General features: G+C 53.2%; 52 protein-coding genes, 1 other RNA gene and 1 pseudogene (1 of these 54 running past the window's edge). 16 read left to right on the top strand and 38 right to left on the bottom strand.

Annotation, left to right across the window (positions count from 1 at the left end; all coding sequences use genetic code 11):
- The 3 genes in view from recJ to xerD are tightly spaced (at most 23 nt apart) and all read right to left on the bottom strand, a layout consistent with a single transcriptional unit that may run on beyond the window.
- A protein-coding gene (gene recJ / locus OGV38_RS12300; RefSeq protein WP_016157413.1) for a single-stranded-DNA-specific exonuclease RecJ crosses the window boundary here: on the bottom strand, positions 1 to 1104 show its 5' portion. 630 nt of this gene lie to the left of the window's left edge; 1104 of the gene's 1734 nt are visible here — the first part of the coding sequence; it begins with the start codon at positions 1102 to 1104; the stop codon falls past the left edge of the window.
- Between the two features lie 5 nt (positions 1105 to 1109).
- Positions 1110 to 1823 carry a bifunctional protein-disulfide isomerase/oxidoreductase DsbC gene (dsbC, locus tag OGV38_RS12295; protein WP_047414418.1) on the bottom strand — a complete coding sequence of 238 codons (714 nt, stop codon included), beginning with the start codon at positions 1821 to 1823 and terminating at the stop codon, positions 1110 to 1112.
- Between the two features lie 23 nt (positions 1824 to 1846).
- Positions 1847 to 2743: a site-specific tyrosine recombinase XerD gene (gene xerD / locus OGV38_RS12290; RefSeq protein ID WP_016154346.1), complete on the bottom strand. Its 897-nt coding sequence runs from the start codon at positions 2741 to 2743 to the stop codon at positions 1847 to 1849.
- 113 nt (positions 2744 to 2856) lie between these two features.
- On the opposite strand from xerD, the gene fldB reads away from it, so the two are divergent.
- The gene (fldB, locus tag OGV38_RS12285; protein WP_016154347.1) at positions 2857 to 3378 is read left to right on the top strand and encodes a flavodoxin FldB; all 522 of its coding nucleotides are present in this window, start codon (positions 2857 to 2859) and stop codon (positions 3376 to 3378) included.
- A gap of 100 nt (positions 3379 to 3478) precedes the next feature.
- On the opposite strand, the gene OGV38_RS12280 is transcribed toward fldB, so the two are convergent.
- Together OGV38_RS12280 and sdhE are read right to left on the bottom strand one after the other, a co-directional pair.
- Entirely contained in the window at positions 3479 to 3886 is a 408-nt protein-coding gene (locus tag OGV38_RS12280) for a protein YgfX (protein ID WP_047357821.1), read from the bottom strand.
- Positions 3867 to 4133, bottom strand: a complete 267-nt coding sequence (sdhE, locus tag OGV38_RS12275) for an FAD assembly factor SdhE (protein WP_016154349.1) — start codon at positions 4131 to 4133, stop codon at positions 3867 to 3869. The genes OGV38_RS12280 and sdhE overlap by 20 nt, the downstream gene beginning before the upstream one ends.
- 257 nt (positions 4134 to 4390) lie before the next feature.
- Here sdhE and ygfZ point away from each other — a divergent pair, with 257 nt between their 5' ends.
- Positions 4391 to 5371, top strand: coding sequence for a tRNA-modifying protein YgfZ (gene ygfZ / locus OGV38_RS12270; RefSeq protein WP_016154350.1), 981 nt, complete (start codon positions 4391 to 4393; stop codon positions 5369 to 5371).
- 79 nt (positions 5372 to 5450) lie between these two features.
- Here the strand turns inward: ygfZ and trhA are convergent, their stop codons facing one another.
- Both trhA and yqfB read right to left on the bottom strand, forming a co-directional pair.
- Entirely contained in the window at positions 5451 to 6110 is a 660-nt protein-coding gene (trhA, locus tag OGV38_RS12265) for a PAQR family membrane homeostasis protein TrhA (RefSeq protein WP_016154351.1), read from the bottom strand.
- Positions 6111 to 6273: 163 nt separating this feature from the next.
- On the bottom strand, positions 6274 to 6585 hold the full coding sequence (gene yqfB, locus OGV38_RS12260; RefSeq protein ID WP_016154352.1) for a N(4)-acetylcytidine aminohydrolase: 312 nt from the start codon (positions 6583 to 6585) through the stop codon (positions 6274 to 6276).
- A 52-nt stretch (positions 6586 to 6637) separates the two neighbouring features.
- Here yqfB and OGV38_RS12255 point away from each other — a divergent pair, with 52 nt between their 5' ends.
- Positions 6638 to 7366, top strand: coding sequence for a MurR/RpiR family transcriptional regulator (locus OGV38_RS12255; protein ID WP_103284472.1), 729 nt, complete (start codon positions 6638 to 6640; stop codon positions 7364 to 7366).
- A gap of 120 nt (positions 7367 to 7486) precedes the next feature.
- Complete coding sequence (bglA, locus tag OGV38_RS12250) at positions 7487 to 8920, top strand: 6-phospho-beta-glucosidase BglA (protein ID WP_016154353.1); 1434 nt, start codon at positions 7487 to 7489, stop codon at positions 8918 to 8920.
- A 94-nt stretch (positions 8921 to 9014) separates the two neighbouring features.
- Here bglA and OGV38_RS12245 read toward each other — a convergent pair whose 3' ends face one another.
- From OGV38_RS12245 to OGV38_RS12210, 8 genes are all read right to left on the bottom strand, one after another.
- A complete protein-coding gene (locus OGV38_RS12245) occupies positions 9015 to 9758 on the bottom strand; it encodes an SDR family oxidoreductase (protein WP_016154354.1) in 744 nt (247 codons plus the stop codon).
- Between the two features lie 61 nt (positions 9759 to 9819).
- On the bottom strand, positions 9820 to 12693 hold the full coding sequence (gcvP, locus tag OGV38_RS12240) for an aminomethyl-transferring glycine dehydrogenase (RefSeq protein ID WP_269518052.1): 2874 nt from the start codon (positions 12691 to 12693) through the stop codon (positions 9820 to 9822).
- A gap of 176 nt (positions 12694 to 12869) precedes the next feature.
- On the bottom strand, positions 12870 to 13259 hold the full coding sequence (gene gcvH, locus OGV38_RS12235) for a glycine cleavage system protein GcvH (RefSeq protein WP_003026965.1): 390 nt from the start codon (positions 13257 to 13259) through the stop codon (positions 12870 to 12872).
- 25 nt (positions 13260 to 13284) lie between these two features.
- Positions 13285 to 14379 (bottom strand): glycine cleavage system aminomethyltransferase GcvT, encoded by a 1095-nt coding sequence (gcvT, locus tag OGV38_RS12230; RefSeq protein ID WP_016157417.1) that lies wholly within the window; start codon positions 14377 to 14379, stop codon positions 13285 to 13287.
- A gap of 452 nt (positions 14380 to 14831) precedes the next feature.
- The gene (gene ubiI, locus OGV38_RS12225; RefSeq protein ID WP_016154357.1) at positions 14832 to 16034 is read right to left on the bottom strand and encodes an FAD-dependent 2-octaprenylphenol hydroxylase; all 1203 of its coding nucleotides are present in this window, start codon (positions 16032 to 16034) and stop codon (positions 14832 to 14834) included.
- Positions 16035 to 16173: 139 nt separating this feature from the next.
- Positions 16174 to 17352: a 2-octaprenyl-6-methoxyphenyl hydroxylase gene (ubiH, locus tag OGV38_RS12220; RefSeq protein WP_269518053.1), complete on the bottom strand. Its 1179-nt coding sequence runs from the start codon at positions 17350 to 17352 to the stop codon at positions 16174 to 16176.
- On the bottom strand, positions 17349 to 18674 hold the full coding sequence (pepP, locus tag OGV38_RS12215) for a Xaa-Pro aminopeptidase (RefSeq protein ID WP_016157419.1): 1326 nt from the start codon (positions 18672 to 18674) through the stop codon (positions 17349 to 17351). The genes ubiH and pepP overlap by 4 nt, the downstream gene beginning before the upstream one ends.
- A 24-nt stretch (positions 18675 to 18698) precedes the next feature.
- Positions 18699 to 19277: a YecA/YgfB family protein gene (locus tag OGV38_RS12210; RefSeq protein ID WP_016157420.1), complete on the bottom strand. Its 579-nt coding sequence runs from the start codon at positions 19275 to 19277 to the stop codon at positions 18699 to 18701.
- Positions 19278 to 19444: 167 nt separating this feature from the next.
- Between OGV38_RS12210 and zapA the strand changes: the two genes are divergently transcribed.
- The 3 genes from zapA (at position 19445) to OGV38_RS12195 (ending at position 20615) form a co-directional block, all read left to right on the top strand.
- Complete coding sequence (gene zapA / locus OGV38_RS12205; RefSeq protein ID WP_003026980.1) at positions 19445 to 19774, top strand: cell division protein ZapA; 330 nt, start codon at positions 19445 to 19447, stop codon at positions 19772 to 19774.
- A gap of 41 nt (positions 19775 to 19815) precedes the next feature.
- Positions 19816 to 19999, top strand: a non-coding RNA gene (ssrS, locus tag OGV38_RS12200) — 6S RNA.
- 19 nt (positions 20000 to 20018) lie between these two features.
- Positions 20019 to 20615 carry a 5-formyltetrahydrofolate cyclo-ligase gene (locus tag OGV38_RS12195; protein WP_016154362.1) on the top strand — a complete coding sequence of 199 codons (597 nt, stop codon included), beginning with the start codon at positions 20019 to 20021 and terminating at the stop codon, positions 20613 to 20615.
- Positions 20616 to 20997: 382 nt separating this feature from the next.
- On the opposite strand, the gene serA is transcribed toward OGV38_RS12195, so the two are convergent.
- A complete protein-coding gene (gene serA, locus OGV38_RS12190; protein WP_016154363.1) occupies positions 20998 to 22230 on the bottom strand; it encodes a phosphoglycerate dehydrogenase in 1233 nt (410 codons plus the stop codon).
- A 270-nt stretch (positions 22231 to 22500) separates the two neighbouring features.
- On the bottom strand, positions 22501 to 23160 hold the full coding sequence (rpiA, locus tag OGV38_RS12185; protein ID WP_016154364.1) for a ribose-5-phosphate isomerase RpiA: 660 nt from the start codon (positions 23158 to 23160) through the stop codon (positions 22501 to 22503).
- 170 nt (positions 23161 to 23330) lie between these two features.
- Here rpiA and argP point away from each other — a divergent pair, with 170 nt between their 5' ends.
- The 5 genes from argP (at position 23331) to scpC (ending at position 29870) form a co-directional block, all read left to right on the top strand.
- Positions 23331 to 24224, top strand: a complete 894-nt coding sequence (gene argP, locus OGV38_RS12180) for a DNA-binding transcriptional regulator ArgP (RefSeq protein ID WP_003825477.1) — start codon at positions 23331 to 23333, stop codon at positions 24222 to 24224.
- A 226-nt stretch (positions 24225 to 24450) separates the two neighbouring features.
- Positions 24451 to 26595, top strand: coding sequence for a methylmalonyl-CoA mutase (scpA, locus tag OGV38_RS12175; protein WP_269518059.1), 2145 nt, complete (start codon positions 24451 to 24453; stop codon positions 26593 to 26595).
- Entirely contained in the window at positions 26588 to 27583 is a 996-nt protein-coding gene (meaB, locus tag OGV38_RS12170; protein ID WP_137367400.1) for a methylmalonyl Co-A mutase-associated GTPase MeaB, read from the top strand. The genes scpA and meaB overlap by 8 nt, the downstream gene beginning before the upstream one ends.
- A gap of 10 nt (positions 27584 to 27593) precedes the next feature.
- Positions 27594 to 28379, top strand: coding sequence for a methylmalonyl-CoA decarboxylase (scpB, locus tag OGV38_RS12165; protein ID WP_016154367.1), 786 nt, complete (start codon positions 27594 to 27596; stop codon positions 28377 to 28379).
- Positions 28380 to 28403: 24 nt separating this feature from the next.
- Positions 28404 to 29870 carry a succinyl-CoA:acetate CoA-transferase ScpC gene (gene scpC / locus OGV38_RS12160; RefSeq protein ID WP_016154368.1) on the top strand — a complete coding sequence of 489 codons (1467 nt, stop codon included), beginning with the start codon at positions 28404 to 28406 and terminating at the stop codon, positions 29868 to 29870.
- Here scpC and srsR read toward each other — a convergent pair.
- From srsR to argO, 3 genes are all read right to left on the bottom strand, one after another.
- Positions 29867 to 30763 (bottom strand): LysR family transcriptional regulator SrsR, encoded by an 897-nt coding sequence (srsR, locus tag OGV38_RS12155; protein ID WP_169329847.1) that lies wholly within the window; start codon positions 30761 to 30763, stop codon positions 29867 to 29869. The genes scpC and srsR overlap by 4 nt on opposite strands.
- Positions 30764 to 30950: 187 nt before the next feature.
- Positions 30951 to 31673 carry an oxidative stress defense protein gene (locus tag OGV38_RS12150; protein WP_029139653.1) on the bottom strand — a complete coding sequence of 241 codons (723 nt, stop codon included), beginning with the start codon at positions 31671 to 31673 and terminating at the stop codon, positions 30951 to 30953.
- A gap of 93 nt (positions 31674 to 31766) precedes the next feature.
- On the bottom strand, positions 31767 to 32402 hold the full coding sequence (gene argO, locus OGV38_RS12145) for an arginine exporter ArgO (RefSeq protein ID WP_003027005.1): 636 nt from the start codon (positions 32400 to 32402) through the stop codon (positions 31767 to 31769).
- A 200-nt stretch (positions 32403 to 32602) separates the two neighbouring features.
- Here argO and dctP point away from each other — a divergent pair, with 200 nt between their 5' ends.
- Entirely contained in the window at positions 32603 to 33649 is a 1047-nt protein-coding gene (gene dctP, locus OGV38_RS12140) for a TRAP transporter substrate-binding protein DctP (protein WP_049268792.1), read from the top strand.
- A 41-nt stretch (positions 33650 to 33690) separates the two neighbouring features.
- Here dctP and OGV38_RS12135 read toward each other — a convergent pair whose 3' ends face one another.
- The 6 genes from OGV38_RS12135 to OGV38_RS12110 all read right to left on the bottom strand — a co-directional run bounded on the left by OGV38_RS12135 (position 33691) and on the right by OGV38_RS12110 (position 40689).
- Positions 33691 to 34551 (bottom strand): small-conductance mechanosensitive channel MscS, encoded by an 861-nt coding sequence (locus tag OGV38_RS12135; protein WP_016154372.1) that lies wholly within the window; start codon positions 34549 to 34551, stop codon positions 33691 to 33693.
- Between the two features lie 127 nt (positions 34552 to 34678).
- Positions 34679 to 35611 carry an HTH-type transcriptional activator AllS gene (gene allS / locus OGV38_RS12130; protein WP_286473346.1) on the bottom strand — a complete coding sequence of 311 codons (933 nt, stop codon included), beginning with the start codon at positions 35609 to 35611 and terminating at the stop codon, positions 34679 to 34681.
- A complete protein-coding gene (locus OGV38_RS12125) occupies positions 35529 to 36401 on the bottom strand; it encodes an oxamate carbamoyltransferase subunit AllH family protein (RefSeq protein ID WP_286473345.1) in 873 nt (290 codons plus the stop codon). Before OGV38_RS12125 ends, allS begins: the two co-directional genes overlap by 83 nt.
- 110 nt (positions 36402 to 36511) lie before the next feature.
- Positions 36512 to 37774, bottom strand: a complete 1263-nt coding sequence (locus tag OGV38_RS12120; protein ID WP_046274943.1) for a YlbE family protein — start codon at positions 37772 to 37774, stop codon at positions 36512 to 36514.
- Positions 37775 to 37790: 16 nt separating this feature from the next.
- Positions 37791 to 39452, bottom strand: coding sequence for an acyl-CoA synthetase FdrA (locus tag OGV38_RS12115; RefSeq protein WP_247799147.1), 1662 nt, complete (start codon positions 39450 to 39452; stop codon positions 37791 to 37793).
- A 13-nt stretch (positions 39453 to 39465) separates the two neighbouring features.
- Positions 39466 to 40689, bottom strand: coding sequence for an MFS transporter (locus OGV38_RS12110; RefSeq protein WP_016157430.1), 1224 nt, complete (start codon positions 40687 to 40689; stop codon positions 39466 to 39468).
- A gap of 338 nt (positions 40690 to 41027) precedes the next feature.
- On the opposite strand from OGV38_RS12110, the gene OGV38_RS12105 reads away from it, so the two are divergent.
- The gene (locus tag OGV38_RS12105; protein WP_016154378.1) at positions 41028 to 41933 is read left to right on the top strand and encodes a carbamate kinase; all 906 of its coding nucleotides are present in this window, start codon (positions 41028 to 41030) and stop codon (positions 41931 to 41933) included.
- Positions 41934 to 41981: 48 nt separating this feature from the next.
- Here OGV38_RS12105 and fbaA read toward each other — a convergent pair whose 3' ends face one another.
- The 10 genes and pseudogenes from fbaA to tkt form a co-directional block, all read right to left on the bottom strand.
- Positions 41982 to 43061 (bottom strand): class II fructose-bisphosphate aldolase, encoded by a 1080-nt coding sequence (gene fbaA / locus OGV38_RS12100; protein WP_003027029.1) that lies wholly within the window; start codon positions 43059 to 43061, stop codon positions 41982 to 41984.
- A gap of 88 nt (positions 43062 to 43149) precedes the next feature.
- Entirely contained in the window at positions 43150 to 44313 is a 1164-nt protein-coding gene (pgk, locus tag OGV38_RS12095) for a phosphoglycerate kinase (protein WP_003027032.1), read from the bottom strand.
- 39 nt (positions 44314 to 44352) lie between these two features.
- Entirely contained in the window at positions 44353 to 45381 is a 1029-nt protein-coding gene (epd, locus tag OGV38_RS12090; RefSeq protein WP_016154379.1) for an erythrose-4-phosphate dehydrogenase, read from the bottom strand.
- Positions 45382 to 45668: 287 nt separating this feature from the next.
- Positions 45669 to 46379: a nucleoside/nucleotide kinase family protein gene (locus OGV38_RS12085; protein WP_181635213.1), complete on the bottom strand. Its 711-nt coding sequence runs from the start codon at positions 46377 to 46379 to the stop codon at positions 45669 to 45671.
- Positions 46376 to 46885: an MltR family transcriptional regulator gene (locus OGV38_RS12080; RefSeq protein WP_016154381.1), complete on the bottom strand. Its 510-nt coding sequence runs from the start codon at positions 46883 to 46885 to the stop codon at positions 46376 to 46378. The genes OGV38_RS12085 and OGV38_RS12080 overlap by 4 nt, the downstream gene beginning before the upstream one ends.
- 15 nt (positions 46886 to 46900) lie before the next feature.
- Positions 46901 to 47872 (bottom strand): class II fructose-bisphosphatase, encoded by a 972-nt coding sequence (gene glpX, locus OGV38_RS12075; protein ID WP_049268789.1) that lies wholly within the window; start codon positions 47870 to 47872, stop codon positions 46901 to 46903.
- Positions 47869 to 49146 carry a zinc-binding dehydrogenase gene (locus OGV38_RS12070; RefSeq protein ID WP_016154383.1) on the bottom strand — a complete coding sequence of 426 codons (1278 nt, stop codon included), beginning with the start codon at positions 49144 to 49146 and terminating at the stop codon, positions 47869 to 47871. The genes glpX and OGV38_RS12070 overlap by 4 nt, the downstream gene beginning before the upstream one ends.
- A gap of 24 nt (positions 49147 to 49170) precedes the next feature.
- Positions 49171 to 50549: pseudogene (locus OGV38_RS12065) on the bottom strand (PTS mannitol transporter subunit IIBC).
- 27 nt (positions 50550 to 50576) lie between these two features.
- Positions 50577 to 51020, bottom strand: coding sequence for a PTS mannitol transporter subunit IIA (gene cmtB / locus OGV38_RS12060; protein WP_016157436.1), 444 nt, complete (start codon positions 51018 to 51020; stop codon positions 50577 to 50579).
- A gap of 316 nt (positions 51021 to 51336) precedes the next feature.
- Complete coding sequence (gene tkt, locus OGV38_RS12055; RefSeq protein WP_016154386.1) at positions 51337 to 53328, bottom strand: transketolase; 1992 nt, start codon at positions 53326 to 53328, stop codon at positions 51337 to 51339.
- Positions 53329 to 53607: 279 nt separating this feature from the next.
- Here tkt and loiP point away from each other — a divergent pair, with 279 nt between their 5' ends.
- A complete protein-coding gene (loiP, locus tag OGV38_RS12050; protein ID WP_016154387.1) occupies positions 53608 to 54366 on the top strand; it encodes a metalloprotease LoiP in 759 nt (252 codons plus the stop codon).
- Positions 54367 to 54477: 111 nt separating this feature from the next.
- Here loiP and speB read toward each other — a convergent pair whose 3' ends face one another.
- Positions 54478 to 55398, bottom strand: coding sequence for an agmatinase (gene speB / locus OGV38_RS12045; RefSeq protein ID WP_016154388.1), 921 nt, complete (start codon positions 55396 to 55398; stop codon positions 54478 to 54480).
- 132 nt (positions 55399 to 55530) lie between these two features.
- A complete protein-coding gene (locus tag OGV38_RS12040) occupies positions 55531 to 56262 on the bottom strand; it encodes a hypothetical protein (protein ID WP_101700209.1) in 732 nt (243 codons plus the stop codon).
- A gap of 164 nt (positions 56263 to 56426) precedes the next feature.
- On the opposite strand from OGV38_RS12040, the gene OGV38_RS12035 reads away from it, so the two are divergent.
- A protein-coding gene (locus tag OGV38_RS12035) for an IS3 family transposase (protein ID WP_117086587.1) occupies positions 56427 to 57634 on the top strand; the annotation gives its coding sequence in 2 pieces (ribosomal slippage) (positions 56427 to 56748 and positions 56748 to 57634; 1209 coding nt in all).
- The last annotated feature ends 37 nt before the right edge of the window (positions 57635 to 57671 follow it).

Raw genomic sequence — 57671 nt, 5'->3', positions numbered from 1 at the left:
TCCTTGATGCCACTCGGGATGATACATCGCCAGACCGCCCGGTAGCGTATCGCTACTGCGCTCCAGCTTTTCACACAGAGTCAGCGCTTCCGCCTGCATACCCTGCTCGATCTCTTTACGCGTCTGGTTGAGTGCATCCAGCTCATTGGCCAGCACACGTGCTTCACCAATGTTGTCGCACAGCAACAGCGCCACGCCAACGGACATATCGTCCAGACGCCCCGCTGCATTCAGCCGTGGCCCGAGGGCAAAACCTAAATCACTGGCAGCCAATTTGAGTGGGTCGCGATTGGAAATCTCCAGCAGCGCTTTTATACCAGGGCGGCACTTTCCGGCACGAATACGGCTTAAGCCTTGCCACGTCAGAATGCGGTTATTGGCATCCAGCGGGACCACGTCGGCCACCGTGCCAAGCGCAACCAGATCGAGCAAATCCGCCAGGTTCGGCGGCGCAATTCCTCGTTCATCAAACCAGCCTTTGTCACGCAGGAAGGTGCGCAGCGCCAGCATCAGATAGAAGGCCACGCCAACGCCAGCCAGCGATTTAGACGGGAATTCACAATCGTGCAGGTTAGGATTGATGATCGCTTCAGCACCCGGCAGCGTGTCCCCAGGCAGATGGTGATCGGTCACAACGACCGGGATCCCCAGCGTTCTGGCATGTTCAACACCCGCGTGTGACGAGATGCCGTTGTCGACGGTGACAATCAACTGAGCGCCCCGGGCATGGGCCTGATCAACGACTTCCGGGCTTAAGCCATAACCGTCTTCAAAACGATTAGGCACCAGGTAGTCCACGTTACTGCAGCCCAACGCGCGCATCGCCAGAATGCTGAGCGCGGTGCTGGTCGCGCCATCGGCGTCAAAATCGCCGACCACGATGATTCGGGTTCCTTCGCGAAAAGCGTTATAGAGGATTTCAACCGCTTTTTCGACACCGTTCAAATGCTGCCACGGCAGCATGCCTTTCACACTACGCTCAAGCTCCTGCGCGCTGCGCACGCCGCGGCTGGCGTATAAACGGCGCAGCAATGGCGGCAAGTCGGCAGGTAGCTCGGCGGTCTCGTCGGCTTCACGCCGACGAAGTTGTATCTGTTGTTTCACGCGAATTATTTACCGCTGGTTTGTTTTGCATGTGCGTCGAGGAATTCTTTCATCTCTTTCGGGCCCTGATAGCCAGGCACTACATAGCCATTGCTCAGCACAATCGCCGGCGTACCGCTGACGCCAAACTGTACGCCCAGCGCGTAGTGGTTAGCGATGTCCACATTACAGGCCGCAGGCTTCACATCTTTGCCAGCCATGGCGTCGTCAAAGGCTTTGTTTTTGTCCTTCGCACACCAGATAGATTTCATATCCTGCTCGGCCTGACTTTCCAGTCCCTGACGAGGGAAGGCCAGATAGCGTACGGTAATCCCTAACGCATTGTAGTCTTTCATCTCTTCATGCAGCTTGTGGCAGTAGCCACAGGTGATGTCGGTGAAAACGGTGATGACGTGTTTTTCCTGCGGCGCTTTGTAGACGATCATCTCGTTTTCCAGCGCGTTCAAATGCTTCATCAGCAGTTGGTTGGTGACGTTTACCGGGCTTGCACCGCTCACGTCATACATCGGTCCCTGAATAATATGTTTACCGTCTTCGGTAACGTACAACACGCCGCTATTGGTCAGTACAGTTTTCATGCCCGCAACCGGAGCAGACTGAATCTCGGTACTCTGAACCCCCAGCTTCGCTAATGACTGGCGAATCGCCGCATCGTCTGCATGTACCATGCCGGAAAACGCCGTCGCCAGCAGGGTGAACATCATAAAACGTTTTTTCATAACCTATCCTTTCCTGTCAGCACTCACGCTCGCGGGTGATGCTGTTGATGTAGTTGCCGCAAGCGCTCCGTTGCGACATGAGTATAAATCTGCGTTGTCGAGAGGTCGCTATGCCCCAGTAGCATCTGCACCACGCGCAGATCAGCGCCATGGTTGAGCAGATGCGTGGCAAACGCATGCCGCAGGACGTGCGGGGACAGCTTTTCGCTGTCGATTCCAGCCAACACAGCATAGTGTTTGATACGATGCCAGAAGGTTTGACGAGTCATCTGTTGCGCCCGCTGGCTGGGAAACAGCACATCTATTGATACACCGTTGAGCAACCACGGACGCCCATGCTCCAGGTACGTTTCCAGCCAGTACACCGCCTCCTCACCTAACGGGACAAGGCGCTCTTTATTACCTTTACCGATCACCCGAACCACGCCCTGACGCAGGCTGACGTCACTCATCGTCAGCCCCACCAGTTCAGACACGCGCAGGCCTGTGGCATACAATACTTCCAGCATGGCTTTGTCGCGAAGTTCCAGCGGTTGTTCTATCAGCGGTGCCTGCAGAAGTCGTTCGACCTGTGCTTCGCTGAGATCTTTGGGCAGACGCTGCGGAAGTTTAGGTGATGCAAGCGAGGCGCTGGGGTCATCTTCGCGATATTTTTCACGGTACAGATGCTGAAAAAAACGCCGCATTGCACTGAGCAAGCGTGCGGAACTGGTGGCTTTATATCCCCCATCCATCCGCTCAGCCAGCAATGCTTGCAGGTCATCACTCTGCGCGGTCGCAAGCGAGGCGCCGCGGTGATGTAGCCATTCAACAAGCATGGTCAGATCGCGACGATACGCACTTAGCGTGTTTTCCGCCAGATTTCGTTCCAGCCACAGGGCATCAAGAAACTGCTCGATGCGCGCCAGATCCTGTTCCACTCGCGCCCCTTATTTCACTCTCATTTTTGATGCATTATGCCTCATTGTGCCGAGAATGCGCCGATTCTGTTACACTACCCGCAACGCTACAGCAGAATTGAGATGTTTACGTCATGAACATGGGTCTTTTTTACGGTTCCAGCACCTGCTATACCGAAATGGCAGCAGAAAAAATCCGCGATATCCTGGGTCCCGAACTGGTGACACTGCACAACCTCAAAGATGATTCCCCGACCTTAATGGAGCAGTATGACGTGCTCATTTTAGGCATCCCAACCTGGGATTTCGGTGAAATCCAAGAGGACTGGGAAGCGGTCTGGGAGCAACTGGACGACCTCAACCTGGAAGGCAAAATTGTTGCGCTTTACGGTATGGGCGATCAGTTGGGATACGGTGAATGGTTCCTGGACGCGCTGGGTATGCTGCACGATAAACTGGTCACCAAAGGCGTAAAATTTGTTGGTTACTGGCCTACCGAAGGGTATGAATTTACCAGCGATAAGCCCGTCATTGCCGATGGACAGCTGTTTGTTGGCCTGGCGCTGGATGAAACAAACCAGTACGATCTCAGCGATGAACGCATTCAGGCCTGGTGCGAGCAAATCCTTGGTGAAATGGCCGAACACTGGTCCTGATAACCATTTTGCCGGATGTAGGCATAAACGCCATATCCGGCCTGCATGCCGCACCGAACCGTAGACCTTAACGCTGCACGCCATCAGGAATTCATCAGCATTATCCCTGCCTCGCCTGTTGCAGTATTAACCGCCGCAAATCCCGCCACTCCGCGTCATCCATACTGTCTGCCGCCAGCCACAAATGCTGACGTTTTCCGGCATCGGAACGTAAACGCAACATCATGCCTGTTTTGACCATCCAGGGTGCGCTAGCAATAGTCCACTCTTGCCCTTGCCAGCGCAGACGACCGTCCATCAACAGCCGAATCTCGCCCTGACAGGCATTGATTCGGCGCTGGCTACGGACGCTATCGAACACCACCAGAGAGAGCAGAACCAGCCATAATGGGGTGTAGCTCAATGGCCAGGGCATCAATAAAATAAATACCGCGACCAGCCCATGAATGAGCAACGAAAGCCATTGCGCGCGCCATGAAACGCGTAAATCAGATTGCCACTGGACCACGTTCCCGATTCCGTGTCTGGATAAGTCGCACCATCTGCTCTAGCTGAGCATCAGCCGGTTTCCCATGATTCATCAACCAGTTAAATAAGTCTGGATCATCACATTCTAGCAGACGGATAAAGATACGTTTTTCTTCATCACTTAAGCTGTCATATTCATGTTCGAAAAACGGCATGATCGAGATGTCCAGCTCACGCATACCGCGACGGCATGCCCAATGAATACGTGCTTTGTTGTTAATATCCATGTTCTTCTTCCTGTCTCGCGAAAACGAAGTATCCCGCTATTGTAACGTGTTTTTCCCTCATATTTACGGGAATATCAGCAAACGGAAGCGTGCTCGCTAAATAAAACCACATTAAGTCAAAGGATTCAGCATTTTTGGATGTCTCCTCGCAAAGCTTAATATATGGCACAAATAGCCTGTTTAAACCGCTTGCAATGGGCCATAGCTCTTTTACCATTAGTCATTATCACTGCGTTAAGCAAATCAGGACATTAATTATGGCTTTTATATCTTTTCCTCCTCGCCAGCCTTTCGCGTCAACGCGCTTGCCTCTGACGCTAATGACGCTCGATGAGTGGGCGCTCGCCACCATCACCGGTGTCGACAGTGAGAAGTATATTCAGGGTCAGGTCACAGCGGATGTCAGCCAGATGACTGAGCATCAGCACGTGTTGGCAGCACATTGTGACGCCAAAGGTAAAATGTGGAGCAACCTGCGTCTGTTCCGCCAGGGTGACGGTTTTGCATGGCTTGAGCGCCGTAGTCTGCGCGATGCGCAGCTCACCGAACTGAAAAAATATGCGGTCTTCTCGAAGGTGGCGATTGCCCCGGACGACGAGCGCGTACTGCTGGGCGTCGCGGGATTCCAGGCGCGCGCAGCGCTGGCCAATCTCTTTAGCGAATTACCAAACAGCGATAAGCAGGTCATTACTGAAGGTTCTTCCACCATATTGTGGTTCGAACATCCCGCTGAGCGTTTCCTGCTGATCGTTGATGTTGCAACGGCGGAAACCCTGGTCGAGAAGCTGCGCGGTGAAGCGGAGTTAAATAACAGCCAACAGTGGCTGGCGCTGGATATCGAAGCAGGTATTCCGGTGATTGATACTGCCAACAGCGCACAGTTTATTCCGCAAGCCACCAATCTGCAGGCTCTGGGCGGGATCAGCTTTAAAAAAGGCTGCTATACCGGTCAGGAAATGGTTGCTCGCGCAAAATTCCGCGGAGCTAACAAACGTGCCATGTGGACGCTGGCAGGTGCGGCCAGTCGTGTACCGGAAGCAGGTGAAGACCTGGAGCTGAAAATGGGCGAGAACTGGCGTCGTACCGGCACCGTACTCGCCGCGGTGCAACTGGCGGATGGACAGGTACTGGTGCAGGTTGTGATGAATAACGACATGGAAGCCGACAGCGTGTTCCGCGTTCGTGACGACGCGAAAACGCTGCATATCGTACCGCTGCCGTATTCGCTGGAAGAGTAAATCGCCGGGTGGTGACTTTATCTTACCGGGTCGCGCGTTTTAAAGACCCGGTAAGCACAGCACCGCTGGGTAATGATAATTACGCCTGCCCCACGTACAGGTAGATCGCCAGGAAATGGCAAACGCTGCCACCCAGCACAAAGCCGTGCCAGATCGCGTGGTTGTATGGAATGCGCTTACAGACGTAGAAAATAACGCCCAGCGAATACACCACACCACCAACTGCCAGCAACGTCACACCACCCACCGCCAGCTTAACCGCCAGTTGATACACCACAATCAGCGATAGCCAGCCCATCGCCAGGTATGTTACCAGCGACAGAACCTTAAACCGGTGCGCAATGGTCAATTTGAATAAAATACCGAGCAGCGCCAGGCTCCAGATAACAATCATCAGTCCACGTGCCAGCGGCGAATCCAGCCCCACCAGCAGAAATGGCGTGTAGGTCCCGGCAATCAGCAGATAAATCGCGCAGTGGTCGAACTTTTTCAGCCAGACTTTCGCTCTTTGATGGGGGATCGCGTGATATAAAGTTGAGGCAAGGAACAGCAGGATCATACTGCCGCCATACAGGCTATAGCTGGTTATCGCCATGGCGCTGGCGTTGGTATCCACTGCCTGAACCAGCAACAATACCAGTCCGACAATCCCAAACACCAGCCCGATACCGTGACTGATGCTATTGGCTATTTCCTCTGCCAGCGAATATCCCTGCGCAATTAATGGCTTCTGAACCATATTTTACTCCCGAGAAACGAACACTATCGTGATTGCTCCTCTAGCGTAACTGAGAATGGTTCCAGTGAACACCTGTTAGCTAAAATATTTGCCAACTAAATAACAATCCATAAAAATCATGACATTATATTTTAATATTCAGCTAACAGGCGTACCGTTAAAATCAAAGACATTTAAAATCAATCACATAAAATTGTGTTTGATCCGGGTAAATCTCGGCAATCACGTGTTTAAGTTCTTCTAGCGTCATGTTTTCCTGGCGAGCATGTTTCTCCGTCAGCGTATCCAGCGTGACGGTTGAGGTGCCAACAACCTCAATCGTGCAGAAGTACCCCTCATCTTCGAAGCGCCCAACCCGTAGAATGTCACCGGCTTTGAAGTGTGATTCGGACTCGTCACGAATCGTAATGGTTTTGCGTCCGGCCAGAATGTCATCCTGGAAACGCTGAAAAAAAGTGATGTCATTTGGCTGCATGTTATTATTCCCTGTAGATGAAGTCTGATGAGTGAGTTTTGCCATTGTGAGTATGTTCTCCCACGCTGCCATCGCCAGTCTCAACAATCTTGAGATGCTGGTCTACAACTATGTCATCAAAAACCGTGACAAAGTCATGTACATGACCATTCGCGAACTGGCGGATGCCGTGGGCGTTTCCACCACCACCGTACTGCGCTTTTGCCGCAAGCTTAAGTGTGAAGGTTACTCAGAATTTCGCGTACGCTTCAAATTATATTTAGAGCAGAATGAACCGCAACAGGCTAATTTCGGTGCCAGCGAAATTATCAGCTTCTTTAAAGGCGTCAATAACGACGAGTTCGACAAACTACTCGATCAGGCTGTTGATATTATATTATCTTCCGAGCGTATTATATTCGTCGGGGCGGGAACATCCGGAGCCCTGGCAAAATATGGCGCACGTTTTTTCTCAAACGTCGGAAAATTCAGTAACCACATCGATGACCCTTATTTCCCGGTAACTAATGATATGGCCAGAAACGCGCTGGCGATCGTGCTTTCCGTTTCTGGAGAAACCGAAGAGATCCTACGCTTTGCCAGCCAGTTCAGTCTGCATAACTGTAAGGTTCTGTCGGTCACCAGCCATGAACATTCGCGCCTCGCGAAACTTGCCGACTTTAATCTCTCCTGGCACGTTCCACAGACACGCATTGCCGGGGCATACGATATAACCACGCAGATCCCCGTTATTTATATTCTGGAATCACTCGGTCGCAAGCTGGCGAAAAGAATAGCGTAAAAAAACAATATGTTTTTTTGATGTAACAAATCACATTAACGCTATTTTGTTATATCGTGACATTTATCTTTCCTTTGTTAGACTCAAAATCAGATTGTATTAATTTGAGACTGAGCGCAGATGAAAAAACTTACCTTACCAAACGATTTTTTATGGGGCGGCGCGGTTGCGGCGCATCAGGTTGAAGGCGGCTGGAATAAAGGTGGCAAAGGGCCCAGCATTTGCGACGTACTGACCGGGGGGGCACACGGCGTTCCGCGAGAAATCACTCAGGACGTCGTGCCAGGTAAGTACTACCCCAACCACGAAGCCGTCGATTTTTACGGTCATTACAAAGAAGACATTAAGCTGTTTGCCGAGATGGGCTTCAAATGCTTCCGTACGTCAATTGCCTGGACCCGTATCTTCCCCAAAGGGGACGAAACCCAGCCAAACGAAGAAGGGCTAAAATTCTACGACGACATGTTTGATGAACTGCTGAAGTACAATATCGAACCGGTCATCACCCTTTCCCACTTCGAAATGCCGCTACACCTGGTTCAACAGTACGGTAGCTGGACCAATCGCAAAGTCGTTGATTTCTTTGTCCGTTTTGCTGAAGTGGTCTTTGAGCGCTACAAGCACAAGGTCAAATACTGGATGACCTTCAACGAAATCAACAACCAGCGTAACTGGCGTGCACCGCTGTTTGGCTATTGCTGCTCCGGCGTGGTGTATACCGAGCATGAAAACCCGGAAGAGACTATGTACCAGGTGCTGCACCACCAGTTCGTGGCCAGCGCTCTGGCGGTGAAAGCCGCACGTCGCATCAACCCTGAAATGAAAGTCGGCTGCATGCTGGCAATGGTCCCGCTATACCCGTACTCCTGTAAGCCTGAAGATGTGATGTTCGCGCAGGAATCGATGCGTGAACGCTATGTATTCACCGACGTTCAACTGCGCGGCTACTATCCATCTTATGTACTGAACGAGTGGGAGCGCCGCGAATTCAATATTCGAATGGAAGCTGGCGATGAACAAATCCTGCGTGAAGGTACCTGCGACTATCTCGGGTTTAGTTACTACATGACCAACGCGGTAAAAGCGGAAGGCGGTAGCGGCGATGCCATTTCCGGTTTTGAGGGCAGCGTGCCGAACCCGCACGTCAAAGCATCCGACTGGGGCTGGCAGATTGATCCGGTCGGCCTGCGTTACGCCTTATGCGAACTGTACGAGCGTTATCAGAAGCCATTGTTTATCGTTGAAAACGGATTTGGCGCTTACGACAAAGTGGAAGAAGACGGCAGCATCCACGATGACTACCGCATCGACTATCTGCGCGCCCACGTCGAAGAGATGATGAAAGCGGTAACGTATGACGGCGTAGATCTGATGGGCTACACGCCGTGGGGCTGCATCGACTGCGTCTCGTTCACCACCGGCCAGTACAGCAAACGCTACGGTTTTATCTACGTGAACAAACACGACGACGGCACCGGCGATATGTCGCGTTCGCGTAAGAAAAGTTTTGAGTGGTATAAAGCGGTGATTGCCAGCAACGGCGAGAATCTGTAATTTTTTGCCGGATGGCGCTGCGCTTATCCGGTTTACGGGAACTGAACCTGTAGACCAGAGCAGACATTTACGCCGCCATCCGGCAAGCAACGCATTACTTCCCGCCGGCCAGCTCCAAAAAACTGCCCGTGACGTAAGACGCCTTCTCACTCAGCAGCCAGGTTATCGCCTGCGCGACCTCTTCCGGCTGTCCGCCGCGCTGCATAGGCAACATGGATTTCACGCGATCCACCCTTCCCGGCTCGCCGCCTGACGCATGCATTTCCGTGTAGATAAGACCGGGTCTCACGCAGTTCACGCGTATCCCCTGCGCCGCAACCTCCAACGCGAGGCCGGTGGTAAGCGTGTCCACCGCACCTTTTGAGGCTGCATAATCAACGTATTCGAACGGGGCGCCAAGCCGTGACGCCGCCGAAGAGACATTCACAATCGCCCCGCCCTGACCGCCGTGCTTAAACGACATGCGCTTTACCGCTTCCCGACAACACAGAAAATAGCCGGTAACATTAGTCGCCAGGACGCGATTAATACGCTCAGCGGTTAGGCTTTCCACCGTGCTCTGTTCAAACAAAATCCCGGCATTGTTCACCAGCGCAGTCAGCGGCTCGCCCTCGCGGTCAATGGACTCAAACATCGCCCCGACCTGGCTTTCATCGCTGATATCTGCCCGCAGAGCAAACGCCTTTCCTCCCGCAGCGGCGATATTGTTCACCACCTCCGTTGCCGCACGAATATTGTGATGAAAGTTAACGGCGACCGTGTAACCCTCTAGCGCTAACTGCAGCGCGGTTGCCCGACCAATACCACGACTGCCTCCCGTAACCAGTGCTATAGCCATCACTATTCTCCCCAAAAATAAAGGCGCCGAAGCGCCTTTAAAAGATAGCTGAATCAGTCGATTACTGATAATCGCTCAGCGGCACGCAGGAGCAGAACAGGTTACGGTCACCGTAAACGTCATCAAGGCGTTTCACGGTCGGCCAGTATTTGTTCGCTACGCCCGCCGGGAAGACGGCGATTTCGCGGCTGTAACCGTGATTCCACTCCGCGACCAGCTCATTTTGCGTGTGCGGGGAGTTAACCAGCGGGTTATCTGTAAGCGACCATTCACCGGCTTTCACGCGATCGATCTCTGCGCGGATTGCCAGCATCGCATTGATAAAGCGATCCAGTTCCACTTTGCTTTCCGATTCAGTCGGTTCCACCATCAGCGTACCCGCTACCGGGAACGACATGGTCGGCGCATGGAAACCGTAATCGATCAGACGCTTGGCAATATCCAGTTCGCTGATGCCGGTCTCTTCTTTCAGTGGGCGAATGTCGAGAATACATTCATGTGCCACGCGACCATCGCGACCGGTATACAGCACCGGATAGGCATCTTTCAGACGGCTGGCAATGTAGTTAGCGTTCAGGATCGCCACCTGGCTTGCCTGCTTCAGACCTTCTGCGCCCATCATACGGATGTACATCCAGCTGATCGGCAGAATGGATGCGCTACCGAACGGTGCTGCAGAAACCGCGCCCTGACGGGTGAGCATCCCTTCAATTTGTACAACGCTATGACCCGGCACGAACGGCGCCAGATGCGATTTAACACCGATTGGACCCATACCAGGGCCGCCGCCGCCGTGCGGAATGCAGAATGTTTTATGCAGGTTAAGGTGTGAGACATCGGCACCGATAAAGCCCGGTGTGGTGATCCCAACCTGAGCATTCATGTTCGCGCCATCAAGATAAACCTGGCCGCCAAACTGGTGCACAACGTCGCACACTTCACGGATCGTTTCTTCATACACGCCATGAGTAGAGGGATAGGTCACCATGATGCAGGAGAGGTTTTCACCCGCCTGCGCCGCTTTTTCACGCAAATCGCCAAGATCGATGTTGCCGTTCTTATCACAGGCGACAACCACTACCTGCATACCCGCCATCTGTGCAGAGGCCGGGTTGGTACCGTGGGCAGAGGCCGGGATCAGACAGATATCGCGATGGCCTTCGTTACGGCTTTCGTGATAATGGCGAATCGCCAGCAGACCCGCATACTCGCCCTGCGCGCCGGAGTTCGGCTGCATGCAGACTGCGTCATAACCGGTCAGTTTTACCAGCCATTCGGAAAGCTGGCCGATCATCTGGTGATAACCTTCTGCCTGCTCTGGCGGGCAGAACGGATGCAGTTCAGCGAATTCCGGCCAAGTGATAGGGATCATCTCGGCGGCAGCGTTCAGCTTCATGGTGCAAGATCCCAGCGGGATCATTGCCTGGTTCAGGGCCAGATCTTTGCGCTCCAGCGAGTGCATGTAACGCATCATCTCGGTTTCGCTGTGATAGCGATTAAACACCGGATGGCTAAGGATCGCATCATCACGCAGCATGCTGTCCTGAATGGAACGGCTGTCGAGCGCCACGTCTTTGTCCAGCGTTTCGATGTTCAGACCGTGGCTGTCTCCCAGCAGAACATTGAACAACTGCACCACGTTTTCACGGGTGGTGGTTTCATCGAGCGTAATACCTACCGCGTTATGGATATCGCTACGCAGGTTGATTTCTGCCGCTTCAGCACGCGCCAGTACCGCAGCCTTATCGGCCACTTCAACACACAAAGTGTCAAAGTAGTGCGCATGACGCAGCTTCAATCCTTTCTGTTGCAGACCGGCTGCCAGAATATCGGTCAAACGATGGATGCGATTAGCGATACGTTTCAGGCCAACCGGGCCATGATAAACGGCATACAGGCTGGCGATGTTGGCCAGCAGAACCTGCGAGGTACAAATGTTGGAGTTCGCTTTCTCGCGGCGGATATGCTGTTCGCGAGTCTGCATCGCCATGCGCAGGGCGGTATTACCCGCTGCATCTTTGGAGACGCCGATAATACGGCCTGGCATGGAGCGTTTGAATTCGTCTTTAGCGGCAAAGAATGCCGCGTGCGGGCCGCCGTAGCCCATCGGTACGCCGAAGCGTTGCGCAGAGCCGAAAACGATATCCGCGCCCTGTTTGCCCGGTGCAGTCAGCAGCACCAGCGCCATAAAGTCGGCAGCGACGCTGACCACTATTTTACGGGATTTCAGCTCAGCCATCAGGGCGCTGTAGTCGTGCACTTCACCGGTGGTGCCAATCTGCTGCAACAGCACGCCGAACACATCCTGATGATCCAATGCTTTTGCCGCGTCATCAACAATGACGTCAAAACCAAAAGTTTGCGCGCGAGTACGCACTACGTCCAGCGTTTGCGGATGAACATCAGCCGCCACAAAGAAACGGTTAGCATTTTTCAGTTTGCTGACGCGTTTGGCCATCGCCATGGCTTCAGCTGCAGCAGTAGCTTCATCCAGCAGAGAAGCGGAAGCCATGTCCAGGCCAGTCAGGTCCAGCGTCACCTGCTGGAAGTTCAGCAATGCTTCCAGACGGCCCTGGGAGACTTCCGGTTGATACGGGGTGTAGGCGGTGTACCAACCCGGGTTTTCCAGCATGTTACGCAGGATAACCGGTGGCAGCTGCACGGCGGTGTAGCCCATGCCAATGTAGGACGTGAAGCGCTTGTTACGCCCGGCGATGGCTTTTAATTCAGCCAGCGCAGCGTATTCGGTCGCCGCCTCGCCCACCTGTGGCGGGGTTGCGAGCTGAATGTCTTTCGGCACAATCTGGCCGATCAGCGCGTTTAACGACTCGGCGCCAACCGCATTCAGCATCTCTTGCTGCTGCGCGGCGTCCGGTCCGATGTGGCGTTCAATGAAAGCGCCGCTATTTTCAAGCTGGCTTAACGTCTGTGTCATGGGCGATGGTTCCTGAAACGTGCAGTGAATCGTAGGTGTCTCTACTTACCTGAATACGCAAAAAATTCGCGTTGCAGGAAGGCGGCGACGCAGCACATCCCCAGGAGCTTACATCAGTAAGTAACTGAGGTGTGCAAGAAAGCCAACACACCTGCAACGTGAAGAATGAAGCGTATTTATTCGTCTTCTAACAAAGCTTCATATGCAGTCGCATCCAGCAGCGATTCAATTTCGCTTTCATCGCTGGCTTTGATTTTGAAGATCCAGCCCCCTGCATACGGCTCGCTGTTGACCAGTTCCGGGGAGTCGCTGAGCGCGTCGTTAACCGCAACAATCTCACCGCCTACTGGCGCATAAATATCGGATGCCGCTTTTACGGATTCCGCAACGGCGCAGTCATCGCCCGCGCTGACGGTTGCGCCAACTTCGGGCAGGTCAACGAAAACCATGTCACCTAACAGCTCCTGAGCATGTTCGGTGATCCCAACGGTGTAAGAGCCGTCAGCTTCTTTGCGCAGCCATTCGTGTTCTTTGCTGTATTTCAGTTCTGCAGGTACGTTGCTCATCAATCAATCTCCAAAAAAGGATGAATTACGCGACGGCTTTGCCGTTACGCACAAAAACAGGTTTAGTCACTTTTACCGGCATTTCGCGGTTACGGATCTGTACGATCGCATTCTCACCAATACCCGCAGGGACACGCGCCAGCGCGATGCTGTAACCCAGGGTTGGGGAGAATGTCCCGCTGGTGATAATGCCTTCCTGCTGATTGCCGGAAGCATCGGTGAAACGCACCGGCAGTTCATTACGCAGTACGCCTTTCTCGGTCATCACCAGTCCAACCAACTGTTCGTGGCCTTTTTCACGCTGCATTTCCAGCGCTTCCCGACCGATAAAGTCGCGGTCAGTCGGTTCCCACGCGATGGTCCAGCCCATGTTGGCCGCCAGCGGGGAAATGCCTTCGTCCATCTCCTGACCGTACAGGTTCATGCCGGCTTCCAGACGCAGCGTGTCGCGCGCGCCAAGACCGCAAGGTTTGACACCTGCTTGTACCAGCGCACGCCAGAAGTCTGCCGCCTTTTCACTCGGCATGGCAATTTCATAGCCTGCTTCGCCGGTATAACCGGTGGTTGCGATAAACAAATCACCCGCCTGAACGCCGAAGAACGGCTTCATGCCTTCTACCGCCTGGCGCTGCTCGTCAGTAAACAATGTGGCTGCTTTTTCCTGCGCGTTTGGCCCCTGCACCGCAATCAGCGACAGATCATCTCGAACGGTGATGTCGATGGCGTAAGGTTCAGCGTGTTGGGTAATCCAGGAGAGGTCTTTTTCGCGGGTGGCGGAGTTTACAACGAGGCGGAAGAAATCTTCAGTGAAGTAGTAGACAATCAGGTCATCTATCACGCCGCCCGAAGCGTTGAGCATACCGGAGTAGAGGGCTTTACCCGTCTTCGTTAGCTTCGCGACGTCGTTTGCCAGCAGATAACGCAAGAACTCCCGGGTGCGGCTACCGCGCAGGTCGACGATGGTCATATGTGACACATCAAACATTCCGGCATCGGTGCGAACAGCATGGTGTTCATCAAGCTGAGAACCGTAATGCAGTGGCATCATCCAGCCATGGAAATCTACCATGCGCGCGCCACATAGCGTGTGTTGTTCGTACAAAGGAGTCTGTTGAGCCATCTTTTCCTCGTTGAATAAGCGGGGCTACCAACTCTTTCGCGGTGAAATTTTCGCCACGAAACCCAGCACCGCAGCCGCTCCAGGGGCCACGACGCAAACGTTCTCTTTGCCTTGAACTTACCACCGAAACAGACGCTAAACCATAAGGCAAAATTAACCATCACATTAGCTTATGGCCAAAAACAGCAAAATCACCGACAGAACAAAACCCCATCAATACGGCAAACAATCAGAATAAAAAATAAATAAAAGCTGAAATTAACAGCACCAACCAACATTAAATGTGGAAAAATTGTCAAAAATGGCGTTATGAAAAAAACGTAATATTAAAAAAACTAATGCGAAAAAAGGCGTGGAATTAGATTATTTCAAATGAGAGAAGCACCCCGGCGCGCAGGCCGGGAGTGGAAAGTGTGACGGGTCTCAAACTCTTAAGATTGTCCTTACGGACGCTAGCGTAACCACTCAGGAAGATCGTTCAGTCCCATCGCCTGGCGGATGAGCTGTGGTTTTACGCCTGGCAGGGTATCGGCCAGTTTCAGACCAATATCACGCAGCAGTTTTTTCGCCGGATTCTCGCCTGCAAACAGTTCACGAAAGCCCTGCATACCGGCCAGCATCATCGCTGCGCTGTGCTTACGGCTGCGCTCGTAGCGGCGCAAATAGAGATACTGACCAATATCTTTGCCCTGACGCTGTAGCCGCTTCAGCTCATCGATCAGCTCCGCCGCATCCATAAAGCCAAGGTTAACCCCCTGACCCGCCAGCGGGTGGATGGTATGCGCCGCATCCCCCACCAGCGCCAGACGATGAGCAGCGAACTGACGGGCATAGCGTCCCGTCAGCGGAAACGCCTGACGCTCGCTTTCAAGGCTGCACAGCCCCAGGCGATTATCAAAAGCGATATTCAGCGCCTGATTAAACTCGTCAACGCTTGCCTGCTGCATGCGTTCTGCTTCCTGCGGCGAAAGCGACCAGACGATAGAGCACAGGTGCGGGTCACTGAGCGGCAGGAACGCCAGGATCCCCTCACCGTGAAACGCCTGCCGCGCAACCGCGCCGTGAGCTTCCTGCGTACGGATAGTCGCCACCAGCGCATGATGACGGTAATCCCAGAAAGTGAGCGGAATATCCGCTTTGTTGCGCAGCCAGGAGTTAGCGCCATCGGCGCCGACCACCAGGCGAGCTGTCAGCATTGCGCCATCTTTCAGGGACAGAAATGCCTCATTCTCACCCCAGGCTACCTGCTGTAACTCAGCGGGCGCCATCAGCGTAATGTCCGCTGAACGCTGCGCTTTTTGCCAGAGTGCGTAATGGATCTCTGAGTTTTCAACGATGTGGCCTAAATGGCTGTAACCCATGCTCTGGTCATCAAACGCAATACGCCCAAAGCTGTCTTTGTCCCAGACTTCCATGCCGTGGTAGCAACAAGCGCGACGGGCAACAATGTCGGACCAGACGCCCAGTCGGCTAAGCAGTTTTTCACTGGCGGCATTAATGGCCGATACGCGAAGCTGAGGAGGTGCATCCGCCGCCAAAGGCTGCGGAACATGTTGTTCTAACACCGCAACGCGCAACCCGCTGCCCTGCAAGCCGCAGGCAACCGCCAGTCCCACCATGCCGCCACCAACAATTGCTACATCAACACTTTGCACTGTTTGCTCCTGAAAATAGGACAATCAAAAACCGTAGGCCGGATAAGGCAAAGCCGCCATCCGACATTACTTCCGCGACATTGCCTGATGGCGCTGCGCTAATCAGGCCTGCTTTTTTAATTCGGCCTACAGGTTATATCTATCGCGCAACCCAACCGAGGGTCCGCTCCGCCAACGCATCGCGCGCAGGCGTGAATAATTCCATCGCCATCAGCCCGACATTACGCCCAACGACCAGCGGGGCCCAGCGATTGGCAAACAAATACACCAAATTGTTGGTCACACCAATCGTCGTTTCGCGATCGCGTTCGCGGCGCTGCTGATAGTGTGCCAGCACCGCATAATCACCGATATCTTCCGCGCAATTTTGCGCCTGCGTCAACGTCTCAGCCAGGCTCATCACGTCGCGCAGACCAAGGTTGAAACCTTGTCCGGCAATGGGATGCAGCGTCTGTGCTGCGTTCCCCACCAGCACAGTACGATGGGTAATGGCTTTTTGCGCCGAGGTTAATGAAAGCGGATAAGCGTTGCGTTTACCGGCCCGGGTAATACGCCCCAACCGCCAGCCAAACGCAGTTTGCAGTTCGCGGCAAAATTGTTCGTCGGACCAGGCCATAATCTCATCCCGCCGCTCCAGCGGATGGCACCATACCAGCGAGCAGCGACCATCAGACATCGGTAGCATTGCCAGAGGACCATATTGCGTAAAACGTTCAAACGCTCGCCCGTCATGCGCAACGGAGGTCGTGACGTTGGCAATCACCGCCAGTTGTTCATAGGGTTGTTGCTGCCAGTCAACGCCGCAGGCGGTAGCCAGTGCGGAGCGCGTGCCATCGGCGGCCACCAACAGGCGACCATTGATCATCTCGCCATTTTCCAGCGTTACCTCAACGCGTTCCTGCGTGCGTGACACGCTGGCTACACGGTCGGGGCAGTGCAGCGTGATGCCCGGCGCTTTACGCAGCAGCGCAAACAAACGCAGCCCGACATCGTGCAGTTCCACCACCTGACCCAGCGCCGGAATACGGTATTCCTGCGCATCCAGCGTCACAAATCCGGCATGGCCGCGATCGCTGACGTGAACCGTTTTGATCGCCGTTGCGCAATCGGCAATCGCCTGCCATACGCCAATTCGCGCCAGCTGTTGGCAGGTCCCTGCCGCCAGCGCGATCGCCCGGGCGTCAAACCCTGGATGGCGGTCAGTTTCAGGTTCGCTCGCTTCTATCAGGTGGACAGGCAAAGTCCCGTGGCTGAGCTGAGAAATGGCCAGCGCCAGCGTCGCACCGACCATACCACCACCAACGATAATCACGCTCATTGCAGCCGCGCCGCAGCCATTAAGGCTTCAATGTCATCCGCTTTCTTCACCACGCTGGCGGTCAGGTTCTCATTGCCGTCCTCGGTGATGAGGATGTCATCTTCAATACGAATGCCGATACCACGATAAGCAGGCGGCACATCGGCGTCCGGCGCGATATACAGCCCCGGTTCGACAGTGAGCACCATTCCTGGCTCGAGAGTACGTGAGCGGTCCTGACCATAAACGCCAACGTCGTGCACATCCAGTCCCAGCCAATGGCTAAGACCATGCATAAAGAATGGGCGATGCGCATTTTCGGTAATCAGTTGGTCGATCTCGCCGTGCAAAATGCCAAGCTTCACCAGACCCGTAATCATGATGCGCACCACTTCGCCGGTGACTTCCTGGATGGACGTCCCCGGGCGATACAGGCGCAGACTGGTCTCTAATGACTCCAGTACGATGTCGTAGATTTCACGCTGTGCAGGGGAAAATTTGCCGTTTACCGGGAAGGTACGCGTAATGTCGCCCGCATAACCTTTGTATTCACACCCGGCGTCAATCAACACCAGATCGCCATCGCGCATTTCACTTTCATTTTCGGTGTAATGGAGAATACAGCCGTTTTCGCCGCTGCCGACAATCGTGTTATAGGATGGGTAACGCGCGCCATGGCGAGTAAACTCGTGGTGAATCTCCCCTTCCAACTGGTATTCAAACATTCCCGGACGGCATTTTTCCATCGCGCGGGTATGCGCCAGCGCACTGATCTCTCCGGCACGGCGCATGACCGCAATTTCTTCTGGTGATTTGAACAGGCGCATTTCATGGACCATTGGACGCCAGTCGATGATCGCGGCGGGTGCGTGCAGATTTTGTCTGGAGCCTTTACGCAGTTTATCCAACGCCGTGCACACAATCTCGTCTGCCCAGGCATATTCGCCCTGTGCGTGGTACACCGCGTCCAGGCCATTGAGCAACAGGTGCAGTTGTTGGTTGATTTCACTGAAGGCCAGTGCCCGGTCAACGCCGAGTTTTGCCGGTGCGGCATCCTGGCCCAGACGGCGGCCAAACCAGATCTCCGCCGTCAGATCGCGAACCCGATTAAACAAAACGCTGTGGTTATGAGTGTCATCACTTTTAATCAGCACCAGCACGGCTTCCGGTTCGTTAAAACCGGTGAAGTACCAGAAATCACTGCTTTGGCGGTACGGGTATTCACTGTCCGCGCTGCGCGTCGCTTCAGTCGCGGCAAAAATCAGCGCGGCGCTGCCGGGCTGCATTTGTGCCAGTAAAGCCTGGCGACGACGCTGGAATTCTTGCTGAGATATCTCGCTCATCACACTCTCCTTTGCGTTTCGTTCTTAGTGCAGAGTCGGTTTACGGACTTCCGGCGCGGTCGGCTGCTGACGCGTAAACGTGTCATGACACAGCAAGGCGGCTACGCGCACGTATTCGATAATCTCTTCGAGCGACATTTCCAGCTCTTCCTGATCTTCGTCTTCGTCATATCCCAACTGAGCGATATTGCGCAGGTCGTCAATCGCTTCACCGGTTTCACCGGTCACTTTGTCGAGCTTTGGCTGCGTAACGCCAAGGCCCAGCAAAAAGTGGTTTACCCACCCCGCCAGCGCATCGGCACGATCAAACACGCTAACGTCGTCGCCTTCAGGCAGATAAAGCTGAAAAAGGAAGCCGTCGTCCTCGAGGGCATCGCTGGTGGCAGAGTGCATTTTCATCAGTGCCTGAGCCAGCTCGTGACCGAAGGCCAAACCTTCGTTCGTCAGGTCGTGCAGCAGCGGCTGCCATGAGCTGTCATTGTTGCCGCCGCAAATCATCCCACTGATCAAGCCGTGCATTTCGGCCGGGGTTAATCCAGCCCCTTGTTGGTTCAAAAACTGGCTAACGTCGTTGTAGCCAGGCATTTCGTTCTGTATAGACATAAGCATTCGTCATCAAAGGGAGGAATATTCATGGTATGCTACCACTTTGGGCCCTGGTGGACCAGAAAAGGGCTTGTATCTTGATACCAGGGTAGCTATAGTGTCGCCCCTTCGCGGACCCAAGGTCTGGAGACGAAGGCAGCGCAGTCAATCAGCAGGAAGGTGGCATGTCTGCACAACCCGTCGATATCCAAATATTTGGCCGTTCACTGCGAGTGAATTGCCCGCCTGAACAAAGGGATGCGTTGAATCAGGCTGCGGACGATCTCAATCAGCGATTGCAAGATCTGAAAGTTCGCACTAGAGTCACAAATACTGAGCAGTTGGTTTTCATCGCCGCGTTGAACATCAGCTATGAATTAACTCAGGAAAAAGCGAAGACGCGTGAGTACGCGGCGAGCATGGAACAACGTATTCGGATGCTACAACAGACCATCGAACAGGCGTTGCTTGATCAGGGTCGCATAACCGAAAAAACGGGCCAAAACTTTGAATAACACTTTTCGGTTTACTGTGGTAGAGTGACCGTGAAGACAAAATTTCTCTGAGATGTTTGCAAGCGGGCCAGTCCCCTGAGCCGATATTTCATACCACAAGAATGTGGCGCTCCATGGTTGGTGAGCATGCTCGGCCCGTCCGAGAAGCCTTAAAACTGTGACGACGCATTCACCTTGAACCAAGGGTTCAAGGGTTACAGCCTGCGGCGGCATCTCGGAGATTCCCTTCTACCTGGCAACAGCCATGACACTACTTTCTGAACTCCCTTTATCCCGGCAAGAAATTCGTCAACTGATTCGACAGCGTCGTCGCGCGCTGACCTCTGAACAGCAACGACAATACGGTCAGCAAGCCGCGACCCGAATGCTCAGTTTTCCCCCTGTTGTACTCGCGCATACTGTGGCGGTATTTCTCTCGTTCGATGGCGAACTCGATACCCAGCCGCTGATAGATCAACTGTGGCGAGCGGGCAAGCGCGTTTACCTTCCGGTTCTTCATCCCTTCAGTCCCGGTAATTTACTGTTCCTGCACTATCATCCGCGCAGCGACCTGGTGACCAATCGCTTAAAGATCCAGGAACCACGGCTTGATGTACGTGACGTATTGCCGCTGTCAAAGCTGGACGTACTGATTACGCCGTTAGTGGCATTTGATGAGGACGGGCAACGCCTGGGCATGGGCGGTGGATTTTACGACCGCACGCTACAAAACTGGCAGCAGCATAAGATCCAACCCGTGGGCTACGCGCATGACTGCCAGTTAGTAGAAAAATTGCCGGTTGAAGAGTGGGATATCCCGCTGCCAGCGGTGGTGACGCCGTCCAAAATCTGGGAGTGGTAGCCGTTTTTTGCCGATTGACAGCGCCGTTTTTTTGACCTAAATTCCTCGGTGAAGGGTGAGGGAGGCGAACCTCCCTCCTGCGTACTCTCTGTTAATATGCTGGGCAAGCGATGATTAACAGGATCAGCAGCATGATGACGTATCTCATCATCGTCCCTTTCCTTTTTAGAGCCCCTGCTTCGGTAGGGGCTTTCCCGTTTCAGCGCTATGCTGCGCCCCTATCGTAAATTCCTTTTATTGCTGTACAACACGCAACGCTGCCTTTAGTTGCCAACTGCGGCAAAGCTCGAAAAACAGAATGTATGCGTTACAGAAAGAGATTTTGAGGCAGGGAAATCAGAGGAAAGATGGGCAGGTCAACCGCCTGCCCATGTAGAGGAAATCAGTACAGCAGACGAGCGCGAATGGTTCCCGGAAGGGCTTTCATCGCCAGCAGCGCTTTCTCCGCCACATCTTCATCCGCTTCAATATCGATAACCACATAGCCTACCTGCGCTGAAGTCTGCAGATACTGCGCGGCAATGTTGACGCCCTGCTCGGCAAAAATCTGGTTCAGTGCCGTCAGTACGCCCGGACGGTTTTCGTGAATGTGCATCAGACGACGACCACCGTGCAGCGGCAGCGAAACTTCCGGGAAGTTTACCGCAGACAGCGTAGACCCGTTGTCGGAATACTTGGTCAGTTTCCCAGCTACTTCCAGACCGATGTTTTCCTGCGCTTCCAGCGTTGAACCACCAATGTGCGGCGTCAGGATCACGTTATCGAAATCACACAGCGGCGAAGTGAAAGGATCGCTGTTAGTTGCCGGTTCGGTTGGGAATACGTCGATTGCAGCCCCCGCCAGATGTTTAGTCGCTAACGCGTCGCACAACGCAGGAATATCAACAACCGTACCGCGTGCGGCGTTAATCAGCAGCGCACCCGGTTTCATCAGCGAAATCTCACGCGCGCCCATCAGGTTTTTGGTGGAGGCATTTTCCGGCACGTGCAGACTCACCACGTCGCTCATATTGAGCAGGTCGGAAAGATGCTGTACCTGCGTGGCATTGCCAAGCGGGAGTTTATTTTCAATATCATAGAAAAAGACATGCATCCCGAGCGATTCCGCCAGAATGCCCAACTGAGTACCAATGTGGCCGTAGCCGATGATCCCCAGTTTTTTACCACGCGCTTCAAAAGAGCCGGTTGCCAGTTTATTCCACACGCCGCGGTGCGCTTTGGCGTTCGCTTCGGGTACGCCACGTAGCAGTAGCAGCAGTTCGCCAATCACCAGCTCAGCAACGGAACGTGTGTTAGAGAATGGTGCGTTAAACACAGGGATCCCGCGCTTTGCCGCTGCACTTAGATCAACCTGGTTGGTGCCAATGCAGAAGCAGCCAATCGCGACCAGTTTCTCTGCGGCGTCAATCACATCTTCAGTCAGATGGGTACGGGATCGCAGGCCAATGAAGTGGGCATCACGGATGGACTCTTTCAGTTGTTCAGTATCCAGAGCACCTTTGTGAAACTCGATGTTGGTATAACCTGCTGCACGAAGGCTTTCGAGTGCTTTTTGGTGCACGCCTTCAACCAGCAGAAATTTAATCTTATCTTTCTCCAGTGATACCTTTGCCATTTCCCCGACCCTGTCTTTTTTGTTCAAACTGATGTGTTGTGTGTGGGATTTTCATCCGTCTCTTCAACATATCAAAAAATAATATTGCGGCAATATGAACGTTTGCGTCGCCGTGCTGAAGAAATGTCATTCAACGGGAAATGTCAGAGGAAAATACTGGCGATAACTTTTTCTTTGGAGAGATCGGCAGGACAATATTATAAACGTGACACAAGTCACCAAATTTGCCCTGCCAAAATTTTTTTAACGGGAGAAGACGCTCCCGTCAGATCATTTTACGATAGTTTTCACGCCGTCAGGCGTACCGATCAGCGCGACATCCGCGCCACGGTTGGCAAACAGGCCGACGGTTACCACACCTGGAATCGCATTGATGGCATTTTCCAGCGCGATGGCGTCGAGGATCTCCAGACCGTGCACATCGAGGATGACGTTGCCGTTGTCCGTCACGACGCCCTGACGGTATTCAGGACGACCGCCCAGCTTCACCAACTGGCGAGCCACAGCGCTGCGCGCCATTGGGATCACTTCGACCGGCAGCGGGAAGTTACCGAGAATATCGACTTCTTTAGACGCATCCGCGATACAGATAAATTTCTTCGCCACGGAAGCAATGATTTTTTCACGGGTCAACGCTGCGCCGCCGCCCTTGATCATCTGCATGTGACCGTTGATTTCATCCGCGCCGTCAACGTATACGCCGAGGCTGTCCACTTCGTTAAGATCGAACACGTGGATGCCAAGGCTTTTGAGTTTTTCAGTCGATGCGTCCGAACTGGATACCGCACCTTCAATCTGACCTTTCATTGTGCCCAGCGCATCAATAAAGTGTGCGGCTGTTGAACCTGTACCTACGCCCACAATGGTGCCGGGCTGTACATACTGAAGTGCCGCCCATCCTACTGCTTTTTTCAGTTCATCCTGCGTCATGATCGTTTCGCCTGTGGTGTGAATATGGTGGGAAAATTCACGCGCATTATAGAACATTGTGCAGAAAAATGTCCCCACACCCGCTCGCAAGTGGCGGATTTCGTCTTTACCCAATCAAAAATTGTGTCATAGTGCAGAACAAGCAAAAATTTCAGGAGTGCGTCAAAGCAATGAAACGTCCGGACTACAGAACACTACAAGCACTGGATGCGGTTATTCGTGAACGAGGATTTGAGCGCGCGGCGCAAAAGCTGTGCATCACGCAATCCGCGGTTTCACAGCGCATAAAACAGCTTGAGAATATGTTCGGACAACCGCTGCTGGTGCGCACCGTACCGCCGCGCCCAACGGAACAGGGACAGAAACTACTGGCGCTTCTGCGCCAGGTTGAACTGCTGGAAGACGAGTGGCTGGGCGATGAACAAACCGGCTCGACGCCGCTTCTGCTTTCGCTGGCGGTGAACGCCGACAGTCTGGCGACCTGGTTACTTCCGGCGCTGGCCCCGGTACTGGCTAATTCACCGATTCGACTGAACCTGCAGGTTGAAGATGAAACCCGAACCCAGGAACGTCTGCGTCGTGGTGAAGTAGTCGGTGCGGTGAGTATTCAACATCAGGCGCTGCCAAGCTGTCTGGTGGATAAACTGGGCGCGCTGGACTACCTGTTTGTTGGCTCTAAACCTTTCGCCGAGCGTTATTTCCCAAACGGCGTCACCCGTTCCGCCCTGCTGAAAGCCCCGGCGGTCGCGTTTGACCATCTTGATGATATGCACCAGGCGTTCTTGCAACAAAACTTCGACCTGCCGCCGGGCAGCGTACCGTGCCATATCGTTAACTCGTCTGAAGCCTTCGTCCAGTTAGCCCGTCAGGGAACAACCTGCTGCATGATCCCACACTTACAGATTGAGAAAGAGCTGGAAAGCGGTGAGCTTATCGACTTAACGCCAGGCCTGTTCCAGCGTCGGATGCTATACTGGCACCGCTTTGCGCCAGAAAGCCGCATGATGCGCAACGTCACCGACGCGCTGCTGGCCTATGGCCACAACGTACTGCGTCAGGATTAATTCCTCGAACAGAGGCCGGATAGCGGCGTAACGCTTTATCCGGCCTACAAGCCTTTCCCCTCATTTCATACTATTCCCGCCACGTCCTTGAAATACATCACAAAATAAAACACGCCACACGGCAAAAAACGACGTCCTGTTGGCTATTTTTTGCTGGCGACAAGCCAAATGAAAAAGCACACCGTATTCGCAAAGATTCAACTTATTGCGTAATACGGAGCAAAAAATGGCTAATGTGCAGGAGTGGCAAACACTCGCCAATAAAGAACTCAGTCGACGGGAAAAAACCGTTGAGTCGCTGGAAAGACAGACGGCGGAAGGGATTGTCATCAAGCCGCTGTACACCGAAGCGGACCTCGATAATCTGGAAGTCACGGGCACCCTGCCCGGTCTGCCGCCTTACGTGCGTGGCCCGCGCGCCACTATGTATACCGCGCAGCCGTGGACGATTCGCCAATACGCCGGTTTCTCTACCGCCAAAGAGTCCAACGCCTTTTACCGCCGTAACCTCGCCGCTGGGCAAAAAGGGCTTTCCGTCGCCTTTGACCTTGCCACTCATCGTGGCTATGACTCAGACAACCCGCGCGTAGCGGGCGACGTCGGCAAAGCCGGCGTGGCGATCGATACCGTCGAAGATATGAAGGTGCTGTTCGACCAGATCCCGCTGGATAAGATGTCCGTTTCGATGACCATGAACGGCGCGGTGCTGCCGGTACTGGCGTTTTATATCGTCGCGGCGCAGGAGCAAGGCGTGACGCCGGAACAGCTCACCGGGACCATTCAGAACGATATTCTGAAAGAGTACTTGTGCCGCAACACCTACATTTATCCGCCAAAACCCTCCATGCGCATTATCGCCGACATCATCGCCTGGTGCTCAGGCAACATGCCGCGCTTTAACACCATCAGCATCAGCGGCTATCACATGGGTGAAGCCGGGGCAAACTGCGTACAGCAGGTGGCGTTTACGCTGGCAGACGGTATTGAATACATCAAGGCCGCGCTTTCCGCCGGACTGAAAATTGATGACTTCGCCCCGCGCCTGTCATTCTTCTTCGGCATCGGCATGGATCTGTTTATGAACGTCGCCATGCTGCGCGCTGCACGGTATCTGTGGAGCGAAGCGGTCAGCAGTTTTGGCGCGACCAACCCGAAATCTCTCGCTCTGCGTACCCACTGCCAGACCTCAGGCTGGAGCCTGACCGAGCAGGACCCGTACAACAACGTGGTACGAACCACCATTGAAGCGCTCGGCGCTACGCTTGGCGGCACCCAGTCTCTGCATACCAACGCTTTTGATGAAGCGCTCGGTCTGCCCACCGATTTCTCCGCCCGTATTGCGCGTAATACGCAGATCATCATTCAGGAAGAATCAGAGATCTGCCGCACCGTCGATCCGCTGGCCGGATCGTATTACGTCGAATCACTCACCGATCAAATCGTGAAGCAGGCGCGCACGATCATCAAGCAGATTGATGAGGCAGGCGGCATGGCGAAGGCGATTGAAGCCGGGCTTCCTAAACGGATGATCGAAGAAGCATCCGCGCGCGAACAGTCGCTGATCGACCAGGGTAAGCGCGTTATCGTCGGGGTGAACAAATACAAGCTGGATAAAGAAGACGACACGTCGGTGCTGGAGATCGACAACGTGAAGGTGCGCAACGAGCAGATTGCCTCACTGCAGCATATCCGCGCCACCCGCGACAATGATGCGGTTAAAGCCGCGCTATCCGCGCTGACCAACGCTGCGCAACAGAATGAAAATCTGCTGGCCGCCGCCGTCAACGCCGCCCGCGTTCGCGCCACGCTCGGTGAAATCTCCGATGCGCTCGAGGCCGCCTTTGACCGTTATCTGGTTCCCAGCCAGTGTATTACTGGGGTGATTGCGCAAAGCTATCACCAGTCCAACAAATCCGCCGATGAGTTCGATGCCATTGTTGCGCAAACCGAACAGTTCCTCGCAGAAAATGGCCGCCGCCCGCGTATTCTGATCGCCAAGATGGGTCAGGACGGCCACGATCGCGGCGCAAAAGTGATCGCCAGCGCCTACTCCGATCTCGGCTTTGATGTCGATCTCAGCCCGATGTTCTCCACACCGGAGGAAATTGCCCGTCTGGCGGTAGAAAACGATGTGCATGTCGTTGGCGCATCATCGCTGGCGGCGGGTCATAAGACATTGATCCCGGAGCTGGTCACCGCGCTCAAAGGCTGGGGACGCGAAGACATTTGCGTCGTCGCCGGTGGGGTTATTCCGCCACAGGATTACGCTTTCCTGCACGAGCATGGCGTGGCAGCCATTTATGGCCCAGGCACGCCAATGCTCGACAGCGTCCGCGATGTGTTAACCCGTATCAGTCAGCATCATGATTAACGCCGCCACGCTTGAGGATACCGTCCGCCGCTTGCGACTCGGTGAACGGGCTACGCTCGCCCAGGCGATGACGCTGGTCGAAAGCAATCACCCGCGCCACCAGCCGCTGAGTACGCAATTGCTGGACGCGATTATGCCGTTCACCGGTAACGCCCTGCGTCTGGGGATCACCGGCACGCCGGGCGCGGGTAAAAGCACCTTTCTGGAAGCATTCGGCATGCTGTTAATTCGCCGCGGGTTACGGGTAGCGGTGATCGCCGTCGATCCCAGCAGCCCGGTCAGCGGCGGCAGCATTCTGGGTGATAAAACCCGCATGACGGAACTGGCTCGCGCAGAATCTGCGTTTATACGTCCGGTTCCTTCCAGCGGTCATTTAGGCGGCGCCAGCCAGCGCGCCCGCGAATTAATGCTGCTGTGCGAGGCGGCGGGCTTCAACGTGGTGATTGTGGAAACCGTCGGCGTTGGGCAGTCAGAAACCGAAGTCGCAGGCATGGTGGATTGCTTTCTCTCACTGCAAATCGCCGGCGGTGGCGACGATTTGCAGGGCATCAAAAAAGGCCTGATGGAGATGGCGGATCTGGTCGTCATCAACAAGGACGACGGTGATAACCGTACCAGCGTTGCCATCGCCCGCCATATGTACGAATCCGCCCTGCATATTCTGCGCCGCAAATATGACGAGTGGCAGCCGCAGGTTCTGACCTGTAGCGCCCTGGAAAAACGCGGCATTGAGGAGGTTTGGCAGGCGATAACCGACTTTAAAACGTGCCTTACCGCCAGCGGTCGACTGGAAAAAGTCCGCCAGCAGCAGGCGGTGGAATGGCTACACAAGCAGGCTGAAGAAGAAGCCTTGCATCTGCTGTTTGCTCGGGCTGATTTCGACCAGTATTTCCAGCAGACGCTGCTGGCCGTCAAAAACAATGATCTTTCGCCGCGCACCGGCCTGCGGCACATCAGCGCATTTATTCAGCATCATTACTTTCAATAAAGAGAACATTATGTCTTATCAATACGTCAACGTGGTCATCATCCAGAAAGTCGCGGTCATTGAGTTCAATTACGCCCGCAAGCTCAATGCCCTGAGCAAAGTGTTTATTGACGATCTGATGCAGGCGCTGAACGACCTCAATCGTCCGGACATTCGCTGCATCATTCTGCGCGCCCCGAGCGGGGCCAAAGTGTTCTCTGCCGGGCATGATATTCATGAACTCCCCACCGGACGTCGCGATCCGCTCTCTTATGACGATCCGCTGCGTCAGATAACTCGTATGATCCAAAAATATCCGAAGCCGGTGATCTCCATGGTTGAAGGCAGCGTCTGGGGCGGCGCGTTTGAGATGATCATGAGTTCCGATCTGATCATCGCAGCCAGTACGTCTACCTTCTCCATGACCCCGGTCAACCTCGGCGTGCCCTATAACCTGGTGGGCATCCACAACCTGACCCGCGACGCTGGTTTTCACATCGTTAAGGAGCTGATTTTTACCGCCTCGCCCATCACCGCTCAACGCGCTATGGCGGTCGGGATCCTCAACCATGTCGTTCCAACCGAGGAACTGGAAGATTTCACCCTGCAAATGGCGCATCACATCTCGGAAAAAGCGCCGCTGGCAATCGCCGTCATCAAAGAAGAACTGCGCGTGTTGGGCGAAGCACACACCATGAACTCTGACGAATTCGAGCGCATTCAGGGCATGCGCCGCGCGGTGTATGACAGCGAGGATTATCAGGAAGGGATGAACGCGTTTATGGAAAAACGTAAACCTAATTTTGTTGGCCATTAATCACGTCCGACGAAGGAGACGGCCATGAAACGGATGAGCGCCGAACAGGCGGCAGAAATTATCCAGCACGATGATATGGTGGCGTTCAGCGGCTTTACCCCCGCGGGTTCGCCAAAAGCGTTACCCACCGCAATTGCCCAACGCGCCTGCGAACGGCATCAGGACGGGCAGCCTTTTCAGATCCGCCTGTTGACCGGGGCGTCAATTGGCGCCGCCGCTGATGATGCACTATCCGCGGCGGATGCCGTTTCCTGGCGTGCACCTTATCAAACCTCATCTGGCCTGCGCGAGAAAATTAACCAGGGCCAGGTGAGGTTTGTCGATCTCCATTTGAGCGAAGTCGCGCAGATGGTTAATTACGGCTTTTTTGGCGATATCGATGTTGCCGTCATTGAAGCTTCCGCCATTGCGCCGGATGGCCGGATTTGGCTTTCCAGCGGTATTGGCAATGCGCCTACCTGGCTGCTGCGGGCGAAAAAAGTGATTATCGAGCTGAATCATTACCATAATCCGCGCGTGGCTGAGTTTGCCGACATCGTAATACCCGGCGCACCGCCGCGGCGTAACAGCGTGCCCATATTTCATACCATGGATCGCGTGGGCAGTCAGTGCGTGCAGATAGACCCCAGGAAAGTGGTCGCGGTGGTGGATACCGAGCTGCCCGATGCCGGGAATGTGTCGGATAAAACCAATCCGGTCAGCCAACAAATTGCCGATAACGTAGTCACTTTCCTACTGGCAGAAATGGCGCACAAACGCATTCCAGCAGAGTTTCTGCCCTTACAAAGCGGCGTGGGCAATATCAATAACGCGGTAATGGCGAGACTGGGAGAGAATCCGGATATTCCGCCCTTTATGATGTATTCAGAAGTGTTACAGGAATCGGTGGTGCATCTGCTGGAAACGGGCAAGATCACCGGTGCCAGCGCCTCCAGCCTGACCATCTCAGCCCCGTCGCTACAGAAGATTTACGACAATATGGACTTCTTCGCCAGCCGAATTGTGCTGCGCCCGCAGGAGATCTCCAATAACCCGGAAATCATCCGTCGGCTGGGGGTCATTGCGCTCAACGTTGGGCTTGAGTTTGATATCTACGGCCATGCCAATTCCACGCACGTTGCGGGCGTGAACCTGATGAACGGGATCGGCGGCAGCGGGGACTTCGAGCGCAACGCCTACCTGTCTATCTTTATGGCGCCGTCGATTGCCAAAGGCGGGAAAATCTCAACCATCGTGCCGATGTGCAGCCATGTCGACCACAGCGAACATAGCGTTAAAGTGATCGTGACCGAACAAGGGATTGCCGATCTGCGTGGGTTATCTCCGATGCAGCGGGCGCACACGATTATCGATAACTGTGCGCATCCCCTTTACCGGGACTACCTGCACCGCTATCTGGAAAAAGCGCCCGGCGGGCATATCCATCACGATCTCAGCCATGCGTTCGATCTGCATCGCAACCTTCTCGAGACAGGATCGATGCTCGGTTAACTTGCCGTACCGTCACGATCTTCAGCAATATGCTGGAGCATGGTGCCGGTATAGCGATGATTTTTCAGAGAATAGAGAAACTCCTGCATATACATGGGGCTGCCGGGCGCGTCGAAATACTTTAGCGTCGACGGATTCACCAGCCGCCAGGCAAAATGAGGGATCACCGTCAAAAACTGCCCGCGCTCCACCGCGCTAATCTTGGCCATAAAGCTGTACGGACGGTAGATAATCGTCGGATTGATCCCACAGGGCTGCATATAAGCATCCAGCATTGCCTCAAAGTTGGCGCGATTCTGGAAGCGCATTTGCAGCCAGGGTAGCTCGCGCAGCAGATCCTGCGGCTGTTTCTCTTCGTAGCGCCGGGAAACGAGAAACCCCAGACGTAGCGGAGGCAGTTCGCTGATCGCCAGATTTTCCAACTCCTGTACGCGGGGGGAAACGTGCTGTGGCGAGATAATGAAATCCAGTTTGCGGTCGAACAGATTATCAATCACCCCATTCTCACTGAATTCAACGGCCTGGGCCGTCACGCCGTCATATTTATCGCCAAGGCTAATCAACTGGTCAAAAATAATCGTTGGATAAGTATTATCGATACCGATGACGATTTCCCGCGAGCGACAAGAGGCGTTATGGATTTCGTTATCAATAGCAGAGAGGCGTTGATAGACGGGAAACAGCTTCTGATACAGCTCCTGTCCGGCTTTATTCAGGCTGATGTTGTTATCTTTACGGGTAAACAGCGTATAGCCGATTTGATCTTCCAGTGCAGCAATGCTTTTACCGAAAGGCGATGCGGTCATATGTATTTTTTCTGCCGCTCTGGCGATGTTATTGGTTTGCGCCAGCAGAATGAAATTACGCATCTTTTTCGAGATAAAAATATCCATAGCGTCCCCTTAAAAATCGCTATGGCCTATCCTCATTACCACGAAAAAAAAGACTGAATGTGAGGTCTCATTTTTACAGTTGCTCACAGAAAAAACCGGCTGGAATATTTTGTCGGCCTGATGAGACGCGTAAGCATCGCCATCAGGCTAAAAACTTGCCGGATGGCGACTTACGCCTATATCAAGACTACTTATTGGTTACTGTAGGCTCAATCTGGAAGACGACATCAACCTGATCGTCAAACTGAATAACCGGCTGTTCGTAGGTTTCCTGAGCGGAGGTTGCAGGCGCTGCATCTGCTTTCATCATCCGTACCATCGGGCTCGGTTGATAATTGGAAACGTGGTAACGCACACTGTAAACGGGACCCAGTTTGCTATTAAAGCCCGCGGCCAGCTGTTCAGCCTGATGAACAGCATCATCAATCGCCGCTTTACGCGCCTTGTCTTTGTAAGCATCCGGCTGGGCAACGCCCAGCGATACCGAACGAATCTCATTCAGACCGGCCTTCAGCGCGCCATCAAGCAGAGCGTTGAGTTTGTCCAACTGACGCAGCGTGACTTCAACGGTGCGCACTGCACGATAACCTTTGAGGATGCTTTTGCCGTTCTGGTAGTCGTAGTCCGGCTGCGTACGCAAGTTTGCAGCGCTAATGTCTTTCTTCGCTATCTGGTTCTGTTCAAGGAAAGACAGATATTGCGCCACGCGCTCATCGGCCTGCTTCTTCGCGGAAGCCGCATCCTTTGCAGCAACGTTCACTTCAATCGCCAGGGTGGCGATGTCTGGTGTTGCATCTACGCTTGCCGTTCCGGAAGTCACGATGTGCGGTCCATTTGGCAACTCATTTGCCTGTACCGATAGTGCGCTGAATCCGACTAATGCCGCCAGGGCCATTATTTTGAACTTCACGGTCGTTCCTCCATGTTTCATTAATTACCCCAAAACTCAGGGCACATGCAGGCAAGCTTAGCCGATCTCGCTGCGTTGTCCATCAGACAACACTTAGTTGAACAGCGCATGAACGTGCGCAACACCTTCTTTTGCCAGCTGAAAAGCGATAAACCACATCACTAATCCTACCAGCGTATTGATGATGCGCTGTGCTTTTGCAGTTCGCAGACGCGGTGCCAGCCAGGCCGCCAGCAATGCCAGACCGAAGAACCACAGGAACGAAGCGCTGACGGTTCCCAGTGCAAACCAGCGTTTAGGCTCAACGTCCAGTTGTCCCCCCAGACTCCCGAGCACCACAAAGGTATCCAGGTAAACATGTGGGTTGAGCCATGTCACCGCCAGCATAGTGGCGATGATTTTCCAGCGCCCCTGCTTCATCACCTCGGCGCTGGCCAGTTCCAGATTACTGCTCATCGCCGTTTTTAGCGCACCGAATCCGTACCAGAGTAAAAATGCGACCCCGCCCCAGGTGACCAGCGCCATCAGCCATGGCGACTGCATCAGCAAGGCGCTACCGCCGAAGATACCCGCGCAAATCAGCACTAAATCACTGATAGCGCAGAGTAAAGCGATCATGATGTGATACTGACGACGGATCCCCTGATTCATCACGAAGGCATTTTGTGGACCAAGCGGAAGTATCATGGCTGCACCAAGCGCAAGCCCTTGAAAATAGTAGGATAACATGTAAAACATCTCACATAATTGTCTTGTGGGCAGACTATACTGCGCGGGATTCATTAGAGGAAATGGATAATATTAATCAGTAATTAGCATTATTAATAATACCGCGCACACTCCCCTCCATATTCAGTCTCTGACAATAGCGATTGTGCGTTACCCGAGGTATGCTGAAAGATAAATCTGTCTATACCAAAGGAATGGGTATGAAGCATAACGCGAACATTTTTCTCTTCTGTGCCTCGCTGATAGTTACCAGTTTGTGGCCCACTGTCGCCAGCGCAGACAGAACGCTGCGCTATACCGATCACGAGCCATATGGCAACATGCGTACCCGGCTCATAAAAGAGACTTTTTTTCGCGCGATCGAACAAGAGTCGCTTGGACGTTTGAAAATCGACGCTCACTGGAACGGCGAGCTGTCCACCAGCTATGACGCCTTAAAAACGATCGGCCAGGGCAGCGTGGCGGATATGGGGATCGTGGTCCCTGAGTACACGCCCGAACAACTGCCGCGACACCAGATTTTTAAGAGCTTCCCCCTCGGACCGGGCCGTGGTGAAGCGCAGGTTAACGCCTTTCAGCGGATTTTCCGCGAGTATCGCCAGTTTGGTCGCGAGCTGGAAAACAACAATCTGGTGAATCTTCAGTTTTTCCTCGGCTATCCGGTTGGATTTTTTACGACCAGGCCGAACGTCGATTTGGCACAGCTGAATGCAAGCCAATGGCGGACCGCCAGCTTTTGGCATCAATCATTTTTACGCAACGCAGGCGGCGTGCCGGTCAGCATGCCATGGAATGAAAAAATTACCGATGCGCTTCAGACCGGACAGCTTGACGGCCTGATGGTTAACCTCGACAGCGGAGATGATATCCATGCCCAGCGGGCGGCCCCCTATATTCAGCTCTCCCCTTCGCTCTGGCTCGGACACGTTTATCTTCTGGTGATGAATAAAGACGTCTGGGATAGCCTGGACGTGAAAGATCGCGCAGCCATCAATCGGGCCGCCGCCATGACGCAAAAGCGTATTGGCGCAGTGCAGGACGCAAGCCTGACCGCAATGGCGAAAAAGATGGCAAAAGAGGGTGCACACGTTCATTACCTGACCAACAGCGAGCTGAATGCGTGGCAAGCCGCTACCGGGTATCAGCACGTTCAGGCCGAATGGATTGCCCAACAGGAAAGTAAAGGAATAAACGATGTTGGCGAGCTGATGCAGGGTGTCAGCGCAATTCTTAACAAGACGAGATAAATCAACGCCCGCCTCTCTCTGGCGGGCGTTTTTAGCTGAAGTTACTCGGTCGCGTTCTCTTTCACGCGTTTAAAGTTCACATCCATCTGCGGGTACGGGAAGCTGATACCGTTGGCGTCAAACTCGCGCTTAATACGCTCCAGTACATCCCAGTAGACGCTTTGCAGATCGCTGCTGTTGCTCCAGACACGTACGACGAAATTAATCGAGGAAGCGCCCAGCTCATTCAGGCGTACCGTCATTTCACGGTCTTTTAGGATGCGATCTTCAGACTGGATGATATCAGTGAGGATTTTTTTCACCTGATCGATATCGGAGTCGTAGGCCACGCCGATAATAAATTCGTTACGACGGACCGGCTCGCGAGAGAAGTTAATGATGTTCCCGGCAATAATTTTACCGTTTGGGATCACCACAATCTTACCGTCTACGGTACGCATAGTTGTGGAGAAAATCTGCACGTTAAGCACGGTTCCCGCAACGCCGCCAAGGTCTACATATTCACCCGCGCGGAACGGACGGAACATCACCAGCAGCACGCCTGCGGCGAGGTTGGACAGCGACCCTTGCAGTGCCAGACCGACAGCTAAACCCGCGGCACCGAGAACGGCGATCACGGAGGCAGTTTGCACCCCAACGCGACCCAGCGCGGCAATCAGCGTGAAAGCGATAATACCGTAGCGCACCAGTGCAGAAAGAAAGTCGGCAACGGTGGCATCAATTTTACGCGCCAGCATCAGGCGATTAACGGTGTTTGATACGATACGCGCCACGATCATACCGATAATGACAATCGCGATGGCCGCAACGATGTTGACGGCATAGCTCAACAGTAGCTCCTGATTGCGGACCAGCCAGGTGCCCGCACCGTTTATGCTGTCGACAACATTCAAATCTTCCATTCAATAGTCCTTGAGCATGTCAAAAAAATTACGAGATCAATCTCACGAAAACACCCTATTAAAGGTAAACAAAAAAGACCGAATCTGCCATTTTTTCAACATGATCCCTTAAAAAACCGCCGTAAACTCAGTTCTCCGCCGGTCGATCGACCATCCGCAGGAACCCACTCACCAGCGAATCTTTTTGCTTAAAAATGTCCGCAATTTCACTGACCACCTTTCCGCTGCCCGCATTCTTCCAGGCAATCGAGAGCGGCGATGGCTGGCGCGGATTAATCACCTCACGGGCAACCAGTGCCCCGGATTCAACATAAGGACGACACATCCGCTCGGGTAAAAAGCCGACGCCAAGCCCGCTTAAATGACAGGCCAGCTTAGTGCTGAGATCCGGCACTTTGATCTCCTTTTGTCCGCTAAGCAGCCAGGCGACGCGGCGCGTAAGCGTACGCGAGGTATCTTCAATATTGATAGCCGGATAGCGGCGCAGCATATCGTCTGACAGTACCGGCACTGGATGGCTGGCCAGCGGGTGATTTTGCGCTACCACAAACCGCCAACTGATATCTCCCAGCGGCAACAGAGAGATATTATTGGAGAGCGATTCCGATCCGGTGACGCCAATCGCCAATTGGAAATCGTCATACAGTAGCGAATCCCACACGCCCATATAGACCTGTCGGGAAATTTGAAATCGGGTGAAGGGAAATTGTTGGTGCAGCCAGGTCAGTAAATCTGCCGTGGTCTGCGGCTGGTACAGCAGATTGTTGATAACGATGTTCACCTGCCGTTCAACGCCCGCGTTGATCTGCTGAAGCTCGTCCGGCATTGCATCCAGCCAGTTAAGCCACTGTCGACAATGCTCAAGCAGATGTTGTCCAGCCAGTGTCAGACTGACGGAGCGGGTTGTACGTAAAAAGAGCAGCGTCCCCACCTGCTCTTCCAGCGTTTTAATGCGATAGCTAATCGCCGCGGGCGTTTTATGCAGGGAGCTGGCCGCGCGGGAAAAACTCTCCGTCTGTGCAACCCGAATAAAAGTGCGTATTGTTTCCTGATCGAGCATGCGTTCCCCTTGAGTCGACCACCTGTAACCACCGTTGCGCTATCGCGATTCCCAGCAATATGTCCGCCCCCGAGGAGTGCCCGACAGCAAGCAGGCGTCTGATTGCAGAATGCGGATCGCGTCCGGACTGTAAACCACGCATCACCTTCTGTAGCGGCGTTGAAAATTCGCCCACTCTGGCGCTGTTCAGATAGCTACAGCTTACTGACGTGGTGAGCGGCACAAGTTGCTCCGTCGGGGGTAAAAAATAGCGCAATTTGGCAGAAAGCCCCGCAGCATACAGCACAGCCAGCATCCCCGTCAGCATATCATCGCCGCTGGGCGTCAGTCCTGGGCCGTATCCGATCAGCCAGCGCCAGTCAGGCGTCACGCCACGATGCCAGCACTCAAGTTGCTCAATGATTTCAGGGTAGTGCAACATCGTATTGAGTGGCTGATTCAGCGCTCCGGAAAGACCACTGTGTTGAGTGCAAAAAGAGAGATCGACAGGGGCAAGTACGGCAGGATCCAGCGACATCCGGAGTGTGCGACGCGAGCAAAGCGCTATACCCTGTACCCGCAGGATGCTCCCCTGTTTGATAAGTCGTTCAATATGCGCCACGCGGGAAAACTGTGTGGTGCTCAGCAGCATGCCCGTCGGTCCCATCCCCTTTCCGTAGCGAAACAGCGTCAACAGCTCGCCGTCAGGACGGCAAAAATTAATCGCCTGCGAGAAGCGGCTGTGCAACCTCCATTCGCCATCGGGAAGTCGATAAAAACCCGCGCTGGCTAATGCCTTAATCGTCACCATCGATACACTCCAGGACACTGGATGGCAGGGAGAGCGCCCGAGCCGGCCTACGGAATGAACTCATTCGCAGGCCGGATAAAACGCAACTGCGTCGCCTTCCGGCGACGTTGTTATGCCGTGATGTGATGCAGTTCCGCCAGCGCTTCAAGCGCTTTTTCAAAACAGAGCAGCGGTGCGCGAACGGTGCCCGCCCCCACCTGGCCGATCCCCGCATCCTTGTGAGCAATACCGGTGTTAATCAGCGGCGTAATCCCCGTTTCCACGACGCGACGGATATCCAGCCCCAGACATGCCCCTTTGAAATCCCATGACGGGATCTGGAACAGCGGATTGTTGGCAAGATAGATCTCCGCCATCTCTTCCGATGTCTCCAGCGCAGCCCCCATGCCACCCGCGCCAACGAAGCGCGTTACGCCCGGTGCGGCGATCATCGCAGCACCGCCAATCCCCAGCGTTTCCGTGATGGCACTGTCGCCGATATCCGGATTGGCATCAGTCTGGCTATAGCCGGTAAAGAACAGCCCCTGCGGCGTGTTCACCGGCGCGGTAAACCAACGATCGCCTGTGCCGCTCACGCGAATACCGAAATCACGGCCGTTACGCGTCATGGCGGTCACCACAGAACCTGCTTTAATTTCCGCCGACGCATCCATAACGGCTTTACTGTAGGCCATTGCCAGGTTAAGGAAGAACTGGTCGGTGACGCTCAGGAATTGCAACACCTCAATGATTTCCGCCTTCGGACGCGCCAGTCCGGCAATCACCGGAGAAAGCGTGCGTAGCAGCAGAGAAGAGGCCGCAATATTACGTTGGTGGAACTCATCGCCCATCGTGATAGCCTGCGCCATCAGTGCCGTCAGATCGACGCCGTTTTCCATCTGCGAGAGCGCTTCCTGCAATACCGGCGCCAGCGTATCACGCATCCAGCGCAGACGTTTCTGCACGTCATCGCCGTAAGCGCCAAAGCGCATCACTTTGCCGATCCCCTCATTGAGGTTGCAGCAGGCCTGATTGCCGTGGACGATATCACGCACGACCAGCACCGGCATATTGGCGGACGTAATACCACCCATCGGACCGACCGCGCCAACGTGGTGGCAAGGAATAAACTCGACCTCTCCCTGCTCCAGCATCCGCAGGGCATCTTCCTCCGTGACCGCCCAGCCTTCAAACAGCGATGCGCCAATACAGGCTCCGCGCATTGGGCCTGTCATCTCTCCCCAGGCAATCGGCGGACCAGCGTGCAGTAATTTGCGTCCAGAAGATAATTCGGCCACCGCTTCTTTTGCAGGACGCACGGCAACCCAGTGGGGGCGTGCAGCTTTAATTCGTTCGATAATGGCTTCGTTGGCCTGTGCAATAGATGAATACATATCCGTACCTCTGAACTTAATGTAACTGTTTGAGTAAGTTGGCAAGACGGGCGTTGCCACCGGCAACAGGCGCCCACTGATAATGCACAACCGGCGTACCGCTACTTTGCAGATCCAGCGCGAAGCTGCGCAATCCGGCGTTGATAACCTGTACGCCCGCAAGAAGCGCGCTATGCGTCTGTGGAATATTGTGATTCTGGTGATGCGTCAGGCTAACGGCGAGCAGTACCGCCTCTTCGAGGGTTTCTACCACGGCAACCCCGGCTTCACGGAGTTTCTCTTCCTGCTCGCTGCGGCCCTGCGGATCGCCCTCGGTTCCGGTCAGAGTAGCAATCACCACCAGCGGCGCAGTGCGTTTGGCGCGCACTTGATCTACCGCCTCAACAACCGCCCCCGCTGGATCGGCGCAGGCGCCATAGCCCAGTACGACATCCAGCAGCAGTACCCCGACATCCGGAAACGCGGCCAGTTTTTCGATTTCAATGCTGCGGGTGGTTGGGTCAATCATCGGATGCGGTCTGCCCAGGGTGTAGCTGTCGTCCCCGAGGTCGACAATACGATGACCACCGGCGTCCAGCATCACGCCCTGGTCGTGGCTTTCACTCACGGGAACCCCCAGCCCCGCTGAGAGCAGCATGGCGGCTTCCGCGGCCAGCGTCCCCCCGGCATACAGGCCGTAAATCCCTTTGCCTGCCACTTCCGGCTGAGCCCGTCTCTGCTGCGCCACGCGCATCAGCAGCACCGCCAGCCGCGCGGCATCAGAAAGTGAATTCGCCAGCCAGACGTTTCCTTCGCGACGCTGCTCCGGCTTGCTGCCCAGAAACAGCGCGACAACCGGTTTCCCCACCTTTTGCATCGCAGCAATAATGCGGGTTCGCACCTGCGGAGACGGCGGCTTGGAGACAAAAGCCATTACCCGCGTGGCATCATCCGCAGCCAGCATCTCCAGCGCGGTCAATGCGCTGATACCGCCCACGTCAGCGCTCAGGTCACGTCCCCCCAGGCCAATCGCATGGCTAATGCCCTGCTGATGCAGCGCAATCTGCGAGGTAATTTCCTGAATACCGGTGCCTGACGCGCCAATCACGCCAATCCCGCCTTCAGGCAGGACGTTGGCAAAAGCTAATGGGCTTCCGGCAATCATCGCCGTACCGCAGTCTGGCCCCATGACGATCAGCCCGCGCTCGCGTGCCATGGTTTTCAGCTCAACTTCCTGCTCCAGCGGTACGTTATCGGAAAACAACATGACGTTTTTATTGGCCTGCAACCCCTCTCTGGCAACAGATGCGGCATATTCTCCGGCGACGGAGACCAGCAGAAGATTGGCCTGAGGTAATTTCTGGCACGCGCTTTCGAAGCGGCGAGCTTTCACCAGTTGATGTGAACTCCCCGACGCGTTGGCGATCGCGCTTAACTCTTTCTCCAGTTGCTCACGAATCAAATCCAGGATCTCAGGCTGCTCACCTTCGGTTCTGACCGCCACACAAATATCATTTGGCGTGGCATCGGCAAAGTCGTCGTGCCAGAACCCTGTGGAATCCAGCATCGATTTATTGGCTGGTGTTCCCATCATGACCGAAACCTGATCAACTTCCGGGCGCTCACTGAGTTTTCGGGAAATGATCATCAGGCTGACGGAATCCTGAAAACTTCCCTTTTTAATAAAGGCGTAAATCATTACCGCTACCTCTTTATGTGCGTTGTTCTTTTAAAAACAGCATTGCGAATAAACCAATAGCCAGTAGTACGGCTGAAACATAGAAACTGGAAGCCAGGCTTCCGGTCATATCACGTGCAGCCCCGGCAATAATCGGTGCCAGAATGGATGAACTCATGCCAATAAAATTAAATAAGCCAAATGCGGTGCTGTAATTATTTTCATCCACGCTGTCGGCTACCAGGGCAACCAGTACCGGATCCAGCGCCAGTTTACCCACCAGACCATAGACACACAGCGCAGTGATAACACCTGTCATATTCGGCATCCAAATAATTGACAACATGCTGATAATCGCGACCGGCACCAGGAACATAATTAAAGGTTTACGCTTGCCTAATTTGTCAGACAGGCTGGAGAATAGCAGCGCCCCAGGAATGGAAATCCAGGCCACCAGCGAAGAGATAAATCCGGTTTCGCTGCCAGCGATACCCCGTTCATTTTGCAGATAATAGGGAAGCCAGGTCAGGATAACGAAGAAACCGAACAGGCTACAGAACACCATAATATAGGTGATAATTAAATTACGGTTTTTCAGCAGATCGCTGAATTTACCCTTTTTAACCGGCGCGCCATCGGCGTCGGCAGTACGTTTCTTCTCTTTCACAAATAGCCAGATAGCCACCCCAACCAGCACGGATGGAACCGCCATCGCATAGAATGGCATCCGCCATGAATATCCCTGATCGTATACCAGCCAGCTTGAGGTCATCAGCCCCAGCGCAATACCAAAAGCCATACCGCTGTTGATGATTGCGCTGCCAAGAGAGCGGTACTTCTTCGGGATCTGCTCAGAGGAAAGACCGTATTGCGGACCATAATAGGTTCCTTCACCCGCCCCCGTCACCACGCGGGCAAACAGCAGGGTGTACCAACTTTTTGCCCAGCCGGTTACCGCGGTGAAAACACCAAAAAGAATAAACCCCGGAACCAGCACCTTTTTCTTACCAATTTTGTCACCCAGAATTCCGGCAGGTACCTGAAGTAATGCGTAAGAAAAATAGAACACAGAATTAAGAATACCCAATTGTGTGCCGCTTAAGCCAAATTCTTTTTCTAATTCGCCCATCACCGGATTGAGCACCGTGCGGTCGGCATACATAAAAATCCATCCCAGCCAGAACAGAAAAACGGTGACCCACCAGGCCGGTATTCCTCTTTTCTTTGTGGCCTCAGCCACTTCATATGAACCAGACATAATTAATCTCCCGGTAATCATTACCGCTGAATACCTCATGTTATCTGACAGAATACGTGAGGTTTGATGTTTTAACTGCGTCTACCATATCGGGGTAAAAATTCATTTCATTTGAATAAAATCACACAAAATCCATTGTTATAAATTTCTGGGAACTGGCCGCAACATTATTAAAAAAAGTCTAATAATCACTTTCAAAGCAATTTAAATAAAGAGACAGAAAACATCATTAATTATCGAGATATTTTTACAGGTATTTGAGTTGTCGACCTTATCACATAATAAAAGCGATAAAACGCTATGTTGACCACGAGATATTTTTCACAATGAGGTCATTAATGAAAAAGAAGATTGTCATTGCGCTTGGCGGCAATGCCTTATTACAGCGCGGAGAAATTTTGAGTGCAGAAAACCAGCAGCGTAGTATTCAGGTATTTGCCGAAATGGCATCCGAATTAGCCCGTGATTATCAACTGGTCATTGTTCATGGCAACGGTCCTCAGGTTGGTCTGCTGGCGCTACAGAACGCGGCTTACAAAGAGTCCCCGGCCTGGCCGCTGGACATTCTGGTTGCGGAAAGTCAGGGGATGATCGGTTTTGCCATTGCCCAGGCGCTGGCGTCATCCACAGGTAACGCGCCCGTGACGACGCTGATGACCCGCGTTGAGGTCGATCCGCAGGATGACGCTTTCTCAACCCCCGGTAAATATATCGGCCCCGTCTACCAGCCGGATCAACAGACAGAGCTGGAAGAACGCTATGGCTGGCAGATGAAAGCGGATGGGCAATATATTCGCCGCGTGGTTCCCTCCCCGACACCGCTAAAAATTCTCGACAGTGATGCCATCTGCACGTTGATGGATGCGGGACACATGGTGATTTGCTGTGGCGGTGGTGGTATTCCGGTCATTGCGCAAGGCGATGGCTATCAGGGAACCGAAGCCGTCATTGATAAGGATTTGACCGCTGCCGTGCTGGCGCAATCCATTAACGCTGACCACCTGCTGATCCTGACGGACGCCGATGCCGTGTATGAAAACTGGGGAACCCCCCAGGCGCGTGCGCTACGACATGTCACACCAGAAGAGCTGGCGCCGTTTGCCGCGCCTGACGGTGCAATGGGCCCGAAAGCGGCGGCGGTGATACAGTTTGTCAAACAGACCGGAAACGCAGCATTTATCGGCGCCCTGAAGGATGCGCCACAGGTCCTGGCGGGTGAAAAAGGAACCTGCGTTATGCAGTAAAAAAAATGGCTTCCCAAAGGAAGCCATTTTTACTGTCCGCAGACGGAATTACAGAACGTCAACCGCGTTCAGTTCTTTGAAAGCCTGTTCCAGACGGGTGATCATGGTTGCCTGACCAGCACGCAGCCATACGCGCGGATCGTAGTATTTCTTGTTCGGCTGATCTTCGCCTTTCGGGTTGCCCAACTGACCCTGCAGGTAAGCTTCGTTTGCTTTGTAGTAGTTCAGAACGCCTTCCCAGGTAGCCCATTGGGTATCGGTGTCGATGTTCATTTTCACTACGCCGTAGCTTACGGAGTCTTTGATTTCCTGAGCAGTAGAACCGGAACCACCGTGGAAGACGAAGTTCAGGCTGTTATGCGGCAGGTTATGTTTCTTAGAAACATAGTCCTGAGAGTCGCGCAGGATGGTCGGGGTCAGAACTACGTTACCCGGCTTGTAAACGCCGTGTACGTTACCGAAGGACGCTGCGATGGTGAAACGCGGGCTGATTTTGCTCAGCTCGGTGTATGCGTAGTCAACGTCTTCCGGTTGGGTGTACAGTGCAGAAGCGTCCATGTGGCTGTTGTCCACGCCGTCTTCTTCACCACCGGTGCAACCCAGTTCGATTTCCAGAGTCATGCCCATTTTGGACATGCGCGCCAGGTATTTGGAGCAGATTTCGATGTTCTCTTCCAGAGACTCTTCAGACAGGTCGATCATGTGAGAAGAGAACAGCGGTTTGCCTGTTGCTGCGAAGTGTTTTTCACCCGCGTCCAGCAGACCGTCGATCCACGGCAGCAGTTTCTTCGCGCAGTGGTCAGTGTGCAGGATAACCGGAACACCATAGTGTTCAGCCATCTGGTGAACGTGATGCGCACCAGAGATAGCACCCAGGATTGCAGCGCCCTGAGGAACGTCAGACTTCACGCCTTTACCCGCGATGAAAGAAGCACCACCGTTGGAGAACTGGACGATTACCGGCGCTTTAACTTTTGCAGCGGTTTCCAGAACGGCGTTGATGGAGTCGGTACCAACGCAGTTAACAGCTGGCAGAGCAAAGTTGTTTTCTTTAGCTACCTGGAAAACTTTCTGTACGTCATCACCAGTGATTACGCCTGGTTTTACGAAATCAAAAATTTTAGACATGTTGCGAGTCCTGTATCTTCGGCCTTGGAAAGGGGGCGCGCTCGACAGCGCGCTAATAATTGGGCAGGTTTCCCTGCCCATCAATGTCTTACTTTTTAGCACGCTCTTCGAGCATGGCTACTGCTGGCAGTACTTTGCCTTCCACGAATTCGAGGAATGCGCCGCCGCCAGTAGAGATGTAGGAGATTTTGTCAGCAATGCCGAACAGGTCGATTGCTGCCAGGGTGTCACCGCCGCCTGCGATAGAGAATGCTTCGCTGTCTGCGATAGCATTAGCAACGATTTCAGTACCTTTGCGGAAGTTCGGGAATTCGAACACGCCAACCGGGCCGTTCCACAGAATGGTTTTCGCATTCTTCAGAATGTCAGCCAGCTGCTGTGCAGAAGCGTCGCCGATATCCAGGATCTGCTCGTCTTCTTTTACATCGCTAACGGATTTAAGCGTAGCCGGTGCAGTTTCAGAGAATTCAGTCGCTACGCGAACGTCAGTCGGGACCGGGATATCGCAAGTCGTCAGCAGACGCTTAGCTTCATCAACCAGGTCAGCTTCGTACAGGGATTTGCCGACGTTGTGGCCTTGAGCAGCAACGAAGGTGTTCGCGATACCACCACCAACGATCAGCTGGTCAGCGATTTTTGACAGAGAGTCCAGAACGGTCAGTTTGGTAGAAACTTTAGAACCACCAACGATAGCCACCATCGGACGAGCAGGTTCTTTCAGCGCTTTACCCAGCGCATCCAGCTCAGCAGCCAGCAGCGGACCAGCGCAAGCTACGTCGGCGAATTTACCGATACCGTGGGTAGAAGCCTGCGCACGGTGAGCGGTACCGAAAGCGTCCATTACGAATACGTCACACAGCGCAGCGTATTTTTTGGACAGTGCTTCGTCGTCTTTCTTCTCGCCTTTGTTGAAGCGAACGTTTTCCAGAACAACCAGTTCACCGGCAGCGACTTCAACGCCGTCCAGGTAATCTTTTACCAGGCGAACCGGAGCAGACAGTTTGTCTTTCAGGTAGTTAACAACCGGCAGCAGAGAGAATTCTTCGTTGTACTCGCCTTCGGTAGGACGACCCAGGTGGGAAGTTACCATCACTTTAGCACCCTGTTTCAGGGCCAGTTCGATGGTCGGCAGGGAAGCACGGATACGCGCATCGCTGGTTACTTTCCCTTCTTTAACTGGTACGTTCAGGTCCGCACGGATAAAAACGCGTTTACCAGCCAGATCCAGATCGGTCATCTTAATTACAGACATGGTGAATCCTCTCGTTGATTCATAAAGTTTTGTCGACGCTCAAGCGTCGAGCCTGAAACCAATAGCAGCCATCGCTAACGTTGTGTCGAGCATACGGTTAGCAAAGCCCCATTCATTATCACACCAGACCAGCGTTTTGATCAGGTGAGCGCCACTCACGCGCGTTTGCGTACCATCAACGATGGCGCTGTGCGGGTCGTGGTTAAAATCTACAGAGACCAACGGTAATTCCGTATAGTCAACTATACCATGAAATGCACCTTGTGCTGCTTTTTGCAGCAACTGGTTGACTTCACTGGCTTTTACTGGTTTTTTCACCGTCACGCTTAAGTCGATCGCCGTCACATTTATGGTCGGTACACGCACCGCAATCGCTTCAAAACGATCGTTAAACTGCGGGAAAATTCGCGTGATGCCCGCCGCCAGTTTGGTATCAACCGGAATAATAGACTGGCTGGCCGCTCGCGTGCGACGCAGGTCAGGATGATAGGCATCAATAACCTGCTGATCGTGCATCGCGGAGTGGATCGTGGTGACGGTACCAGACTCAATGCCGTAAGCATCATCCAGCAATTTAATGACGGGTATTATGCAATTCGTGGTGCAGGAGGCGTTGGAAACGATCCGGTGTTCAGCGCGCAGCTGATCCTGATTAACGCCATACACAACGGTTGCGTCGATGTCGTGACTACCAGGATGTGAAAAGAGCACTTTTTTTGCACCAGCGGCAATATGCGCCTCGCCGTGTTCGCGGTTGCCGAAGACCCCCGTACAATCCAGCACAACGTCGACACTCAGTTCGCGCCAGGGAAGCGCATCGAGCGTTCGCTCATGCAGAATGCGGATCGCGTCATCGCCAACGATGAGCTGGTCACGTTCCTGACGAACATCCCAGGCAAAACGTCCATGGCTGGTGTCATATTTCAACAAATGCGCCATGCCTGCAGCATCCGCCAGTTCGTTGATTGCCACCACGGTGATTTCCGCCCGACGCCCGGATTCATACAAAGCACGAACCACGTTGCGTCCGATGCGACCGAAACCATTAATCGCTACGCGTACGGTCATAGGTCTCCTGCAAGGATTTCTCAGAAACGATGTGGCAGACAGAGTAATGCAGCAAATCGCTCAGGGAAACCTTACCTGTCGCAAACTGCGACTAATTGGTTAATTGTCGAACATTTAATCGACTGAAACGCTTCAGCTAGAATAAGCGAAACGCGGAATAAAAGGAATGATTGTCCAGCCAAAGAAAACAGTTACCTGACGTACATCACATTTTTCCCGCTGAGACCGGGGGAAATTATTCCAGTAAACCGTAATAATCATTACGGCTTAACAGGAATAATTGGCCTTCACGCAATCCGATATTCACCAGATTCCAGCATCTCCAGCGTCAGGTCACCAGGCAGACTTGCTTCCAGTACCCGATGAACATTCGGTCCGTCGGTACGCTCATAAAACGCCTCAGCGTCAGCTTGTGATAGTCCGCCCGCCAGTTTACGGCCTACCAGTCGTGTACGGAGCGCGTTGGCAGGAGCACGAATAAACAGCGAGTAATCACAAAACTCAGCTAACGCCCGCCACCTTTCATCATCGCGTAATAACCAGTTACCTTCCACAATCACAATCGGCGCGGTCACTGTTATGGCCGCTTCTACCGGATCGTGTTTTTGCCGGTCGTACTGTGGCCAGGAGCCCTCCCCTTCCCTTATCAGACGTAGATTCTGTGCAAGTTTATCCACATCAAAGGTTTCCGGCGCACCTTTGTATGCTCGCAGGTTATGAGCATCCAGCCAGGTGTTGTAGTGATGGAAGCCATCCATCGGCAGCGTCTGGATCTCCGGCAGGCCAGGATCCTGACGGGAGAGATATTCCCAGAAGGTGGTCAGCGTCGATTTACCCGTACCAGGCGGTGCGCTGAGAAAAACGATCGTTCGTCGCTGCGGGTGAGTGGCGTGTATTTTTGCCAGCTGTTGTAATAACGGTTTGTGGACGTTCTCTATCTCATCATCACGGTAATGTGCTTCAACCTGTAACCCATTCACCGTTAGTTTGATTTTCACGGCGTTAATTCCTTTAAAATCGCCGTCACTGCCAGCGTCATTGCCGTCTTGACCATTGCGCTAAAGCGCACTTCGGACCACGCAGCAAAGTCGGCAAATTTCATCGACTCCAGCGCACCGTAGAGCGTTGCGTTGCGGGTGATACTGTTCACGTTGCTGACAAAATCCCAGGTAATGTCATCGGCAAAACCGGGGATATTATCCTGCTCGTTCAGGTACTGATAAAACTGAGAGAAATGGGTGATGTCGGCATAAAGCCATTTATCCATTTTTCCCAACGCATAAATCAGACGTAACGCAACGTCGATATCGTCAAGCGGTCCACTCTGGGCGAGTAACGGCTTCACTGCATATTCCACGATCTCTTCATCGTTATTAACGAACAGCGACGGTAGAAAGCGCTTAATGCCCTGGAGCAAAATGTTATGTGCCGTCGTCATAAACGAGAGTAAATTATTTTGAGCATCCAGCTGCTCAAGCACATCGTCTTCTGTCAGCGTCGTCATTCGTTTCTCGATAAATCACCATGAATGCAGAGAGTCTATTATATTACACGTTCGATCCGCGCCGCCGATCAGTAAAGTTTGCGTGCGCACACCATTCGCAACCTGTTGGATCCCTTTCACAAGATCGCCGCCCGTGACCCCTGTCGCGCTGAAGAGGATCTTATTTCCCCCTACCAGTTCGTCCAGCGCATAGATCCGGTTGATCGCAACGCCCATTTCCGCGCAGCGCTGATGTTCCTGTGCCGCAATCAGACGATTATCTGCGTTGTTTCCTTTCGCTTCGCAAAAATCAATCAGTTCAGCCTGCATATCGCCCCCCAGCGCTTTAACCGCACAGGCTGAAATAACCCCCTCAGGCGCGCCGCCAATGGTATACATCAGATCATAAGGATTCTCCTGCATACAGGCCAGCACGCTGGCGGCCACGTCGCCGTCGGGCAGAGCAAAGACCTTGACGCCAAGCCGTGTTGCCTCGGCAATCGCTGGTTGAAGGCGCGGTTTATCCAGCGTTACCATCCGCAGTCGCTCCAGCGGTTTACCCAACGCCTCTGCCACATTACGCAGATTATCTGCCAACGGCAGCGCCAGATTAATCGCCCCTTTCGCAAACCGATTAACAACCAGTTTTTTCATGTACATATCAGGGGCGTGTAACAAACTACCGCGAGGGGCAAACGCCATGACGGCCAGCGCATTGCTTTGCCCCATAGCCACCATTCGGGTTCCTTCGATAGGATCAACGGCGATATCTACCTCAGGTCCGGTGCCGGTTCCCACTTCCTCACCAATCCACAGCATCGGGGCTTGATCAATCTCCCCTTCGCCAATAACGATGCGTCCGCGAATGGCAATACTGTTCAATGCTTCCCGCATTGCCGTCACAGCCAGACCATCAATCTTGTTTTTATCGCCGCACCCGGTTTGCGGCCAGGCTGCCAGTGCAGCCTGCTCCGTGATACGAAATAGCGGCCATGCCAGCGACATCATATCGCCGCCTCCCCGATATCAACGCCAAAGTGTGCCAAAAGGTATTTTTCTGCCTTTTCATTCCAGATACCGTGCGTCTCCTCCACCAGTAGCGCCAGTTCTTTGAATAATGGGTCAGTTTTCCCTTTCTCGGCAAAATCAGCAATGGCAGTTAGTGGCATGGTAACGCCGTTATATATCAGCTTCTTACCGCCGGGGATCGCCGGTAAATTCAATACAGTTTCCGGAACTGCATCAAGGCCGCCAATGTGCGTCACCATAAACGACGGTTGCAGTTGGCCAGTTGCACTGAGCGCAATGGCCTCTTTCATATCATCCGTTGAACCACCGGATGTCCCGACAACGTGAGTGCTGTTGTAGTGCACGTTATAAAAATTAAACGGCACTTTGAAGTTACTGTCCGTAGGGCCGGCAAAAAAATTCAGGCAACCATCTTCCGCGAGTAAATCATCAGCCATCTCAACAACTGCAGGCACTGCCGCATACACAAAGACATCATCAAAACCTGCGTCATGAGTTAACGCTCGCAGCATCGCTGTCGGAGAATCCATGCCAGTAGTATTCACATAGATGAGCTCAATCCCCTTTTCTGCCGCCAGCTCAACGGGCAACAGTTTTTTAGCCTGAGCCAGTCGTGCTTCGTCAATGTCGACCACCACCACCCGCGACGGCTGAATATTCCCGTTAATGGCATAATCTATTGCACCAATACCCATCGGCCCGGCGCAGGCCAGAAGCGCAATGTTCCCCCCTGGCTTAATCCCCATGCGATGCTCATAAACGTAAGGCGTGGTGTGAAAATTCGCGTTATACGCGCCAATAATACAGCACATCGGTTCTGCCAATGAGGCGGCGGCAAAATAAGAGCCGTGGTAAGGCAAAACGCATCCCAGGTTAATCGCCACTTCCGGGATAATCATATATGTCGCATTGCCGCCAAAATATTCATAGCTGTATCCTGCTGAATATCCACTTGGCAATCCCATCGCGGGTTGCAACACAAAACGCTGACCTTTCTTATATTTATCCGTCAGGTTTTTTCCCACCTCAACAATAATACCTGCACATTCATGTCCGGTAATAACCGGATGATTTTCCAGATCGTCCGGTACGCGTTTATGATCGCTCCCCAATGCTGCTGCTTTCCAGGTGGACAAACAAACGCTATCGGATATTACGCTTACTAACAATTCATTATCTGTAATTGCAGGCAGTTCAAATTCGCGGATACGAATATCCTGCTTGCCATATATGGCAGCAACTTTCGTTTTCATATTCACTCCAAAAATAGAAGAAGGCTAGTTCGCAGTAATGCGTTTAAATAAATCATCCAACAATGGGTCACCAATATAGTTCTTAATCAGCACTAATGGCTTTTCACTTACACGTTTAACACGACCTTCAAGACTGGCATGGGTGACAATAATATCGGCATCTTGCGGAACGTTTTCGATAGCATAATGCGTCACAGTAATATTCAATCCCGCTTTCTCCAGACGCTTACGAAACGTGGTTGCCCCCATAGCACTGGAACCCATTCCTGCATCACAGACAAAAGCGACACGTTTAATGTTTTTATAAGAGAATTTCCCTTCCTGCTTCATCGCTTTGACGGTTCTGGCTGATTCAGCAAAGTCATCTTCACTTTCTGTTTCAACGTTCTTTTCCATTTTCAGGATGACAGAGGTAATAACAAAAGTAACAACGGTTCCCGCGGTGACTCCTGCAATGGTCGCGAGGAAAGAACCTTTCGGCGTTAATGCCAGATAGGCGAATATAGATCCTGGGCTTGGCCCCGCAACTAACCCACCGTCCAGCAGGTGGAATACCCACGTCCCGGTCATTCCCCCGGCAATCATCGCGATCAGGGTCAGAGGCTTCATCAGCACATACGGGAAATACAGTTCATGAATACCACCGAGGAAGTGGATAATCATGGCGCCTGGTGCAGACTTTTTACTCATCCCTTTGCCAAAGATAGCAAAGCCGAGTAACAAACCTAATCCCGGCCCTGGGTTAGATGCCACCATGAAGAAAATTGATTTTCCCGTTTCAGAAGCTTGCTGCATCCCCAGCGGATAATACACCCCCTGATCGATGGCATTGTTCAGAAAGAGGATTTTTGCCGGCTCATTGATTACGGATAGCAACGGCAGATAGCCCGCATGAACCAACGCTTCAATACACTCCTTCACGAAATTATTGGCAATGAGAACCGCCGGGCCGATAACTTCAAACCCCAGCAAGCATAAGAGCATTCCCGCGATACCAAGAGAGAAATTATTGATAACCATCTCGAAGCCTGCAGGAATGCGTTTTTCCAGCAGACGGTCGATATGCTTAATCACCCAACCGCCAAGCGGCCCCATTACCATCGCGCCAAGGAACATCGGGATATCCGCGCCCACAATAACGCCAATAGAACCAATGCCCCCCATTACCGCACCGCGTTTCCCGCCAACCAGATGCCCCCAGTGGAGCCAATCATGACGGGCAGTAAATAGGTAATCATCGGACCGACAATTTTGGCGAAATGCTCATTCGGCATCCAACCGGTAGGAATAAATAATGCGGTAATAAAACCCCAGGCAATAAACGCACCGATGTTGGGAATGACCATTGCAGTCAAAAACCCACCAAAAGCCTGGACTTTGGCACGAGCAGACTTGTTTTCCATAATAATGTCCTGAAAGGAAACCGTTAATTATGCTTGAGCGATAATATCCGCCAATTGTTTTTCTGATTTAGCCGCTAACAAAGCGGTTAGTGCTTCCTCTTCACATAATAATTCGCTTAAGGCCTGAATAGCGCCAATGTGTGAATCAGCATTAGCCGCCGACAATCCGATTAACAATCTGATACCTTCATCATCTTCGGCAAATTTCACTTCCTGTTTGAGAAGCGTTAATGACATACCGGTTTTTAACGCGCCACACTCCGGTCGAGCGTGCGGCATGGCGACGCCTGGCGCTAAAATATAATAAGGACCATTGTTAATCGTTGAGTCTTTAATGGCCTGAATATAATCTGAATTGACATAATGATTGGCAAGTAAGGATGACATAGAAAAGTCAATTGCCTCCTGCCAGTTCTTTGCTGAATTTTTTATTGAGATAGATGATTCGGGAAAGTAATCAATCAGCCGCATACATTTTCCTTATTTTATTTTTAGGGTTCGAGTTAGCGTTAAAAATAAAATACGCGCACGGCAAAATGAAATCAATCGAGGAGAAAACTACATACAGCGCAGAATGTTTTTTGGTGATGCCTTTAAAAACAATGAATTGAGAAAAGAAATATAAAAATCAACAGCAATAATGTGATTCAAGCTGCAAATATAAAACATCACTAAATATCATATTTGTGATGCAAATCTACATTTTCAGGTTGCGCACGATCAAATAAATTTACTTACTTTAAAAAAACGGGCCGCATAAGCGACCCGTTTTCACCTGTAATCAAAATTACAGCAGTTCTTTTGCTTTCGCGACAACGTTGTCGACAGTGAAGCCAAACTCTTCAAACAGCAGCTCAGCCGGTGCAGACTCACCAAAGGTAGTCATACCAACGATAGCGCCGTTCAGGCCCACGTATTTGAACCAGTAGTCTGCGATACCCGCTTCCACTGCAACACGTGCGGAAACAGCTTTCGGCAGTACGGACTCGCGATAAGCGGCATCCTGTTTGTCGAACGCGTCGGTAGACGGCATGGAAACCACGCGCGCTTTAACGCCTTCAGCGGTCAGTTTGTCCCAGGCAGCCACAGCCAGCTCAACTTCAGAACCGGTAGCGATGAAGATCAGTTCCGGCTGACCGGCGCAATCTTTCAGCACGTAACCACCGCGCGCGATGTTCGCCAGCTGCTCTTCGGTACGTTCCTGCTGTGCCAGGTTCTGGCGGGAGAGGATCAGCGCGGTCGGACCGTCCTGACGCTCTACACCGTATTTCCATGCAACGGCAGATTCAACCTGGTCACACGGACGCCAGGTGCTCATGTTCGGGGTCACACGCAGCGAAGCTACCTGCTCTACCGGCTGGTGAGTCGGGCCATCTTCGCCCAGACCGATGGAGTCGTGGGTATAGACCATCACCTGACGCTGTTTCATCAGCGCAGCCATACGCACCGCGTTACGGGCATATTCCACAAACATCAGGAAGGTGGAGGTGTACGGCAGGAAGCCACCGTGCAGGGAGATACCGTTAGCGATAGCGGTCATACCGAATTCACGTACACCGTAATGGATGTAGTTACCGGCAGTATCTTCGTTGATAGCTTTAGAACCAGACCACAGAGTCAGGTTACTTGGTGCCAGGTCAGCGGAGCCACCGAGGAATTCAGGCAGCAGAGGACCAAACGCTTCAATCGCGTTCTGAGACGCTTTACGGCTGGCGATTTTCGCCGGGTTAGCCTGCAGCTTAGCGATGAACTCGTTCGCTTTTGCGTCGAAGTCAGACGGCATTTCACCTTTCATACGACGGGTGAATTCAGCGGCTTCCTGCGGGAAGGCTTTCGCATAAGCAGCGAACTTCTCGTTCCATGCAGCTTCTTTTGCCTGGCCTGCTTCTTTCGCATCCCACTGCGCGTAGATTTCAGACGGAATTTCAAACGGCGCGTATTTCCAGCCCAGCTGTTCGCGGGTCAGTGCGATTTCTGCATCACCCAGCGGCGCACCGTGAGAGTCGTGGGTACCGGCTTTATTCGGGGAACCGAAACCGATGATGGTTTTGCACATCAGCAGGGACGGTTTGTCGGTCACAGCGCGAGCTTCTTCAACTGCGCGCTTAATCGCGTCAGCATCGTGACCATCAACGCCACGAACCACGTGCCAGCCGTAAGCTTCGAAACGCTTAGCGGTGTCATCGGTGAACCAGCCTTCAACGTGGCCATCGATAGAGATGCCGTTGTCATCGTAGAACGCTACCAGTTTACCCAGCTTCAGCGTACCGGCCAGGGAACATACCTCGTGAGAGATACCTTCCATCATGCAGCCGTCACCCATGAAAGCATAGGTGAAGTGGTCAACGATGTCGTGACCAGGACGGTTAAACTGCGCCGCCAGCGTTTTTTCGGCGATAGCCATACCCACAGCATTCGCAATGCCCTGACCCAGAGGACCGGTAGTGGTTTCAACACCCGCGGTGTAACCCACTTCCGGGTGACCCGGCGTTTTGGAATGCAACTGACGGAAGTTCTGCAGCTCAGACATCGGCAGATCGTAGCCGGTGAGGTGCAGCAGGCTGTAAATCAGCATGGAGCCGTGGCCGTTGGACAGCACGAAGCGGTCACGGTCAGCCCAGGACGGGTTAGTCGGGTTGTGGTTCAGGAAATCACGCCACAGGACTTCGGCAATGTCAGCCATACCCATCGGGGCACCCGGGTGACCGGATTTGGCTTTCTGTACTGCGTCCATGCTCAGCGCACGAATAGCATTGGCAAGCTCTTTACGTGAGGACATTTTGACTCCAGATCGGATAATGAAGGCTGAGCCCTTAACGACTTGACGACAGCGCGTTTTGGGCTACGCCGGAAAAAAGTGCCAACAATGTAACCCAAGCCGCGTGTCATGTACATGGAGCATCCTTTTACCGCTTCAGAAATCTCTGGATCATGCGCGCAAGTTGCGCAATCTTCTCGCCCGCTGAATGTTCTTTTCTTTATACTTAGGCCGAGCGTCGGTTTACCTGCAAACGACGCATTTTTTAGAATAATCCTGACTTTGTGCGGAAGAGAAAAAATGAAAATTCGCGCTTTACTGCTTGCTACGAGCATGGCGGCGGCATTGACCGGCTGCCAGAACATGGACTCAAACGGACTGCTTTCTTCTGGCGCAGAGGCTTTTCAGGCCTATAGTCTGAGCGATACTCAGGTAAAAGCGCTGAGCGATCAGGCCTGTAAAGATATGGACAGCAAGGCTACTATCGCCCCTGCCAGCAGCGAGTACGCAACGCGTCTTGGCAAAATCGCCGCCGCGCTTGGCGACAACATTAACGGCCAGCCGGTGAACTACAAAGTCTATATGGCGAAAGATGTGAATGCCTTTGCCATGGCGAACGGTTGTATCCGCGTGTACAGCGGCCTGATGGACATGATGACCGATAACGAAGTCGAAGCGGTGATCGGCCACGAAATGGGCCACGTCGCGCTGGGTCACGTGAAAAAAGGCATGCAGGTCGCGCTGGGCACTAACGCCGTACGTGCAGCAGCGGCTTCCGCTGGCGGCATTGTCGGCAGCCTGTCGCAGTCGCAATTGGGCGATCTTGGCGAGAAACTGGTGAACTCGCAGTTCTCCCAGCGTCAGGAATCCGAAGCAGATGATTACTCGTATGATTTGTTGCGCAAACGTGGGATCAATCCGGCAGGACTGGCCACCAGCTTTGAGAAACTGGCTAAACTGGAAGCAGGACGCCAAAGCTCAATGTTTGACGATCACCCGGCATCTGCAGAACGTGCGCAACACATTCGCGATCGCATGAGCGCAGACGGGATAAAATAATCCACGAACAGTGCCGGATGGCGGCGTGAGCGCCTTATCCGGCCTACAAATTCAGCAATAATGTAGGCCGGACTAGCGTCAGCGACATCCGGCAAAATAGTCCGAAACCCGTTATTCGCCTTTCTTCGCCGCCTGGATATACAGCATTTCCAGTGCCAGCGTAGCCGCCGCCAGCGCGGTGATCTCTGACTGATCGTAGGCCGGAGCCACTTCCACCACATCCATCCCGACGATATTCAGATCTTTCAGACCACGTACCAGCTTGATCGCGCGATCGGAAGTCAGACCGCCGATCACGGGCGTACCGGTTCCTGGAGCAAACGCCGGATCGAGGCAGTCGATATCAAAGGTCAGATACACCGGCATATCACCAACAATCTGCTTAACCTGGGCGATGATGTCATCTACGCCGCGATCGTTCACCTGGCAAGCATCCAGCACGGTAAAGCCGTTATCTTTGTCGAACTCGGTACGAATACCGATCTGCACAGAGTGATTCGGATCGATCAGACCTTCGTTCGGCGCAGTGTAGAACATGGTACCGTGGTCGAATTCACAGCCGTTAGCGTAGGTGTCGGTGTGGGCATCAAAGTGCACCAGCGCCATTTTACCAAAGTGTTTAGCGTGCGCGCGCAGGAGCGGCAGCGTGACGAAGTGGTCACCGCCGAAAGAGAGCATGCGCTTACCAGCAGAAAGCAACTTCTCAGCATGCGCCTGCAGTTTTTCACTCATTTCACGGGCATCACCGAACGCATAAACCAGATCGCCGCAGTCCACCACGTTCAGGCGCTCGCGCATATCGAAGTCCCACGGGAAGCGATTGTGTTCCCACGCCAGGTTAGTGGAAACCTGACGGATCGCAGCCGGACCATGACGACCGCCCGCGCGGCCAGACGTTGCCATATCAAACGGTACGCCGGTGATCACCCAATCGGCGTCGCTGTCGTACGGCATGAAGTTCATCGGCAGACGCAAAAAACCAAAGGCGTTAGAAACCAGGGAGTTGTCGTATTGATGACCTAAGGTGCTCATGGCAAAAACCTCATATTCGTCGGTATAAAAAAACCCTTCCGCGTCGTTAGGCCCGACGAGGAAGGGTTAGATTTTTTAAAACAGATTTTGTGTAATTATCGCCTTAAAACTTCCCCGCTTCAAGCAGCGCTTTTATTGACGACATGGCGGCGGGGCATAACCATTACTGTCCGCCGGGAATGCCTGCGCAGAGCAAGGCGGGAGCGTTTTAACGACCAGGCCCTGCAAAGCAAATGCGGCGAAACCAATCACTCCGATGTTGCGCTTGTCACCCTGCGCAGAGTTAGCGGCGTAGGAGTTTGAAGCATCAGAAAACCGAAATTCGGCTTCAGTATACTTATCTTTTCTGAACCCTTTGATTGCCAGCGAATCTCCCGCATTAACAATATAACCGCTGTTATTCAGCGAACCAGGTTTGCCGTTAAGTACATCAAGCCCATCTACAGTCGCGACGATTTCATAGTTCGTATCTCGACTGTGATTGCGCACATACAATTGATAATTTGTCCCCACCCTGGCTGGAAGACTATATTGCCATTGCCCAACAGAAGAGTTGTAAAGACGGGTAATAGGGATAGAATTAAAATTAGCATCGCGAACAGCATATTCCAAATCACTAATGCGTATGCTGTATACTCTATCGTAACCCGTCGAATACTTTGCAGAATAATTTATTAATATGACTTCGGCAGGGTCGCGCTCCGCACGTTCTACAGATACGCCCGTTACCGTTGAGTGCACGTCGCCGCCCCAGGCCGTTCCCACGCCTGGCGAAGGTGCACTGCTATAATATGCGGGCACCGAACAGCCACCAGCAAGTAAAAAAATTACGGCAAAAAATACGTTCCACTTAAATCCCTTCATCTCGATTCCTTTTCTGTTTCCGAGTTATTACATCGGCAACAGTAGAGTTCTAAAAAGATAAAAGAAAGAGTTGTGATGTAGCCCCCTGAAACACCGGACAGTAGCTGTATCTCCAGATAAGAGATAGGCTTGAATATATGTCTAACACTAACGCCAATTTTGAGATGACCGGGATCCTGTTAGGGCAAGAAGTCCGTAAACGTAAAACTCCTCAGGAGAAGATCGCCATTATCCAGCAGACGATGGAGCCGGGTATGAATGTCTCCCATGTCGCCCGCCTGCATGGTATCCAGCCCAGCCTGCTGTTTAAGTGGAAGAAGCAATATCAGGAAGGCAGCCTCACCGCCGTTGCGGCTGGAGAGGAAGTCGTTCCTGCTTCTGAGCTTACTGCTGCTCTGAAGCAGGTCCGGGAGCTTCAGCGCCTTCTGGGCAAGAAGACGATGGAAGTTGAGATCCTGAAAGAAGCCGTGGAGTACGGTCAGTCGCGAAAATGGATAGCGCACGCGCCCTTGTTGCCAAAGGACGGGGAATAGCCATGGTCTGCCGGACCATGGGCGTGTCGCGTGCGCAACTGTCACTGCGGATTAACCGTTCTGCCGACTGGCAGGACAGGCGCTGTAACCGGCGTAATGAAGAAGCAGACGCAGAAATACTGTCGGCTATCCTCAACATTATCAGCGATATGCCGAGTTATGGTTATCGACGCGTGTGGGGCATCCTGCGCAAGCAACGTCGCACAGAGGGACAGCTACCTGTGAATGCCAAACGGCTTTACAGGATAATGCGTGAGCATAACCTGTTGTTGTTGCATCACAAACCAGAGCGACCGAAGCGTGAACATAAGGGCAAGATAGCGGTGGCAGAAAGCGATATGCGCTGGTGTTCAGATGGCTTCGAGTTCGGCTGCGACAACGGCGAAAAACTGCGGGTAACGTTCGCGCTGGACTGCTGCGACCGTGAGGCCATAGACTGGGCAGCAAGCACGGGAGGCTATGACAGTTCGACCGTGCAGGATGTGATGCTGAGGTCGGTGGAAAAGCGCTTCGGCGACAGGTTGCCCGACACAGCGGTGCAGTGGCTGACGGATAACGGTTCAGCGTATACCGCGTATGAAACGCGGAGGTTCGCGAGAGAGCTGAATCTGGAGCCCTGCACAACAGCGGTGAGCAGCCCGCAGAGTAATGGCATGGCCGAACGGTTCGTGAAAACGATGAAAGAAGACTATATCGCGTTCATGCCAAAACCGGATGTGAGAACAGCACTGCGAAACCTTGCAGTAGCGTTCACGCATTACAATGAAAACCACCCGCACAGCGCGCTGGGATATCACTCCCCGAGGGAATACCGGCGGCAGCGGACATCGTTAACTTAAGATACAAAAGCTGTTCGGAGATGGAGGGTCAAGATCA

The organism is Citrobacter sp. Cb080 (assembly GCF_030334745.1).
Lineage (GTDB): Bacteria > Pseudomonadota > Gammaproteobacteria > Enterobacterales > Enterobacteriaceae > Citrobacter > Citrobacter braakii.
Note: the sequence above shows the minus strand (reverse complement) of the source record. Positions and strands in the feature narration are given on the sequence as shown.

Coding starts and splice junctions, on each gene's coding strand:
- serA (WP_016154363.1), bottom strand. CDS start 22,230: ATGGCAAAGGTATCACTGGAGAAAGATAAGATTAAATTTCTGCTGGTT.
- OGV38_RS12195 (WP_016154362.1), top strand. CDS start 20,019: ATGACACTACTTTCTGAACTCCCTTTATCCCGGCAAGAAATTCGTCAA.
- gcvP (WP_269518052.1), bottom strand. CDS start 12,693: ATGACACAGACGTTAAGCCAGCTTGAAAATAGCGGCGCTTTCATTGAA.
- OGV38_RS12115 (WP_247799147.1), bottom strand. CDS start 39,452: ATGATTTACGCCTTTATTAAAAAGGGAAGTTTTCAGGATTCCGTCAGC.
- OGV38_RS12120 (WP_046274943.1), bottom strand. CDS start 37,774: ATGTATTCATCTATTGCACAGGCCAACGAAGCCATTATCGAACGAATT.
- OGV38_RS12210 (WP_016157420.1), bottom strand. CDS start 19,277: ATGTCTATACAGAACGAAATGCCTGGCTACAACGACGTTAGCCAGTTT.
- cmtB (WP_016157436.1), bottom strand. CDS start 51,020: ATGCGGCTGATTGATTACTTTCCCGAATCATCTATCTCAATAAAAAAT.
- OGV38_RS12135 (WP_016154372.1), bottom strand. CDS start 34,551: ATGGAAGATTTGAATGTTGTCGACAGCATAAACGGTGCGGGCACCTGG.
- loiP (WP_016154387.1), top strand. CDS start 53,608: ATGAAAATTCGCGCTTTACTGCTTGCTACGAGCATGGCGGCGGCATTG.
- OGV38_RS12070 (WP_016154383.1), bottom strand. CDS start 49,146: ATGAAAACGAAAGTTGCTGCCATATATGGCAAGCAGGATATTCGTATC.
- trhA (WP_016154351.1), bottom strand. CDS start 6,110: ATGGTTCAGAAGCCATTAATTGCGCAGGGATATTCGCTGGCAGAGGAA.
- scpA (WP_269518059.1), top strand. CDS start 24,451: ATGGCTAATGTGCAGGAGTGGCAAACACTCGCCAATAAAGAACTCAGT.
- OGV38_RS12255 (WP_103284472.1), top strand. CDS start 6,638: ATGTTCTCCCACGCTGCCATCGCCAGTCTCAACAATCTTGAGATGCTG.
- fbaA (WP_003027029.1), bottom strand. CDS start 43,061: ATGTCTAAAATTTTTGATTTCGTAAAACCAGGCGTAATCACTGGTGAT.
- zapA (WP_003026980.1), top strand. CDS start 19,445: ATGTCTGCACAACCCGTCGATATCCAAATATTTGGCCGTTCACTGCGA.
- scpB (WP_016154367.1), top strand. CDS start 27,594: ATGTCTTATCAATACGTCAACGTGGTCATCATCCAGAAAGTCGCGGTC.
- rpiA (WP_016154364.1), bottom strand. CDS start 23,160: ATGACGCAGGATGAACTGAAAAAAGCAGTAGGATGGGCGGCACTTCAG.
- argP (WP_003825477.1), top strand. CDS start 23,331: ATGAAACGTCCGGACTACAGAACACTACAAGCACTGGATGCGGTTATT.
- scpC (WP_016154368.1), top strand. CDS start 28,404: ATGAAACGGATGAGCGCCGAACAGGCGGCAGAAATTATCCAGCACGAT.
- OGV38_RS12105 (WP_016154378.1), top strand. CDS start 41,028: ATGAAAAAGAAGATTGTCATTGCGCTTGGCGGCAATGCCTTATTACAG.
- OGV38_RS12110 (WP_016157430.1), bottom strand. CDS start 40,689: ATGTCTGGTTCATATGAAGTGGCTGAGGCCACAAAGAAAAGAGGAATA.
- speB (WP_016154388.1), bottom strand. CDS start 55,398: ATGAGCACCTTAGGTCATCAATACGACAACTCCCTGGTTTCTAACGCC.
- gcvH (WP_003026965.1), bottom strand. CDS start 13,259: ATGAGCAACGTACCTGCAGAACTGAAATACAGCAAAGAACACGAATGG.
- epd (WP_016154379.1), bottom strand. CDS start 45,381: ATGACCGTACGCGTAGCGATTAATGGTTTCGGTCGCATCGGACGCAAC.
- argO (WP_003027005.1), bottom strand. CDS start 32,402: ATGTTATCCTACTATTTTCAAGGGCTTGCGCTTGGTGCAGCCATGATA.
- glpX (WP_049268789.1), bottom strand. CDS start 47,872: ATGATGTCGCTGGCATGGCCGCTATTTCGTATCACGGAGCAGGCTGCA.
- ygfZ (WP_016154350.1), top strand. CDS start 4,391: ATGGCTTTTATATCTTTTCCTCCTCGCCAGCCTTTCGCGTCAACGCGC.
- dsbC (WP_047414418.1), bottom strand. CDS start 1,823: ATGAAAAAACGTTTTATGATGTTCACCCTGCTGGCGACGGCGTTTTCC.
- meaB (WP_137367400.1), top strand. CDS start 26,588: ATGATTAACGCCGCCACGCTTGAGGATACCGTCCGCCGCTTGCGACTC.
- pepP (WP_016157419.1), bottom strand. CDS start 18,674: ATGAGCGAGATATCTCAGCAAGAATTCCAGCGTCGTCGCCAGGCTTTA.
- fldB (WP_016154347.1), top strand. CDS start 2,857: ATGAACATGGGTCTTTTTTACGGTTCCAGCACCTGCTATACCGAAATG.
- OGV38_RS12125 (WP_286473345.1), bottom strand. CDS start 36,401: ATGGTGACGATTAAGGCATTAGCCAGCGCGGGTTTTTATCGACTTCCC.
- tkt (WP_016154386.1), bottom strand. CDS start 53,328: ATGTCCTCACGTAAAGAGCTTGCCAATGCTATTCGTGCGCTGAGCATG.
- allS (WP_286473346.1), bottom strand. CDS start 35,611: ATGCTCGATCAGGAAACAATACGCACTTTTATTCGGGTTGCACAGACG.
- bglA (WP_016154353.1), top strand. CDS start 7,487: ATGAAAAAACTTACCTTACCAAACGATTTTTTATGGGGCGGCGCGGTT.
- srsR (WP_169329847.1), bottom strand. CDS start 30,763: ATGGATATTTTTATCTCGAAAAAGATGCGTAATTTCATTCTGCTGGCG.
- yqfB (WP_016154352.1), bottom strand. CDS start 6,585: ATGCAGCCAAATGACATCACTTTTTTTCAGCGTTTCCAGGATGACATT.
- pgk (WP_003027032.1), bottom strand. CDS start 44,313: ATGTCTGTAATTAAGATGACCGATCTGGATCTGGCTGGTAAACGCGTT.
- gcvT (WP_016157417.1), bottom strand. CDS start 14,379: ATGGCTCAACAGACTCCTTTGTACGAACAACACACGCTATGTGGCGCG.
- OGV38_RS12040 (WP_101700209.1), bottom strand. CDS start 56,262: ATGAAGGGATTTAAGTGGAACGTATTTTTTGCCGTAATTTTTTTACTT.
- OGV38_RS12080 (WP_016154381.1), bottom strand. CDS start 46,885: ATGACGACGCTGACAGAAGACGATGTGCTTGAGCAGCTGGATGCTCAA.
- dctP (WP_049268792.1), top strand. CDS start 32,603: ATGAAGCATAACGCGAACATTTTTCTCTTCTGTGCCTCGCTGATAGTT.
- OGV38_RS12245 (WP_016154354.1), bottom strand. CDS start 9,758: ATGGCTATAGCACTGGTTACGGGAGGCAGTCGTGGTATTGGTCGGGCA.
- sdhE (WP_016154349.1), bottom strand. CDS start 4,133: ATGGATATTAACAACAAAGCACGTATTCATTGGGCATGCCGTCGCGGT.
- ubiH (WP_269518053.1), bottom strand. CDS start 17,352: ATGAGCGTGATTATCGTTGGTGGTGGTATGGTCGGTGCGACGCTGGCG.